General features: G+C 66.3%; 50 protein-coding genes, 4 tRNA genes and 1 pseudogene (1 of these 55 running past the window's edge). 18 read left to right on the forward strand and 37 right to left on the reverse strand.

The genetic code is table 11. The features are described 5' to 3' along the window. Nucleotides 1-125: 125 nt before the first annotated feature. From WS75_RS04225 to gltX, 4 genes are all read right to left on the reverse strand, one after another. Nucleotides 126-202: transfer RNA gene (locus tag WS75_RS04225), tRNA-Asp, on the reverse strand. 83 nt (nt 203-285) lie between these two features. Next, nucleotides 286-361 (reverse strand) — tRNA-Glu (locus WS75_RS04230). Nucleotides 362-501: 140 nt separating this feature from the next. After that, nucleotides 502-577 (reverse strand) — tRNA-Ala (locus WS75_RS04235). A 127-nt stretch (nt 578-704) separates the two neighbouring features. Then, entirely contained in the window at nt 705-2,114 is a 1,410-nt protein-coding gene (gene gltX / locus WS75_RS04240; RefSeq protein ID WP_059599476.1) for a glutamate--tRNA ligase, read from the reverse strand. Nucleotides 2,115-2,394: 280 nt separating this feature from the next. Between gltX and WS75_RS04245 the strand changes: the two genes are divergently transcribed. After that, a complete protein-coding gene (locus WS75_RS04245; protein WP_059679314.1) occupies nt 2,395-3,321 on the forward strand; it encodes a patatin-like phospholipase family protein in 927 nt (308 codons plus the stop codon). 140 nt (nt 3,322-3,461) lie between these two features. Here the strand turns inward: WS75_RS04245 and WS75_RS04250 are convergent, their stop codons facing one another. From WS75_RS04250 to WS75_RS04275, 6 genes are all read right to left on the reverse strand, one after another. Next, the gene (locus WS75_RS04250) at nt 3,462-4,136 is read right to left on the reverse strand and encodes a C40 family peptidase (protein WP_059679315.1); all 675 of its coding nucleotides are present in this window, start codon (nt 4,134-4,136) and stop codon (nt 3,462-3,464) included. A gap of 128 nt (nt 4,137-4,264) precedes the next feature. Then, on the reverse strand, nt 4,265-5,887 hold the full coding sequence (locus WS75_RS04255; protein WP_059679316.1) for an ABC transporter ATP-binding protein: 1,623 nt from the start codon (nt 5,885-5,887) through the stop codon (nt 4,265-4,267). Further along, entirely contained in the window at nt 5,884-6,981 is a 1,098-nt protein-coding gene (locus WS75_RS04260; protein ID WP_059679317.1) for an ABC transporter permease, read from the reverse strand. Before WS75_RS04260 ends, WS75_RS04255 begins: the two co-directional genes overlap by 4 nt. A 75-nt stretch (nt 6,982-7,056) precedes the next feature. Further along, complete coding sequence (locus tag WS75_RS04265) at nt 7,057-8,100, reverse strand: microcin C ABC transporter permease YejB (protein WP_059679318.1); 1,044 nt, start codon at nt 8,098-8,100, stop codon at nt 7,057-7,059. A 52-nt stretch (nt 8,101-8,152) separates the two neighbouring features. Further along, nucleotides 8,153-10,036 carry an extracellular solute-binding protein gene (locus tag WS75_RS04270; protein ID WP_059679319.1) on the reverse strand — a complete coding sequence of 628 codons (1,884 nt, stop codon included), beginning with the start codon at nt 10,034-10,036 and terminating at the stop codon, nt 8,153-8,155. A gap of 181 nt (nt 10,037-10,217) precedes the next feature. Next, the gene (locus WS75_RS04275) at nt 10,218-10,586 is read right to left on the reverse strand and encodes a hypothetical protein (RefSeq protein ID WP_059679360.1); all 369 of its coding nucleotides are present in this window, start codon (nt 10,584-10,586) and stop codon (nt 10,218-10,220) included. 341 nt (nt 10,587-10,927) lie between these two features. On the opposite strand from WS75_RS04275, the gene WS75_RS04280 reads away from it, so the two are divergent. From WS75_RS04280 to WS75_RS04295, 4 genes are all read left to right on the forward strand, one after another. Beyond that, entirely contained in the window at nt 10,928-14,146 is a 3,219-nt protein-coding gene (locus WS75_RS04280) for an efflux RND transporter permease subunit (protein WP_059679320.1), read from the forward strand. Beyond that, nucleotides 14,136-15,311, forward strand: coding sequence for an efflux RND transporter periplasmic adaptor subunit (locus tag WS75_RS04285; RefSeq protein WP_059679321.1), 1,176 nt, complete (start codon nt 14,136-14,138; stop codon nt 15,309-15,311). Before WS75_RS04280 ends, WS75_RS04285 begins: the two co-directional genes overlap by 11 nt. Continuing rightward, entirely contained in the window at nt 15,304-16,719 is a 1,416-nt protein-coding gene (locus WS75_RS04290; RefSeq protein ID WP_059679322.1) for an efflux transporter outer membrane subunit, read from the forward strand. The genes WS75_RS04285 and WS75_RS04290 overlap by 8 nt, the downstream gene beginning before the upstream one ends. 110 nt (nt 16,720-16,829) lie before the next feature. Continuing rightward, nucleotides 16,830-17,087 (forward strand): DUF4148 domain-containing protein, encoded by a 258-nt coding sequence (locus WS75_RS04295; protein WP_059679323.1) that lies wholly within the window; start codon nt 16,830-16,832, stop codon nt 17,085-17,087. Between the two features lie 78 nt (nt 17,088-17,165). On the opposite strand, the gene WS75_RS04300 is transcribed toward WS75_RS04295, so the two are convergent. The 3 genes from WS75_RS04300 to WS75_RS04310 are packed head-to-tail and all read right to left on the reverse strand — an operon-like array spanning nt 17,166 to nt 19,927. After that, entirely contained in the window at nt 17,166-17,831 is a 666-nt protein-coding gene (locus tag WS75_RS04300) for a response regulator transcription factor (RefSeq protein ID WP_059679324.1), read from the reverse strand. Between the two features lie 18 nt (nt 17,832-17,849). Further along, nucleotides 17,850-19,241, reverse strand: coding sequence for a sensor histidine kinase (locus WS75_RS04305; RefSeq protein WP_059679361.1), 1,392 nt, complete (start codon nt 19,239-19,241; stop codon nt 17,850-17,852). An 11-nt stretch (nt 19,242-19,252) separates the two neighbouring features. After that, nucleotides 19,253-19,927, reverse strand: a complete 675-nt coding sequence (locus WS75_RS04310) for a response regulator transcription factor (RefSeq protein WP_059679325.1) — start codon at nt 19,925-19,927, stop codon at nt 19,253-19,255. Between the two features lie 216 nt (nt 19,928-20,143). Between WS75_RS04310 and WS75_RS04315 the strand changes: the two genes are divergently transcribed. Continuing rightward, a complete protein-coding gene (locus WS75_RS04315; protein WP_059679326.1) occupies nt 20,144-20,446 on the forward strand; it encodes a DUF4148 domain-containing protein in 303 nt (100 codons plus the stop codon). A 102-nt stretch (nt 20,447-20,548) separates the two neighbouring features. On the opposite strand, the gene cyoD is transcribed toward WS75_RS04315, so the two are convergent. The 8 genes from cyoD to WS75_RS04355 form a co-directional block, all read right to left on the reverse strand. Further along, nucleotides 20,549-20,881, reverse strand: coding sequence for a cytochrome o ubiquinol oxidase subunit IV (gene cyoD, locus WS75_RS04320; protein ID WP_006759069.1), 333 nt, complete (start codon nt 20,879-20,881; stop codon nt 20,549-20,551). After that, nucleotides 20,882-21,490 (reverse strand): cytochrome o ubiquinol oxidase subunit III, encoded by a 609-nt coding sequence (gene cyoC / locus WS75_RS04325; RefSeq protein WP_059679327.1) that lies wholly within the window; start codon nt 21,488-21,490, stop codon nt 20,882-20,884. Further along, the gene (gene cyoB, locus WS75_RS04330; RefSeq protein WP_059679328.1) at nt 21,490-23,496 is read right to left on the reverse strand and encodes a cytochrome o ubiquinol oxidase subunit I; all 2,007 of its coding nucleotides are present in this window, start codon (nt 23,494-23,496) and stop codon (nt 21,490-21,492) included. The genes cyoC and cyoB overlap by 1 nt, the downstream gene beginning before the upstream one ends. A gap of 3 nt (nt 23,497-23,499) precedes the next feature. Beyond that, a complete protein-coding gene (gene cyoA, locus WS75_RS04335; RefSeq protein WP_059679329.1) occupies nt 23,500-24,387 on the reverse strand; it encodes a ubiquinol oxidase subunit II in 888 nt (295 codons plus the stop codon). 251 nt (nt 24,388-24,638) lie between these two features. Further along, nucleotides 24,639-26,165, reverse strand: a complete 1,527-nt coding sequence (locus WS75_RS04340) for an NADH-quinone oxidoreductase subunit M (protein ID WP_059679330.1) — start codon at nt 26,163-26,165, stop codon at nt 24,639-24,641. A 449-nt stretch (nt 26,166-26,614) separates the two neighbouring features. After that, nucleotides 26,615-27,988 carry a hypothetical protein gene (locus tag WS75_RS04345; protein ID WP_059679331.1) on the reverse strand — a complete coding sequence of 458 codons (1,374 nt, stop codon included), beginning with the start codon at nt 27,986-27,988 and terminating at the stop codon, nt 26,615-26,617. Nucleotides 27,989-28,187: 199 nt separating this feature from the next. Continuing rightward, nucleotides 28,188-28,281 (reverse strand) — tRNA-Ser (locus tag WS75_RS04350). Between the two features lie 110 nt (nt 28,282-28,391). Further along, nucleotides 28,392-29,645, reverse strand: a complete 1,254-nt coding sequence (locus WS75_RS04355; protein WP_040144529.1) for an aspartate kinase — start codon at nt 29,643-29,645, stop codon at nt 28,392-28,394. Between WS75_RS04355 and WS75_RS35190 the strand changes: the two are divergent. Next, nucleotides 29,628-29,865: pseudogene (locus WS75_RS35190) on the forward strand (hypothetical protein); the annotation flags it as partial. The gene WS75_RS04355 and the pseudogene WS75_RS35190 sit on opposite strands and share 18 nt — an antisense overlap. Before the next feature lie 122 nt (nt 29,866-29,987). On the opposite strand, the gene tilS reads toward WS75_RS35190, so the two are convergent. From tilS to cysS, 4 genes are all read right to left on the reverse strand, one after another. Beyond that, the gene (gene tilS / locus WS75_RS04360; RefSeq protein ID WP_059679332.1) at nt 29,988-31,394 is read right to left on the reverse strand and encodes a tRNA lysidine(34) synthetase TilS; all 1,407 of its coding nucleotides are present in this window, start codon (nt 31,392-31,394) and stop codon (nt 29,988-29,990) included. Between the two features lie 43 nt (nt 31,395-31,437). After that, a complete protein-coding gene (locus WS75_RS04365; RefSeq protein WP_006478433.1) occupies nt 31,438-32,409 on the reverse strand; it encodes an acetyl-CoA carboxylase carboxyltransferase subunit alpha in 972 nt (323 codons plus the stop codon). Nucleotides 32,410-32,508: 99 nt separating this feature from the next. Next, on the reverse strand, nt 32,509-33,378 hold the full coding sequence (locus tag WS75_RS04370; RefSeq protein WP_059679333.1) for a DNA-3-methyladenine glycosylase family protein: 870 nt from the start codon (nt 33,376-33,378) through the stop codon (nt 32,509-32,511). A 43-nt stretch (nt 33,379-33,421) separates the two neighbouring features. Further along, nucleotides 33,422-34,819, reverse strand: a complete 1,398-nt coding sequence (gene cysS, locus WS75_RS04375; RefSeq protein ID WP_059679334.1) for a cysteine--tRNA ligase — start codon at nt 34,817-34,819, stop codon at nt 33,422-33,424. A gap of 233 nt (nt 34,820-35,052) precedes the next feature. Between cysS and WS75_RS04380 the strand changes: the two genes are divergently transcribed. The 4 genes from WS75_RS04380 (at nt 35,053) to WS75_RS04395 (ending at nt 37,798) form a co-directional block, all read left to right on the forward strand. After that, the gene (locus tag WS75_RS04380) at nt 35,053-35,775 is read left to right on the forward strand and encodes a tetratricopeptide repeat protein (RefSeq protein WP_059679335.1); all 723 of its coding nucleotides are present in this window, start codon (nt 35,053-35,055) and stop codon (nt 35,773-35,775) included. Between the two features lie 39 nt (nt 35,776-35,814). Continuing rightward, a complete protein-coding gene (locus tag WS75_RS04385) occupies nt 35,815-36,390 on the forward strand; it encodes a peptidylprolyl isomerase (protein WP_012364186.1) in 576 nt (191 codons plus the stop codon). 88 nt (nt 36,391-36,478) lie between these two features. Beyond that, the gene (locus WS75_RS04390) at nt 36,479-36,970 is read left to right on the forward strand and encodes a peptidylprolyl isomerase (protein ID WP_006483987.1); all 492 of its coding nucleotides are present in this window, start codon (nt 36,479-36,481) and stop codon (nt 36,968-36,970) included. A gap of 27 nt (nt 36,971-36,997) precedes the next feature. Continuing rightward, complete coding sequence (locus WS75_RS04395; protein WP_059679336.1) at nt 36,998-37,798, forward strand: UDP-2,3-diacylglucosamine diphosphatase; 801 nt, start codon at nt 36,998-37,000, stop codon at nt 37,796-37,798. Between the two features lie 39 nt (nt 37,799-37,837). On the opposite strand, the gene cysE is transcribed toward WS75_RS04395, so the two are convergent. Further along, nucleotides 37,838-38,611: a serine O-acetyltransferase gene (gene cysE, locus WS75_RS04400; RefSeq protein ID WP_059679337.1), complete on the reverse strand. Its 774-nt coding sequence runs from the start codon at nt 38,609-38,611 to the stop codon at nt 37,838-37,840. 289 nt (nt 38,612-38,900) lie between these two features. Next, nucleotides 38,901-39,725, reverse strand: a complete 825-nt coding sequence (locus tag WS75_RS04405; RefSeq protein ID WP_059679338.1) for an RNA methyltransferase — start codon at nt 39,723-39,725, stop codon at nt 38,901-38,903. 279 nt (nt 39,726-40,004) lie between these two features. Here WS75_RS04405 and WS75_RS04410 point away from each other — a divergent pair, with 279 nt between their 5' ends. The 5 genes from WS75_RS04410 (at nt 40,005) to WS75_RS04430 (ending at nt 47,874) form a co-directional block, all read left to right on the forward strand. Then, entirely contained in the window at nt 40,005-40,808 is an 804-nt protein-coding gene (locus tag WS75_RS04410; RefSeq protein WP_059679339.1) for an inositol monophosphatase family protein, read from the forward strand. A 111-nt stretch (nt 40,809-40,919) separates the two neighbouring features. Continuing rightward, the gene (locus WS75_RS04415; protein ID WP_059679340.1) at nt 40,920-42,542 is read left to right on the forward strand and encodes an NAD(P)/FAD-dependent oxidoreductase; all 1,623 of its coding nucleotides are present in this window, start codon (nt 40,920-40,922) and stop codon (nt 42,540-42,542) included. Nucleotides 42,543-42,767: 225 nt separating this feature from the next. Further along, nucleotides 42,768-43,673, forward strand: a complete 906-nt coding sequence (locus WS75_RS04420; RefSeq protein ID WP_059679341.1) for a helix-turn-helix transcriptional regulator — start codon at nt 42,768-42,770, stop codon at nt 43,671-43,673. 291 nt (nt 43,674-43,964) lie between these two features. Continuing rightward, entirely contained in the window at nt 43,965-46,622 is a 2,658-nt protein-coding gene (gene mutS / locus WS75_RS04425; protein WP_059679342.1) for a DNA mismatch repair protein MutS, read from the forward strand. Continuing rightward, entirely contained in the window at nt 46,603-47,874 is a 1,272-nt protein-coding gene (locus tag WS75_RS04430; protein WP_059679343.1) for a hypothetical protein, read from the forward strand. Before mutS ends, WS75_RS04430 begins: the two co-directional genes overlap by 20 nt. Here the strand turns inward: WS75_RS04430 and WS75_RS04435 are convergent. Further along, nucleotides 47,854-48,402 carry an FKBP-type peptidyl-prolyl cis-trans isomerase gene (locus WS75_RS04435; RefSeq protein ID WP_059679344.1) on the reverse strand — a complete coding sequence of 183 codons (549 nt, stop codon included), beginning with the start codon at nt 48,400-48,402 and terminating at the stop codon, nt 47,854-47,856. The two genes, WS75_RS04430 and WS75_RS04435, sit on opposite strands and share 21 nt — an antisense overlap. A gap of 32 nt (nt 48,403-48,434) precedes the next feature. On the opposite strand from WS75_RS04435, the gene WS75_RS04440 reads away from it, so the two are divergent. Next, nucleotides 48,435-49,655: a cupin domain-containing protein gene (locus WS75_RS04440; RefSeq protein WP_059679345.1), complete on the forward strand. Its 1,221-nt coding sequence runs from the start codon at nt 48,435-48,437 to the stop codon at nt 49,653-49,655. Between the two features lie 54 nt (nt 49,656-49,709). Further along, nucleotides 49,710-49,955, forward strand: coding sequence for a hypothetical protein (locus WS75_RS35035; protein WP_011657350.1), 246 nt, complete (start codon nt 49,710-49,712; stop codon nt 49,953-49,955). A gap of 319 nt (nt 49,956-50,274) precedes the next feature. Here the strand turns inward: WS75_RS35035 and WS75_RS04445 are convergent, their stop codons facing one another. The 9 genes from WS75_RS04445 to WS75_RS04485 form a co-directional block, all read right to left on the reverse strand. Continuing rightward, nucleotides 50,275-51,051, reverse strand: a complete 777-nt coding sequence (locus WS75_RS04445) for an MBL fold metallo-hydrolase (protein WP_059679346.1) — start codon at nt 51,049-51,051, stop codon at nt 50,275-50,277. A gap of 4 nt (nt 51,052-51,055) precedes the next feature. Continuing rightward, nucleotides 51,056-52,201 (reverse strand): outer membrane protein assembly factor BamC, encoded by a 1,146-nt coding sequence (gene bamC, locus WS75_RS04450; RefSeq protein ID WP_059679347.1) that lies wholly within the window; start codon nt 52,199-52,201, stop codon nt 51,056-51,058. Nucleotides 52,202-52,312: 111 nt separating this feature from the next. Next, complete coding sequence (gene dapA / locus WS75_RS04455; RefSeq protein ID WP_059679348.1) at nt 52,313-53,215, reverse strand: 4-hydroxy-tetrahydrodipicolinate synthase; 903 nt, start codon at nt 53,213-53,215, stop codon at nt 52,313-52,315. Nucleotides 53,216-53,262: 47 nt separating this feature from the next. Further along, nucleotides 53,263-53,865: a class I SAM-dependent methyltransferase gene (locus WS75_RS04460; protein ID WP_059679349.1), complete on the reverse strand. Its 603-nt coding sequence runs from the start codon at nt 53,863-53,865 to the stop codon at nt 53,263-53,265. 9 nt (nt 53,866-53,874) lie between these two features. Further along, the gene (locus WS75_RS04465; protein ID WP_059679350.1) at nt 53,875-55,077 is read right to left on the reverse strand and encodes a tryptophan--tRNA ligase; all 1,203 of its coding nucleotides are present in this window, start codon (nt 55,075-55,077) and stop codon (nt 53,875-53,877) included. 8 nt (nt 55,078-55,085) lie between these two features. Next, complete coding sequence (locus WS75_RS04470; RefSeq protein ID WP_059608387.1) at nt 55,086-55,748, reverse strand: site-2 protease family protein; 663 nt, start codon at nt 55,746-55,748, stop codon at nt 55,086-55,088. 45 nt (nt 55,749-55,793) lie between these two features. Then, nucleotides 55,794-56,426 (reverse strand): L-threonylcarbamoyladenylate synthase, encoded by a 633-nt coding sequence (locus WS75_RS04475; protein WP_059535812.1) that lies wholly within the window; start codon nt 56,424-56,426, stop codon nt 55,794-55,796. 72 nt (nt 56,427-56,498) lie between these two features. After that, a complete protein-coding gene (locus WS75_RS04480; protein WP_059679351.1) occupies nt 56,499-57,329 on the reverse strand; it encodes a 3',5'-nucleoside bisphosphate phosphatase in 831 nt (276 codons plus the stop codon). An 82-nt stretch (nt 57,330-57,411) separates the two neighbouring features. Beyond that, nucleotides 57,412-57,671, reverse strand: partial view of an alpha/beta fold hydrolase gene (locus tag WS75_RS04485; protein ID WP_059679352.1) — the end only. The gene runs 631 nt beyond the window's last position; 260 of the gene's 891 nt are visible here — the last part of the coding sequence; the start codon falls outside the window, past its right edge — the gene reads right to left on this strand; its stop codon occupies nt 57,412-57,414.

Raw genomic sequence — 57,671 nt, forward strand, 5'->3', positions numbered from 1 at the left:
GGATTCGAACCCCTGTACTCACCGTGAAAGGGTGATGTCCTAGGCCTCTAGACGAAGGGGACAACGTACTGCTTACACCTTTAATACAAAAGCCCGCTCAAAAACGTCTTGAACGGGCTTCGTTCTGGCGGAGCGGACGGGACTCGAACCCGCGACCCCCGGCGTGACAGGCCGGTATTCTAACCGACTGAACTACCGCTCCAACTTTCTGCACCGTTACCTGCAGGACGTCGGTTACGTTCCTGCAAGCCTCGCGACACTTCTTCTACGAAACGCCGCTGAATCTGGCGTCCCCTAGGGGATTCGAACCCCTGTACTCACCGTGAAAGGGTGATGTCCTAGGCCTCTAGACGAAGGGGACATAATCTTTTCAGATCTGTCTGACTTTCGCTATTCACTCATCATCAACAGCGAAGGCCGAAATTCTAACTGCTTTAAATCATTTTGTGAAGCATTTATTACTACCACCACTGCTTCGCAAATCAATTCATTCTGCTCTGATGGTGGAGGTAAGCGGGATCGAACCGCTGACCTCTTGCATGCCATGCAAGCGCTCTCCCAGCTGAGCTATACCCCCTTGCAGAACAGAAATGAGATTATATGGACCGAATTTGAACTTGTAAATACCCTTTTTGCGATTCGAGCGAATTTTTTTGCGAAGCCGCCGTGACGTCATGCACGGGCGGCTTCGCGCCGCCCCAAACTCAGGCCAGCGCACCCTCGATACGCGACACCACGATGTCGCGACCGAACAGTACGAGCACCGCGTCGATCGACGGCGTGTGCGTCGTGCCCGCCACCAGCAGGCGCACCGGCATCGCGAGCTGCGGCATCTTCAGCTTGTGCGCGCCGAGCGTCGCCTTCAACGCGGCGGACACCGCTTCCTTCGTCCAGTCGGCTGCCTTCAGCGCGGCGACGAGATCGGCCAGCGCCGGGCGCACCGCGTCGGTCACGTGCTGCGCGAGCGCGTCGGCGTCCGGCGCCGGCACACGGTAGAACATCGCGGCGCCTTCGGCGATCTCCTTGACCGTCGTCGCGCGATCCTTCATCAGGCCGACCACCGCGTCAAGCGCCGGGCCCGTCGCAATCGCCGCGTCGTCGATGCCGAGCGCCGCGAGGAACGGTTTCGCCAGCGCGGCGAGGCGCGCGTTGTCCGCTTCCTTGATGTAATGGGCGTTCAGCCAGCTCAGCTTGCTGTGATCGTATTGCGCGGGCGACTTGCCGAGATGCTCGAGGTCGAACCATTCGACGAACTGCTCGCGCGAGAAGATTTCGGCGTCGCCGTGCGACCAGCCGAGACGCGCGAGGTAGTTGACGACCGCCTCCGGCAGGAAGCCCGCGTCGCGATACGCCATCACGCTCATCGCGCCATGCCGCTTGCTCATCTTCTCGCCCTGCTCGTTCAGCACGGTCGGCAGGTGCGCATAGACGGGCGGCTCGCCGCCGAGCGCGCGCAGGATGTTGATCTGGCGCGGCGTGTTGTTCACATGGTCGTCGCCACGGATCACGTGCGTGATGTTCATGTCCATGTCGTCCACAACCACGCAGAAGTTGTAGATCGGCGTGCCGTCCGGACGCGCGATCACGAGGTCGTCGAGCTCCTCGTTCGAGATCTCGACACGCCCCTTCACCGCGTCGTCCCACACGACCGTGCCGGTCAGCGGGTTGCGGAACCGCAGCACGGGCTTCACACCGGCCGGCGGCTCGGGCAGGACCTTGCCCGGCTCCGGACGCCACGTGCCGTCGTAGCGCGGCTTGAGGCCGGCCTCGCGCTGGCGTTCGCGCAGCGCGTCGAGTTCCTCGGCCGACATGTAGCACGGGTACGCGAGCCCCTGCTCGAGCATCTGCGCGAGCACCGCGCGATAGCGGTCCATCCGCTGCATCTGGTAGATCGGGCCTTCGTCGAAATCCAGGCCGAGCCACTGCATCCCCTCGAGGATCGCGTCGACGGCTTCCTGCGACGAGCGCTCGACGTCGGTATCCTCGATACGCAGCACGAACGTGCCTTTCATCTTGCGCGCGAACGCCCACGGATAGAGCGCGGAGCGGATGTTGCCGAGGTGGATGAAGCCGGTGGGACTCGGCGCGAAGCGGGTACGGACAGGACGGGTCATAAACGGTAACTCGAACGCCTGGGGCGCATGAATGATTCGACGCGGGATCGACGGCGACAGCCCGGACAGCAATGGGGCCGGCCGCGCCCGGAACGGGAAAGAAGCCGGAATTATACTCGCGCCGGTCTTCGCGCCAAGCGCGCCGCTTGCTTTATGATGTGCGCGCCGCGGCCGCCAGCCGGCGCCGCGCCGGCCGCCCGGTTTCTGCCGCACGGCCGCTCGGAACCTATCGCCGCCGCGGGCCGCCCGGCCCGCCGCCAAGCCGCCGGAGAACCACACGATGTCGTCCCCTCGCCTGTCGCGCCGTCACTTCACGATCGCATGCGCATCCGCCAGCCTCGCCGCTTGCACCTCGTTCGGCGACAAGTCCCGCCCCGACAACGCCGCGAATCCCGCGCAGTCGCGCGAGAAGCCCGTGAAGATTGGCATCGCGCTCGGCGGCGGGGCCGCCCGCGGCTTCTCGCACATTGGCGTGCTGAAAGCGCTGGAGGCGCGCGGCATCCCGGTCGAGATCGTCGCCGGCACGAGCGCGGGCTCGGTGGTCGGCGCACTGTACGCGTCGGGGATGAGCGGGCTGCAAATCAACAAGATCGCGCTCGACATGGATCAGGCGGCGATCAGCGACTGGGCGCTGCCGTTCCGCTCGCGCGGGCTGCTGCAGGGCATCGCGCTGCAGAACTTCCTGAACAAGACACTCAACAACCGGCCGATCGAAAAGATGGCGAAGCCGCTCGGCGTCGTCGCGACCGACCTGCAGAACGGCCAGCCGATTCTGTTCCAGCAGGGCAATACGGGGCTTGCAGTGCGCGCGTCGTGCAGCGTGCCGTCGGTGTTCGAGCCCGTGAAGATCGGCAACCGCGAATACGTCGACGGCGGTCTCGTGAGCCCGGTGCCCGCGTCGTTCGCGCGCAAGATGGGCGCGAACTTCGTGATCGCGGTCGACATCTCGTCGCGACCTGACGGCGCGGCGACCTCCAACCCGATCGAGATGCTGCTGCAGACTTTCACGATCATGGGTCAGACGATCAAGACCTACGAGCTCGACAAATACGCGGACGTCGTGATTCGCCCGAACCTCGCGGCGATGGGCGGCAGCGACTTCAACCAGCGCAACGCGGCCATCCTCGCGGGCGAGGAAGCGGTCGCGCGCATCATGCCCGAGTTGCAGCGCAAGCTTGCGGCAGCCCGCGGGGCAGCAGCGGCATAAGCGGACGCATCGTGGAACGCGGCGTGTAACGGGCCGCCCGCAGGCGCCCCCAACCCGCCGCTTCCGCGCGCCCCAAAACAAAAAACCCTGCCTCCTTTCGGTGACAGGGTTTTTTTGATCCGGCCGACCGCCGGCGGGCGTCAGTTGTTGCCGTTCGCCGCGTCGTCGCCGATCGTCGCGCGCACGCGCTGGCGCAGGTCGTCGGCCTTCATCGGGAACGCCGATTCGATTCGGCGCGCACCGGTGAAACGCTTTTCCCAGTAGCCGCTGTCGAGATCGTCGACGCGAACCGTGCTGCCCGTCGACGGCGAATGCACGAACTTGTTGTCGCCGATGTAGATGCCGACGTGCGAGAACGTACGGCGCATCGTGTTGAAGAACACGAGGTCGCCCGGCTTCAGGTTGCTCATGCTGACCTTCTCGCCGACGCGGCTCATCTCTTCCGCGCGACGCGGCAGCGACATGCCGAGGGTGTCCTGGAACACGTAGCGCACGAAGCCACTGCAATCGAGGCCGGAATCCGGCGAGTTGCCGCCCCAGCGGTAGCGCACGCCGATCATGTTCAGCGCGCCGACGACCACGTCGCCTGCCTTGCCGGCCATGCCGGCGAGGAACGACTTCGCGCCGCCGCTCGACGGCTGCGCGCTGGTCTGCTGGAGGGACGAATTCGACCCGATTTGAGTCGAATTCGTGACATTCTGGTTAAAACTGCTGACTTCGTCGGCGAACGCGCCGGGAGCTGCTGCGAACAGGGCGCCGATGAACAGTCCGGCGAGGGTGCGCGCGCATGCCTGGGTCAGGGATCGATGCTGCATTGGTCGATGGAATGTGCTTAAAAATCAGCTGATTGGCGGAAAATTTCGGTCGATACTAGCCAGCGCGTAATCGTTTGTCAAAACAAATTAAAAAATACAATCGAGATAGTCAGACCATTGGACGCTTATCACGCTTTCCAGACCGCTTTCAACAGCTTTTGTGTGTAAGGATGTGACGGTCTCGTGAAGATATCGGCCACGTCCCCGGACTCGACGATCGCCCCGCCCTGCATCACCGCGACCCGATGCGCCATCGCGCCGATCACCTCCAGATCGTGGCTGATGAATACATAGCCGAGGTTGTATTTCTGTTGCAAATTCGCGAGCAGTTTCAGCACCTGCTGCTGGATCGACACGTCGAGCGCGGAAGTCGGTTCGTCGAGGATCAGGATGCGCGGCTCCAGCACGAGCGCGCGCGCGATTGCGATCCGCTGGCGCTGCCCGCCCGAGAATTCGTGCGGATAGCGATGCAGCACCGTGCGGTCGAGGCCGACTTCGCGCAGCACGGCCAGCGACTTCGCGCGGCGCGCGTCCGGCGTCAGCTCCGGGCGATGCAGTTCGAGCCCCTCGCCTACGATCCGCTCGATCGTGTGACGCGGCGACAGCGAGCTGAATGGATCCTGAAAGACGACCTGCATGTTCGAGCGCAGCGCGGTCTGTTCGCGGCCGCGGTAGGTCGACAGCGCACGCCCCTGGAATTCGATCTCGCCGTGCACCGTCCGTTGCAGCCCGAGCAGCGCCATCGCGAGCGTCGACTTCCCCGAACCGGATTCGCCGACGATCCCGAGCGTCTCGCCCTGCCGCACCGACACGGACACGTCCGCGACCGCCGTCACGGGCATCGTGCCGAACCAGCCCGCGAAGCCCGGCCGCTTGCGCGCGAACTGCACGCTGACGTGACGCGCTTCGAGCACGACGGGCGCGATCGGCAGCACCGACGCGACCGTGCGCTGCGGCCGGCTATTCAGCAGCCGCCGGGTGTACGGATGCTCCGGCTCCGCGAAGATCCGCTCGACCGGCCCGCTTTCGACCAGCTTGCCGCGCTCCATCACCGCGACCCGCTCGGCGAAGTGGCGCACGAGGTTGAGGTCATGCGTGATCAGCAGAACCGCCATCCCGCGCTTTTCCGCCTCCTCGCGCTGCAACTCGAGCAGCAGATCGACGATCTGCGCGCGGATCGTCACGTCGAGCGCCGTGGTCGGCTCGTCCGCGAGCAAGAGGCGCGGTCGGCACGCGAGCGCCATCGCGATCATCGCGCGCTGCCGCTGGCCGCCCGACAACTGATGCGGGTAACTGTCGACGCGCTTCTCCGGCTCCGCGATGCCGGTGCGCGCGAGCAGCGCAATCGCGCGCTTGCGCGCCTCCCCCGCCGTCACGCCGTCGTGCAGCACAATCGTCTCGCCGATCTGCGCGCCGATCGTGTACAGCGGGTTGAGCGCCGTCATCGGCTCCTGGAAGATCATCGCGATGTCCGAGCCGCGCAGCCCGCGCATCTCGCGCTCGCTCTTGCCGGCGAGGTCGTGCCCGGCGAAGCGGATCGTGCCGCTCACGTCGGCGTCGCGCAGCAGCCGCAGGATCGACAGCGCGGTCACGCTCTTGCCCGACCCCGACTCGCCGACGAGCGCGACGCGCTCGCCGCGGCCGATCGCGAGCGTCACGTCGTCGACGGCCACCGTGTCGCCGAAGCGCACGTGCAGATGCTCGAGCGACAGCAGCGGTTCGCCCGCGTTCGAGACGAACGTATCGCTCATCGCTGGCCTCCTGCCGCGCGCACCGAGTCGGCGATCCGCGTGTCGAGCGCGTTGCGCAGCGCGTCGCCCATGAAGGTCAGCAACAGCAGCGTCGTGACCAGCACGCCGAACGTCGACAGCGAGATCCACCACGCGTCGAGATTGCCCTTGCCCTGCGCGAGCAGCTCGCCGAGGCTCGGCGTCGGTGGCGGCACGCCAAGCCCGAGAAAGTCGAGGCTCGTGAGCGCGAGGATCGCACCGCTCATCCGGAACGGCAGGAACGTGATCACGGGCGTCATGCTGTTCGGCAGCACGTGGCGCCAGATGATCTGCCAGTTCGTGAGCCCCATCGCGCGGGCCGCCCGCACGTAGTCCTGCGTGCGGTTGCGCAGGAACTCGGCACGCACGTAGTCGGCCAGGCCGATCCAGCCGAACAGCGACAGCAGCACGATCAGCAGCAGGAAGCTCGGCTCGAAGATCGACGCGAAGATGATCAGCAGGTACAGCTCGGGCAGCGAACTCCAGATCTCGATCAGCCGTTGCCCGACGATGTCGATGCGTCCGCCGAAGAAGCCCTGCACTGCGCCCGCGGCGATCCCGAGCAGCGTGCCGATCGCGGTCAGGATCAGCCCGAACTCGACCGACACGCGGAACCCGTACACGAGCCGCGCGAGCAGGTCGCGCCCCTGCGCGTCGGTGCCGAGCCAGTTCGCGCGCGACGGCGGCGCCGGATTCGGCACGGTCGAAAAGTAATTCAGCGTGTCGTAGTAATAGCGGTTCGGCGGATAGACGACGAAGTTGCCCGGTGCCTCGAGCCGCTTGCGGACATACGGATCGAGATAGTCGGCCGGCGTCGGGAAGTCGCCGCCGAAGGTCGTCTCCGGATACGCATGGAACATCGGGAAATAGGTCTGGCCGTCGTAGCGCACGACGAGCGGCTTGTCGTTCGACCATAGCGGTGCCGCGAGGCTCGCGGCGAACGCGATCGCAAAGATGACGAAGCTCCAGTAGCCGAGGCGCTGCTGGCGAAAGCGCTGCCAGACGCGGCGCGCGGGCGATGGTGACACGCGCGCGCGCGCCGCGTCGATGCGGGACGACACGACGGCCCGGTTCATCGCGCACCTCGCCCGGCGAGCGCGGGCAGGCGTACAGGCGCAACGGCTGGCGGCGTGCTGGCGGACGGTTTCATGTCAGCGCTCCAGATTGTCGAATTGAATGCGCGGGTCGACCCACACGTAGCAGAGGTCGGAGATCAGCTTGGTCGCGAGCCCGATCAGCGTGAACAGGTACAGCGTGCCGAGCACGACCGGATAGTCGCGCCGCACGACCGACTCGTACGACAGCAGCCCGAGGCCGTCGAGCGAGAACAGCGTCTCGATCAGCAGGCTTCCCGTGAAGAACGCGCCGATGAACGCGGCTGGAAACCCGACGATCAGCGGCAGCATCGCGTTGCGGAATACGTGCTTCCACAGCACGGTGCGCTCGGCGAGCCCTTTCGCGCGCGCGGTCAGCACGTACTGTTTGCGGATTTCGTCGAGGAACGCGTTCTTCGTGAGCATCGTGATGACCGCGAAACTGCCGACGACCGATGCGGTGATCGGCAGCGCGATGTGCCACAAATAGTCGAGCACCTTGCCGGCGAGCGACAGCTGCGAAAAGTTGTCCGACGTGAGCCCGCGCAGCGGAAACAACTGCCAGAACGACCCGCCACCGAACAGCACGAGCAACAGCACGCCGAGCACGAAGCCCGGAATCGCGTAGCCGACCAGCACGATGAGGCTCGTCGCGACATCGAACGGCGAACCGTTGCGAACGGCCTTCGCGATGCCGAGCGGCACGGAGATCAGATAGGTGAGAAAGAACGTCCACAATCCGATGCTGATCGACACCGGCAGCTTCTGCACGATCAGCGACCACACGCTCTGGTGGCGGAAGTAGCTATCGCCGAGATCGAAGCGCGCGAAGCGCTTCAGCATCAGCCAGTAACGCTCGAGCGGTGGCTTGTCGAAGCCGTACAGCGCCTTGAGCTGCGCGAGCTGCTGCGCGTCGACGCCGGTATGCGCACGCATCCCGAACGGCGCCGCGCCCTGCTCCGTCGCGCCCTTGCGCAGTTCCTGCACGGCCTGTTCGACCGGGCCGCCCGGCACGAACTGGATCACCGCGAACGTGAGCGTGAGCACGCCGACGAGCGTCGGGATCATCAGCAGCAGGCGTTTGAGGATGTAGCTCCACATAGGGCGTCGACTCGCGATCGATAGGCTGGGTTGAACGAAGGGCCGGCAGGCTTCAGTGATCGGGCTTGGCCCACCAGGTCGACACGACCCAGCCCTCGGCCGAATAGTACAGCGGCAGCGTCTGCGGATAGCCGAGCGTGCGCTTGTATGCGATCCGGTGCGTGGTGCTGTACCACTGCGGGACCGCGTAATAGCCATGCATCAGCACGCGATCGAGCGCATGCGTCGCGTCGAGCAGGTCGTCGCGCGTCTGCGCGGCGCCGAGCGCATGCAGCAGCGTGTCGACGGCCGGCGACTTCAGGCCGATGATATTGTCGGAGCCCGGTTCGTCCGCGAACTTGCTGGCGTAGCGCGAGAACTGCTCGGCGCCCGGCACCTGCACGCCCGGCAGGCGGACCGTCGTCATGTCGTAGTCGAACGCGTCGAGCCGCTTCTGCAGCAGCGCGTAATCGGCCGTGCGAAAGCGCGCGTCGATGCCGAGCTTCGCGAGATTGCGCTGGTAGGCGGTCACGACGCCCTCCATCGCCGCGCCCGAATCGTCGAGAATCTCGAACGTGAACGGCTCGCCCTGCGAGTTGCGCAACGCGCCGTCGCGGTAGGTCCAGCCGGCCTGTGCGAGCAGCGCGCGCGCCTTCAGCAGATTCGCGCGCAGCGAGCCCGGCGGGTTCGTGTTCGGCTGCGTGACCATCGGCCCGAACACGGCCGGGTCCAGCTGCGCGCGCAATGGCTCCAGCAGTTTCAGCTCGCCCGGGCCCGGCGTACCGGTCGCCTGCAGGTCGGTATCGGCGAAATAGCTGTCGAGGCGCGTATACGCGCTATAGAACAGCTGGCGGTTCAGCCATTCGAAGTCGAACGCGAGATCGAGCGCCTGGCGCACGCGCACGTCGCGAAACTGCGGGCGGCGCAGGTTCATGAAGAAGCCCTGCATGCCCGCGCCGTTGTGCTGGCGGAATTCGCGCTTGACGAGCTCGCCGCTGTCGAAGCGCTTGCCGACGTCCCGTCGCGTCCAGTTGCGCGCGATGTATTCGACCAGCACGTCGTACTCGCCGGCCTTGAACGCCTCGAGCCGCGCGACGCCGTCGCCGTACAGCTTGTAGACGATCCGCTCGAAGTTGTCGGTGCCGATCCGCACCGGCAGATCGGCGCCCCAGTACTCGGGATTGCGCCGGTACGTAATGGTGCGGCCGTTGTCGTAGCGCTCGATCAGGTACGGGCCGCTGCCGATCGGCTGCTCGAACGCGAGCTGGTCGAACGGAATCCGCGAACCGTCCGCGCGCAGCCCCCACTTGCGCGAGAACACCGGCACGCCGCCGGCGATCAGCGGCAGCTCGCGGTTCGCGCTACGGAATTCGAAGCGCACGGTCGAAGGGTCGACCACCACGGCCTTCGCGATTTCAGCGAAATATGCGCCGAACTGCGGTGCGGCCAGCTTGCTCTTCAGCGTGTCGAACGAGAACCGGACGTCCTCGGCCGTGACCGGATCGCCGTTCGAGAAGCGCGCGCGCGGGTTCAGGTGGAACGTGACCGAGCGGCGGTCCGGCGCGATCGCGATGTCGTCGGCGAGCAGCCCGTAGGCGGATGACGGTTCGTCCATGCTGCCGGTCGCAAGGCTCTCGAACAACATGTCGATGCCCGGCGCCGGGTTGCCGCGCATCGTGAACGGATTGAACTTGTCGAACGACGTCAGCCGGTTCGGGTTCGCGAGCACGAGCGTGCCGCCCTTCGGCGCGTCCGGGTTCACGTAGTCGAAATGCTTGAAGCCCGGCGGATATTTCGGCTCGCCGTACTGCGCGATCGCATGGGCCGCGTGCGCGGCCGTCGCGGCGAGCACCGCCTGTATTGCCCATGCTGCCGCCGTGCGGCCGGCGGCACGTACTGCACGCGCGGCGCCAAAGCGGGTGCGCGCGGCGGCGGCCCGGGGCGAACCCTTCGTCATAGAGGCCCTGTCGGTCGATTGAGGGATGGAACGTGGGTCGATTCTACCCATTCAATTCGACGTCGAGCCAGCCCGCGGCTTTTCGCGCGTCGCGCCAACGCATCGCGGCTGCCGCGCGCGGCCCGCGCGGGCAAAAGAAAACCGCCACGCGGGCGGTCTTCTTCTCATGCGCGCATGTCGATCAACGCCAGCCGTTGTGGCGGCCATTATCCCAATGACCGTGATCGCGATCGCGATCGCCGCCCCAGCCGCGGCCATGATGGCGATACCACTCGTCGCGGCCCCAGTAGCGGCGGCCGTCCCAGTAACGATCGCCGTGCCAGCCGATCACGATCGCCGGTGCCGGCGCGTAGACGGGCGCCGGTGCATACACGGGCGCCGGCTGGTAGACGACCGGCGGAGGCGGCGGCGCATACACGGGCGCGGGCGCGACGTAGACCGGGGCCGGCACGCCGACGTTGATCCCGACATTGACTCCCGCCATTGCTGCGCCCGACACGAGCAAGGCCGTCATACCGGTCAAGAGCGAGGCAATACGCAAAGTCTTCATGGATTCCTCTTCGAGTTGTTTCATGTGTGATTCGACTATAGCGACAAGCGCCGTCCCGGCATATTTCAAGTTTGTAAGAACTGATGCGCGGGATGGCAGCCGGAAGCGCCGCTAACGTCTTGTAACAATTAACGGCTCGCGGCCGTACCCAACCGCCCAAGTGTCCTTGCCGCGCCGGCCGGCCTCTTCGTCCTTTCCGCCCGTTCCTAAAACATCTTTCATCCTGGCCCGCGCCCGGCGTTAAGCGGCGCCACGCACACTGCGCGAGCCGATGCGGGCTCACGCCGCGCTTCGGCATCTCGCTGACAGGCCGGCGCCCCGCGCCGGCGGAGACTTCGCCGATGCTGAAACTCGTCCGACTCGCGCTCGCGCGCCCCTATACATTCATCGTGCTAGCGCTGCTGATTCTGATCGCGGGACCGCTCGCGGCGCTGCGCACGCCGACCGACATTTTCCCCGACATCCGGATTCCGGTCATCAGCGTCGTGTGGAATTACGCGGGCCTGCAGCCGGCCGACATGGCCGGGCGCATCGTCACCTACTATGAACGCACGCTCGGCACGACGGTCAACGACGTCGCGCACATCGAGTCGCAGTCGTTCCGCAGCTTCGGGATCGTCAAGATCTTCTTCCAGCCGAGCGTCGACATCCGCACGGCAACCGCGCAGGTCACGTCGATCTCGCAGACGGTGCTCAAGCAGATGCCGCCCGGCACCACGCCGCCGCAGATTCTCAACTACAACGCGTCGACCGTGCCCGTGCTGCAGCTGGCGCTGACGAGCGACACGCTGAACGAGCAACAGCTTGGCGACTATGCGACCAACGTGATCCGGCCGCAGCTGCTGTCGGTCGCCGGCGTCGCGATTCCGTCGCCGTATGGCGGCAAGGTGCGTCAGGTGCAGATCGACCTCGATCCGCAAGCGCTGCAGGCGAAGGGGCTGTCCGCGCAGGACGTCGCGATCGCGCTCGCGCAGCAGAACCAGATCATCCCGGCCGGCACGCAGAAGATCGGCCGCTTCGAGTACAACATCCGCCTCAACGACAGCCCGTTGACCATCGACCAGCTCAACGCGCTGCCGATCCGGACCGTCAACGGCGCGGTGATCTTCATGCGCGACGTCGCGCACGTGCGCGACGGCTTTCCGCCGCAAGGCAACATCGTGCGCGTCGACGGCCGCCGCGCGGTGCTGATGAGCGTACTGAAAAGCGGCTCGGCGTCGACGCTCGACATCATCGCCGGCGTGAAGGCGCAATTGCCGCGCATCGAGGCAACGCTGCCGCCGTCGCTCAGGCTCGTCGTGATGGGCGACCAGTCGGTGTTCGTCAAGGGCGCCGTGAGCGGCGTCGCGCGCGAAGGGCTGATCGCCGCTGCGCTCACGTCCGCGATGATCCTGCTGTTCCTCGGCAGCTGGCGCTCGACGCTGATCATCGCCGCGTCCATTCCGCTCGCGGTGCTGGCGGCGATCGCCGCGCTCGCCGCCGCCGGCGAGACGCTCAACGTGATGACGCTCGGCGGGCTCGCGCTCGCGGTCGGCATTCTCGTCGACGATGCGACCGTCACGATCGAGAACGTGAACTGGCATCTCGAACAGGGCAAGAACGTCCGCGACGCGATCCTCGACGGCGCGTCGCAGATCGTCGCGCCCGCGTTCGTGTCGCTGCTGTGCATCTGCATCGTGTTCGTTCCGATGCTGCTGCTCGACGGCGTCGCGCGCTTCCTGTTCGTGCCGATGGCCGAAGCCGTGATCTTCGCGATGATTGCGTCGTTCGTGCTGTCGCGCACGTTCGTGCCGATGATGGCGCGCTATCTGCTGCGCCCGCACGCCGCCCATCCGGCGGCCGTGCTCGCGCCGCACGGCGCGCCATTCCCGACGCCGCAATCGCGCAATCCGCCCGTCGCGTTCCAGCAGGGATTCGAGCGCCGCTTCGCGGCCTTGCGCACCCGCTACCGTGCCGTGCTCGGCCTCGCGCTCGCGCATCGCGCGCGCTTCGTCGTGCTGTTTCTCACGGCGGTCGCGCTGTCGTTCGTCCTGGTGCCGGGGCTCGGCCGCAACTTCTTCCCGTCGGTCGACGCCGGCGAAATCGCGCTGCACGTGCGCGCGCCGATCGGTACGCGCATCGAGGAGACGGCCGCGCTGTTCGATCGCGTCGAGCGCACGGTGCGCGGCGTCGTGCCGCCGCGCGCGCTCGCGAGCATCGTCGACAACATGGGGCTGCCGAACAGCGGGATCAACCTCACGTACAGCAACAGTGGCACGATCGGCCCGCAGGACGGCGACATCCTCGTGTCGCTCACCGGCGACCATGCGCCGACCGCCGACTACGTGAAGAAGCTGCGCACCGTGCTGCCGCGCGCGTTCCCCGGCGTCACGTTCTCGTTCCTGCCTGCCGACATCGTCAGCCAGATCCTCAACTTCGGCGCGCCCGCGCCGATCGACGTACAGGTGACGGGCCCCGATCCCGCGGCAAACCATGCGTATGCGACCGAGCTGCTGCGGCGCATCCGCACGGTGCCGGGCATCGCCGACGCGCGCGTGCAGCAGGCGTCGACTTATCCGCAGTTCACGGTGTCGGTCGACCGCGCGCTCGCCGCGCAGCTCGGCATCACCGAGCAGGACGTCACCGATGCCGTCGTCGCGAGCCTGTCCGGCACGAGCCAGGTATCGCCGACCTACTGGCTCGATCCGCACAACGGCGTGTCCTACCCGATCGTCGCGCAGACACCCCAATACCGGATGACGTCGCTGTCGGACCTGCGCGCGCTGCCCGTCACGGGGCGCTCGGGTGCACCGCAATTGCTCGGCGGCCTCGCGACGATCGTACGCGGCCAGACCGACGCGGTCGTGTCGCACTACGACATCGCGCCGCTGGACGACATCTTCGCGACGACCCAGGACCGCGATCTCGGCGCGGTCAGCGCCGACATCGAGCGCGTGCTCCACGCAAGCGCGGCCGACCTGCCGAAGGGGTCGCGCGTGACCGTGCGCGGCCAGGTCCAGACGATGAGCAGCGCGTTCGGCGGGCTGCTCGCCGGCCTTGCCGGCGCGGTGCTGCTGATCTATCTGCTGATCGTCGTGAACTTCCATTCGTGGCGCGACGCGTTCGTGATCGTGAGCGCGCTGCCTGCGGCGCTCGCCGGCATCATGTGGATGCTGTTCGTCACGCGCACGCCGCTGTCGGTGCCGGCGCTGACGGGCGCGATCCTGTGCATGGGCGTCGCGACCGCGAACAGCATCCTGGTCGTCACGTTCGCGCGCGAGCGGCTCGCGCATACGGCCGACGCGACCGTCGCCGCGCTCGAGGCCGGTTTCACGCGCTTCCGGCCCGTGATGATGACCGCGCTCGCGATGATCATCGGCATGGCGCCGATGGCACTCGGTCTCGGCGACGGCGGCGAACAGAACGCGCCGCTCGGCCGCGCGGTGATCGGCGGCCTGCTCTGCGCGACCGTCGCGACGCTCGTGTTCGTGCCCGTCGTGTTCAGCCTCGTCCATCGGCACGATCCCGCGCCCGACTCCGCATCCCTGCCCCTTACTCCGGGAGAACAGCATGTCCACTGAATTCGACGTCCGCCCCCCCGCCACGCCGCGTTACCTGAAGCCGCTCGCGATCGCCGGCGTGATCGCGGCACTCGCCGCCGCCGCGGCCGGCGTCGTCGAACGCGCGCACGATGCGCGGGAAGTCGCCGCATGGACCGCCAGCCAGGCGATCCCGACCGTCGCGACGGTCGCGCCGCAGCCGGCCGCAGCCGACGCGCTGGTGCTGCCAGGTCGTCTCGACGCCTACGTCGACGCGCCGATCTACGCGCGCGTGCCCGGCTACCTGCATGCGTGGTACGTCGACATCGGCGCGCACGTGAAGGCCGGCCAGCTGCTCGCGTCGATCGACACGCCCGACCTCGACCAGCAGCTGCAGCAGGCGCGCGCCGACCTGCAAAGCGCGAATGCGAACGAACGGCTCGCGGCCGTCACCGCTGCGCGCTGGTCCGAAATGCTCGCGCAGGATTCGGTGTCGCGGCAGGAGGCCGACGAGAAGCGCAGCGATCTCGATGCGAAACGGGCGGCCGTGGCCGCCCGCACCGCGAACGTGCGGCGGCTCGAGGCGCTCGAATCGTTCAAGCGCCTCACCGCGCCGTTCGACGGCGTCGTGACCGCGCGCAAGACCGATGTCGGCGCGCTGATCGACGCGGGCAGCGGCAACGGCGCCGAACTCTTCACCATCTCGGATGCACGGCGGCTGCGGCTCTACGTCCATATTCCGCAGGACGACGCTGGCGCGATCCGTGCGGGCATGCATGCCGCGCTGACCGTCCCCGAGCGTCCCGGCACGACGTTCGATGCGACGCTCGCCGATTCCGCGCAGGCGATCGATCCGGCTTCCGGCACGCTGCTCGCGCAGTTCTCGATCGCGAACCCGGCAGGCACGCTGTTCCCGGGCGAATACGCGCAGGTACAGATTGCGATGGCCAACGCCGCGCACGCGCTGACGATTCCGGCGAGCACGCTGATCTTCCGCCACGACGGGTTGCAGATCGCCGTGCTCGACGCGACCGGGCATGCGCGCTTGCGCCACGTGGCGATCGCGACCGATCTCGGCACGCGCGTCGAGATCGCGTCTGGGCTCGCAGCGAGCGACCGCGTGATCGACAATCCGCCCGATTCGCTCGCGGACGGCGACCCGGTGCGCATCGCCGGCGCCACGACGACGGAGCCTGCGCATGGCTGACCGTACGCTCGCTGCATGGCTCGGCAGCGTCGCGCTGCTCGCCGGCTGTTCGTTCGCGCCAACGTATCACGCGCCGGCCGTGCCGGTGCCGGCCGCATTTCGCGAAACCGGCCCGTGGATCGATGCCGCCCCGGCCGATCGCCTGCCGCGCGACGGCTGGTGGCGCGTGTACGGCGACGCGACACTCGACCGGCTCGAGCCGCTCGTCGCACGCGCGAATCCGGACCTCGCCGCCGCCGTCGCACGGCACGACGAAGCGGCCGCACTGTTCGACGAGGCACATGCCGCGTTGCTGCCGACCATCGGCATCGGCGCCGAGACCGACCGCGACCGGCAGTCCGCGCGCCGGCCGCTGCGCGGCACCGGGCAGCCCGACGTCTACGAATCGAACACGCTCGACGCCGGGCTCGGCTACGACATCGATCTGTGGGGCAAGGTCCGCAACACGGTTGCCGCCAGCCGCGACAACGCGCAAGCCGCGGCCGATGATCTCGCATCCGTCCGGCTCAGCCTGCAGGCCCGCGTCGCCAGCACCTACTTCGATCTCGCGGGACTCGATCGTGAAGCGGACTCGCTCGCGCAGACGATCGATGCATATCGCCGTGCGTGGCAACTGACCGTCAGCCGCCATCGCGGCGGCCTCGCATCGGGGCTCGACGTATCGCGCGCGCAAACGCAGCTCGCGCTCGCGCAGGCTCGCGCATCCGACATCGCCGCACGCCGTGCGCTCGACGAGCATGCGATCGCCGTGCTCGTCGGCGTATCCGCGTCGACGTTCTCGCTGCCGGCCGCCACCGCGCTGCCCGCCGTTCCGTCGATTCCGACCGGACTCGCGTCGACGCTGCTCGAACGCCGCCCGGACATCGCCGCCGCGGAGCGCCGCGTCGCGGCCGCGAACGCTCGGATCGGCGTCGCGCGCGCCGCGTACTTCCCGGACCTGTCGCTCGGCCTCGACGCGGGTTTCCAGAGCGACACGTTCTCGCCGTGGCTCGCCGCACCGAACGAAATCTGGTCGATCGGGCCGCGGCTCGCGACGACACTGTTCGACGGCGGCCTGCGTGCGGCGGGCGTGCGCCACGCGCGCGCGCAGTTCGCCGAACAGGGCGCACGTTACCGAAGCGTCGTACTGGCGGCGTTCCGCGAAGTCGAGGACGATCTCGCGCTACTGCACCGGCTCGGAGACGAATCGGCCCAGGACGACACCGCGCTCGTCGCGGCGCGGCAGTCGCTTGCGCTTGCGATGTCGCGCTATCGCGACGGCGCCGTCAGCTATCTCGACGTGGTCACCGCGCAGACGACCGAGCTCGACACGCAGATCGCGGCGCTCGACGTCGATGCACGACGCCTGCAGGCGTCCGTCGCGCTCGTACGCGCGCTCGGCGGCGGCTGGCACGATGCGCGTTCATGAACGTTTCTTCATCGGCACGCCCGGCGCCTGACGCAACGCGCCCGATAACGTGTGGCCTGCCGGCTTCGCATTCGCGGCACCGGTCTCCACCCTTCGCAAAGGATCACGCCATGAAGATACTGCCGTTCGCCACCCTGCTCTGCGCCCTCTGTGTCGCGCTGCCCGGCCGTGCCGCCGCATCGCAATCCGCCGCGACGACCGCGCCGCGAACGCTTGCATCGGCTGCCTCCGCGCCGGCGTCATCGCGCGATGCGTGGAATGCGCCGCCGATGACGCCGCTCACGCGCGCCCAGGTCTATCGCGAACTCGTTCGCGCCCAGCGCGACGGCCAGCTCGCGCAGCTCAACCGCGCGCTTTATTCGCACTGATCGCGCCGCAACGGCGACGCCGCGTGCCATGCCGCCGGCGTCCGTTCGCCGTTCGCAAGCCCAAGCGATACCGCGTCGTCAACCGCCGGCATCGAACCTGAATCCGAATCGCGCAACCGTCTCGATGCGCGCGGAAAACGCGTGCGCGACGAGCTTGCGCCGCAGCCGCACGACCAGCGCATTGACGGTTTCCGGTTCGATGTCGGCGTCACCCCATGCGTAACGCAGCACGGCATCGCGCCCGACCGGCCGCCCGGCTTCGCGCAGCAGGCATTCGACGACACGGAATTCGCGTGCGCTGAGTGCCAGCCTGCGGCCGCGCTCCTCGAGCGCGCGCGTGGCCGCGTCGAGCCGCACCGACTCGCGCAACGCGATGACGCCCGCGCGACGCCACAGCGCCCGCAGGCGTTCGTGCAGTTCCACGAACGAACACGGCTGGGCAAGACACACGTCGCAGCCGGCCTGCAGCAGCCGCGCACGTCGTGCGGGCGTCGCACCGACGACGAGCGCGGCGATCGTCGCGCCGCTGGAGGATGCGGCAAGCCGCGGCAACATGTCGAGCAGCACGGCGCCGGCAGCCGCATCGGGTTCGACCACCACGATCGCGTCGAAGCGGTCCTGCGCCGCCGCGAAGCAGCCGTCGCGCCACGCGTCGACGCGCTCCACACCGTGCGTGCTTTCGCGGAACGCCTTGTCGAGCCGCGCCGCCTCAGGCGTCGGCGGTGAAATAAGCAGGATGCGCATGACCGTTTTCCCGCGTGCTCATCCGAGCGAGCGCGGCCAGCATTCGACCGTGATCGCCGTACCGACCGGCTGTGCATCGCCGATCCGCAGCGCGAAGCCATGCACGCGCATCACCGCCGACACGATGCTCAACCCGAGTCCCGAACCGTTCACGTGACGCGTGCGCTCGCCGCGATAGAAGCGCTCGAGCACCGCATCGCGCTCGCCCGGTGCGATCCCGGGCCCGGTGTCCTCGAACCGCACGACCGGGCCGTTCGGTGTCGCGTGGAGCGCGACGCGCACGCGACCGCCGGGCGGCGTGAACTTGATCGCGTTGTCCGCGAGATTGCTGAACGCCTCGAACAACAATGCGCGGTCGCCATGAATGCCGTCGACCGGCATCGCGTCAAGCCCGAATGCGACGCCTCCCGCTTCGGCGAGCGGCTCGTACAGCTCGCACACGTCGCGCAGCAATGCCGCGACGTCCACCACTGCGAACCCGCCGCGTCGGCTCAGCGTCCCGATCTCGGAGATGCGCAGCATCGCGCGAAAGCGCTCGAGCAGCCGGTCGGTTTCATCGCGCGCCGACGCGAGCAGTTGCGCCGACGCCGGATCGTGCGCGCAATGCGGCTGTTCGGCGAGCCGCGCCAGCATCGTATGCACGCGTGCGAGCGGTGTGCGCAGATCGTGCGCGATGCCGTCGCAGGTGTGACGCACCTCGCCCATCAGCCGCTCGACTTCGTCGAGCATGTGGTTCACGAGATGCGCGAGCAGGTCCAGCTCGTCGTAGCGGCCCACCGGCAACCGCTTGCCGAGATCGCCCTCGGCGATCTGTCGCGTGACGCGCCGGATCGCGGCGACGCGGCGCATCTGCCGCATGCCGAGCATGCTGCCGCCCGCGATGCCCGCGATCAGGATCAGCACGCCGCCGATCACGAGCCCGCGGATCGCGACTTCGCGAATCTGGATGAAATGCGACAGGTCGCGCGCGACCACCAGCGTCATCCCGTCGTCGCGGTGCACGGCCATCGCGCGCGTGATCGGCGCGGGCTGGCCGTCGAGCGGCACGAGCGTACGGTCGAGCGTGCGCCCGCGGCGATCCGTGCGCAGCGCGGGCGGCGTCGCGATGTCGCCGGCCACGCGGTGCCCGCTCGCGTCGAACAGCCCGTAGAAATTCGTATGCATGTGCTCGTGCTCGAGCCGGCGGTGAATCGCGAGCGGCAGCTCGGCGTCGGGGATCGAATCGAAGTAGATCAGTTGCCACGCGAGCACCTCGTCGGTGTCGCGCGTCATCGTGCGCGTCGCGGCGACGTTGATCACGCCCGCGAGCAGCAGCAGCGAAATCGAGAAGATCGCCGCGTACGCGCACAGCCAGCGAAACGTCGTCGTATGCCAGCGACGCGTGAAGTTCGCCGCACGGGCCGCATCCATCCGTGCCTCCGTCATCGGAGCATGTAGCCCGAGCCGCGCACGGTCTGGATCATCGGCACGGCACCCGGCGGGTCGATCTTCTTGCGCAGCCGCCCCATGTGGACATCGATCAGGTTGGTGCCCGGGTCGAAGTGATAGCCCCACACGGCTTCGAACAGCATCGTGCGCGTGATCGTCTGCCCCGCGTTGCGCATCATGAATTCGAGGACACGAAACTCGGTGGGCAGCAATGGAATCTCGTCGACGCCACGGCGCGCGCAGCGCGAAATGAGGTCGAGTTCGAGTGCGCCGACCGTCAACAGCGTCTGCTGCGGCACGCCCGAGGCCTGCCGGCGGCGCAACAACACTTCGATGCGCGCGCTCAGTTCGCCGGAATCGAACGGCTTGGTCAGGTAGTCGTCGCCGCCCGCGCGCAGCCCGCGGATGCGCTCGTCGACGTCGCCGAGCGCGCTCAGCATCAGCACCGGCGTATCGATGCCGACCGTGCGCATCGCGGTCAGGATCGCGAGCCCGTCAGCGCCGGGCAGCATCCGGTCTAGCGTGATCGCGTCGTAGGATGCGCTCATCGCGCGCATCATTCCCTCACGGCCGTTGTCGATCCAGTCGACCTCGAATCCGCGCGCGGTCAGCTCACCAACGATCTCGTTCGCGGTCACCGCATCGTCTTCGACCGTCAGTACTCGCATGCCCGTCCTCGCAATGGCTGTCACGACGCGCACACAGATGCGCGTGCAACTATCGTAGCCGTGTCGATCGCCGTCCGGCGTTAGATGAAAATAGCTTCATTCGGCATCGGGCGGATGCGGGTGAAACATGTTTCATCCGTGCGTCGCCCACCTGGCCCTGCGCACTGCCTACGCTGACGTCATGCGGCATCGGGCCGCGAACTCAGGAGCCATCGGATGAAACTGTCGATTACCGTCGCCTGCATGCTGAGCGCATGCGTCAGCACCGCCGCGTTCGCGGCGCCTCACCTGACGCCGCAGGAATGCAACGCCTACCCGTTCGTCCACACGCGGCACGAAGTCACGCACGCGGATCTCGTGCGCGAGCTGACCGAACTCGAACAGGTCGGCTACGATCCGGCGCACAGCAGCCCCTACTATCCCGACGATCTCGACGGCGCGCAGCGCCGGCTCGCCGCCGAATATCGCTCGGACTGCACGCGTGCACTGACGGCGGACGCGCGCACGGACACGCACTGACCGGCGCGCGCGGCGCGGCCGAAATGAGAAAAAGGCGGCACTCACGTGCCGCCTTTTTTTGCATGAAGCGCATGGAGATCGTCCGCTGCGCCGCGATGCCGTTCAGCGCGACATCATGTTCATGCTGACGTTGTGCATCACCCACAGCGTGCCGACGATCAGGATCGCCGCGGTCAGCACGGTGTAGCTGAACGCCATCACGTTCCAGCGCTGGCCGGACGAACCGTTCATGTGCAGGAAGTACACGAGGTGCACGACGATCTGCACGAACGCGAGCGCGGCCAGCGCGATCAGCGATGCGTGCGGCGACAGCACGCCGCCCATCACGAGGCCGAACGACGCGGCCGTGAGCAGAACCGACAGGATGAAGCCGGCGACATAGCCGCCGACGCTGCCGTGCCCTTCTTCGAGTTGAGACGAATGCGAATGAGCCATTTAGATCACGCTCGCGAGATAGACAAAGGAAAACACGCAGATCCACACGATGTCGAGGAAGTGCCAGAAGAGGCTCAGGCACGTCAGGCGCCGCAGGTCGCGATCAGTCAGGTCGCCGCCGCGCGATACGATCTGCCCGGCGAGCACGATCATCCACAGCAGGCCAGCCGTCACGTGCAACCCGTGCGTGCCGACCAGCGTGAAGAACGCCGACAGGAACGCGCTGCGCTGCGGGCCTGCGCCTTCCGCGATCAGGTGCGAGAACTCACGTAGTTCCATCGCGAGAAATGCCGCGCCGAGCACGAACGTCACCGCGAGCCATGCGAGCAGCGCGCCGCGCCGCTGCTTGTACGCGGCCAGCATCGCGAAACCGTAGGTGATGCTGGACAGAAGCAGCGCGGCGGTTTCGACCGCGACGCCCGGAATGTCGAACAGGTCCTTCGCGGTCGGACCGCCCGCGTACTGGTTGCCGAGCACCGCGAACGTCGCGAACAGCGCCGCGAAGATCACGCAGTCGGTCATCAGGTACAGCCAGAAGCCGAACACCGAGTGCGACGGCGGATGGTCGTCGTGCTCGAGCAAGGTTGCGCTCAAGGTTTTCTGCAACATCAGTTGGCCTCCAGTTCAACGTCGTCGACATGCGTGGCCACGCGTGCCGCCGGTTGCTTCTCTTCGATCCTGCGCACCTTCGACGCCGGGATGTAGTAGCCGTCGTTGTCACGCGAGCTGTAGATCACGAGCGTCGCGACGATGCCGACCAGGCCGCCGATGGCCATCCACCAGATGTGCCACACAAGCGCGAAGCCCAGCACCAGGCTGAAGATCGCGACCACGAGGCCCGCACACGTGTTCGACGGCATGTGGATGTCGCGGATCGTCGCCGGGTTCGGCCGACCGTCGCCGCGTGCCTTCATGTCGGCATACGCATCGAGCGTGCGCACTTGCGGGATCACCGCGAAGTTGTACTCGGCTGGCGGCGACGAGGTCGCCCATTCGAGCGTGCGGCCGCCCCACGGATCGCCCGTGGTGTCGCGGTAAGCCGGCAGGTTGCGGTTGCGGATGCTGACGACCAGTTGCAGCAGCTGGCATGCGATGCCGATCGCGATCAGCACGGCGCCGAACGCGGCGACCAGCAGCCACGGATGCCACGCCGGGTTGTCGTAGTGGTTCAGACGCCGCGTCATGCCCATGAAGCCGAGCACGTAGAGCGGCACGAACGCGACGTAGAAGCCGACCTGCCAGAACCAGAACGCGGCCTTGCCGAGCTTCTCGTTCAGCTTGAAGCCGAACGCCTTCGGGAACCAGTAGTTGAAGCCAGCGAGGTACCCGAACAGCACGCCGCCGATGATCACGTTGTGGAAGTGCGCGATCAGGAACAGGCTGTTGTGCAGCACGAAGTCCGCACCCGGAATCGCCATCATCACGCCGGTCATGCCGCCGAGCGTGAACGTGACCATGAAGCCGATCGTCCACAGCACGGGCGTCGTGAATTCGATCCGGCCGCGGTACATCGTGAAGAGCCAGTTGAACACCTTCACGCCGGTCGGGATCGCGATGATCATCGTCATGATGCCGAAGAACGCATTCACGTTCGCACCGGAACCCATCGTGAAGAAGTGATGCAGCCACACGAGGAACGACAGCACCATGATCGCGCAGGTCGCGTACACCATCGTCTTGTAGCCGAACAGCGGCTTCTTCGAGAACGTCGCGATGACTTCCGAGAAGATGCCGAAAGCCGGCAGGATCAGGATGTACACCTCCGGATGGCCCCACGCCCAGATCAGGTTCAGGTACAGCATCGCGTTGCCGCCGGCTTCGTTCGTGAAGAAGTGCATGCCGAGGTAACGGTCGAGACCGAGCAGCGCGAGCGTCGCGGTCAGGATCGGGAACGACGCCATGATCAGCACGTTCGTGCAGAGGGCCGTCCACGTGAACACCGGCATCTTCATCAGCGTCATGCCGGGCGCGCGCATCTTGATGATCGTCACGAAGAAGTTCACGCCGGTCAGCAGCGTGCCGACACCCGAAATCTGCAGCGCCCACAGGTAGTAGTCGACCCCTACCCCCGGACTGAACTGCAGCTCCGACAGCGGCGGATACGCGAGCCAGCCCGTCTGCGCGAACTCGCCGATCACGAGCGACACGTTGATCAGGATCGCGCTGACCGCAGTCATCCAGAAGGACAGCGAGTTGATGAACGGAAAGGCGACGTCGCGCGCGCCGATCTGCAGCGGCACGACGAGGTTCATCAGGCCGACCATGAACACCATCGCCATGAAGAAGATCATGATCACGCCGTGTGCCGTGAAGATCTGGTCATAGTGATGCGGCGGCAGGTAGCCGGGCGCGTTGTAAGCGAGCGCGAGCTGCATGCGCATCATGATCGCGTCGGCGAAGCCGCGCAGCAGCATGATCAGCGCGACGATGATGTACATCACGCCGAGTTTCTTGTGGTCGACGGTCGTCAGCCACTCCGTCCACAGCCACTTCCAGCGGCCGGTGATCGTCAGCGCGGCGAGGATGCCCAGCACGACCAGCCCCATGAAGGCACCTGCCCCCATGATGATGGGCTGATCGAACGGGATCGCCGATAGTGTGAGTTTGCCGAACATGCGTTACCCCTTCGTGCCGCAGGCGGCGTCCTTCAGGTCGAGGACGTGGCCATCGTTGTATTTCGCGATGATGTTGTGGAAGAGCCGCGGATCGACCGACGAGAAGTAGCGCACGGGCGCCTTCTCGCTCGGCTGCGCGACGGTGCCGTACACGGTCGCGTCGAGCCGGTCGGGCGAAGCCTTCACCTTCTGCACCCAGGCGTCGAACTGCTCGCGCGGCTCGGCGAGCGTGCGGAACTTCATGTCGGAGAAGCCTCGGCCGCTGAAGTTGGCGGACGTGCCCGCGTAGTCGCCGGCTTCGTCGGCGATCAGGTGCAGGCGCGTTTGCATGCCGGCCATCGCGTACACCTGGCCGCCGAGCTGCGGAATGAAGAACGAGTTCATCACCGAATCCGACGTGATGCGGAAGTTCACCGGCGTACCGACCGGAATCGCGAGCTGGTTCACCGACGCGATGCCGAGTTCCGGATAGATGAACAGCCACTTCCAGTCGAGCGCGACGACCTCGACGTCGATCGGCTTCACCGACGACTCGAGCGGCTTGTACGGATCGAGTTCGTGCGTGGTTTTCCACGTGAGCACGCCGAGAAACAGGATGATCAGCGTCGGCACCGTCCAGATCACGACCTCGATCGCGGTCGAGTGCGACCAGTTCGGCGCGTAGGCGGCGTTGCGGTTCGAGGCGCGGTAACGCCACGCGAACCACAGCGTGAGCAGGATCACCGGCACGACGACGATCAGCATCGCCCATGTCGACGTCGCGATCAGCGCCTTTTCCGCGGCGCCGACGCTTCCTTTCGGATTTAGTACATCTAAATTACAGCCTGACAGGCTCAGTGCTGCGCCGATCGATATCAGCGCCGCCCAGCCTCTTGAAGCTTTTCTTTTCATCACACAGCCCGAGGGTCATTGAATCCGTTGCGTATGCCCGATGCGCATTCGATCCACGAAAGTGGCCGAATCATACGTCGCGCGGGCGCGACGAAAAACCGGTGGATGCGGCAAATCATCATTGCAAAATCTGCTGTGAGACAGATTGTCGCGGGGCAATTTCACGCAGCCGGAAGGCAAGCGCGAGCCGGCCGGACGCCGCCCGCGCCAGCCCGGATGGATGTGCGCACAACGATCGCGTCGCCAGGCGATCAGCCGTGCGTCGCTGCCATGTACGCCTGCGCGGGCGCGCCACCGTCCCCTGCCGGCAGCTTCGAGTGGCTGGCGTCGTCGATCAGCCGCGCAACGGTCGGGTCGATCGCGTCGGTGAACGGCTTCGGATCGACGCCGACCATCAGCACGATCAGCGCGAGCGACGCGAACATCACGATCTCGCGGCGGCTGAGGTCGGCGAGCTTCGCGATGCGCGCGCTCGCGACCTTGCCGAACACGACGCGCTTGACCATCCACAGCGTGTACGACGCACTGAGGATCAGCGTGAGCGCCGCGACCGCGCCGATCCAGAAGTTGACGCGAATCGCGCCCATGATGACCATGAACTCGCCGACGAAGCCCGACGTGCCCGGCAGGCCGACGTTGGCCATCGCGAACAGCAGCGCGAACGTCGCGAAGCGCGGCATGACACCCGCCACGCCGCCATACGCGGTGATGTCTCGCTGGTTCGTGCGATCGACCAGCACGCTCACGCACAGCAGCATCGCGCCCGCGACGAAGCCGTACGACACGAGCTGCACGATCGCACCCTCGACGCCGATCTGGTTGAACAGGAACAGCCCGAGCGTGACGATCCCCATGTGCGCGACCGTCGAATAGGCGAGAAGCTTGCCGAGATCAGTCTGCGCGAGCGCGATCAGGCTCGCGTAGACGATCGCGAACAGCGACAGCGCGATCACGGCCGGCGCGAAGAAGTGGCTCGCGTCCGGCGTGATCGGCAGCGCGAAGCGCAGGAAACCGTAGCCGCCGAGCTTGAGCATCGCGAGCATCAGCGCCGCGCCCGTCGGGCCGTCCGTGTAGACGTCGCGCAGCCACGTATGCACCGGCCACATCGGCACCTTGACCGCGAACGCGGCGAAGAAACCGAGGAACACCAGCAACTGCGGTGCAAAGCCGAGCTGCAGCGTGCGCCATGCGTTCATGTCGAACGTATGCGACTTCGCGTACAGGTACAGCATCGCCATCAACAGCAGCAGCGAACCCGCGAACGAGATGAAGAAGAACTTCACGGCCGCGTAGACGCGCTGCTCCCTGCCCCACGTACCGATCAGCAGGTACAACGGAATCAGCGTCGCCTCGAAGAAGATGAAGAACAGCAGCCCGTCCTGCGCGACGAACACGCCGACCATCAGCCCCGACAGGATCAGGAACGACGCGTAGTACTGCGCGACGCGCACCGTCACCGACTCCCACGACGCGATCACGACGACGAGCGTCGTGAAGGCGGTCAGCACGACGAGCCACAGCGATGCGCCATCGATCCCGACGCGCCAGCCGGCGTTGAAGGCCGCCAGCCAGTTGCGGGTTTCGGCGAACTGCATCGCGGCCGACTGCGAATCGAAACCGGCGACGAGCGGCACGACGGCGGCGAGCCCCGCGAACGCGCCGACGAGCGCGATCAGTCTCGTGCGCTGCAGATGACGGTCGGAACCGGCGCGCAGCAGGCACGCGCCGAACAGGATCGGAACCCAGATCGCCAGGCTCAGGAAGGGGAAATCAAGCATGTCAACAGGCCTTGAGAAGGTCGCGCACTGCATTGGAAACAGGCGCGACGAAGGGAACGAAATCAAATCGACAGAAAGATTTCGTGAATCGCCATTGTTGGCAAAATGTAAAGCGGAATCAGCGCGAAGGTTGACGCCGCTCAAGCGCTATCGGGTTAACCAGCATAAGACGATTGATTATTTTTTGCATCGCAGCAAAGCTTCGTTTCACGATGCCCACATACACCGCTGATTTTTATGAGTAATTTTTTGTAATGCGGCGCAGCATCGATCGTGTGAATCGGTGCGATGCCGCATTTTTGTCTGAAGACCGATTCTTCGGGGCGCGGAAGGTGAATGCGGGGAACGATGAATGAGACCGATTCAATCCTTACATCGATACTTTCATTTTCACTTCAATGACGACCGATCGCCGCGATCCGGAACACCGGAAGTCGCAGCGCATTCCGTCAGCGCTGATGGCTCAGCCTGTCCCACACGCGCATCGTCACCGCGCGATAGTGGTTGTGTTGCGCGGGAAAATGGACGAAACGGCTGTCGCGCGTCGCATAGACCGGCGACGACGCGAGCGACATCGCATCGACGATGTAGCGCGCGTCGATCATGTCTGCCTCCAACAGTTCGACATAGATCGCCTGCTGATCGCCGCCGCTTGCATAGACCGACGACCGATCGTCGATATTCTCGATGCGCGCGCATATGCGCTCGACCAGTTCGTGCATCGGCGCGACGTTGCGCACGCCGATCATGCACGAGTTGATCGCCCAGGCCGTGTGATCGGTGCCGATCACGAAATCGCGGCCGTCGATCACGCTGTCGACCGTCTGCCGCTGGTCGATCGCGAGGATGTCGGCGTCGACCCAGAACACGAACGCGTGATCCGGCAAATGTTTGCGAATCAGGTGCAGCTTCGCCCAGTTCGCATCAACCCCGGCCGGCAGGAACGCGGGCGGTTCGCGATACGCGTGGTACGCATAGCCGTGTCGCGCGCAATAGCGAACAAAGTTCTCTTCGTGAAGATCGCCGTAACCGGCGATGTGCGACGTGTGCAGACTCACGAACGCGATGTCTGCATGCGGGTTCAGGTGCCGCGCCGGCTCGCGCGTTCGTTGCTGCGCGGCGCGCCAGTCGTCCATCGCGCGTGGCTGCTCGCCCCGCTGAACGCGCGCTGCATCGTCGACGAGCGCGAGCACGTAGCGAAAGTCGTAGTCGGGCGTCGGCGCCCATACGCCATCGATCTGCTGCCATTCCGGCGCGTGGTGCGCCACGAGCGGATGCGCGCCAACGACGCCATCGATCGCAAGCCCGTCGCCCCACACTGTCTGGGCCGACGCGAAATAGCCGGTCGCGAGCGGCTGATCGAACGGCAGCGGCGGGAAGTGCTCGGCAAGCAGCGTCGCCTCGCACGCATGTTGCCGCTCCGGCAGGCGCATCGCCCACTTGCCGAGCTCGACCACCAGCTTGCGCAAGCGCTCGCGCACGTCGGGCACGTTGCGAAAGATCATGCCGCTTGCGGCGGGCAACGGCGACTTCGACGTCTGCGTCGTGACGATCGCGTCATAACCGTCCGCGACATCCGGCAACGCATGCTGGCCAAACACGACCGAGAACGGATCGAGCACGAGCAGCAACGCACCCTGCTCCATCGCGACGAGCTGCGCGACGATCGCGTGGTACTTGTGGAGTACCTGCTGACGCTCGCCGTATACGTGCGTGCCGTCGACGATCGCGTGCCGGTAGCCGCGGCCCCGCGCGTAACGTCCGTGATTGTCGACAAGTCCGTCGACGGGTCGATGCGAAAGGATGGTCAGTACGGAATGCATGCGTGCCGGAACTCCGGATTGAGCCGCGCGAGGCGATACGCCTATTTAGCGCATGAGCGCCGCTCAAGTCGAGCATTGATTGGCTATCCGGACGACAGTGTGGCGACGAGCGGCGAGCGGCGAGCGGCGAGCCCGTCAGCGCGGCGGAAAAGAAAAAGCCCCGCAAGTCCGAGAACTTGCGGGGCTTTGTCACCGCTTTTGGCGGAGACGGAGGGATTCGAACCCTCGATCCAGGTTTTGGCCCAGATGCTCCCTTAGCAGGGGAGTGCCTTCGACCTCTCGGCCACGTCTCCCAAACCTTCGCTCGCACCAGGGAGGCAGTGCGACGAGAACAAGATCATATAGGGTTTGGAGCCGTTGGTCAATTTCTATGATGCATTTTCTTCAATGCACCACAAAAAATTCACGCGGCCTGATCAAGTTCGAATGCCTTGTGCAGCGCGCGGACAGCCAGCTCCATGTATTTCTCGTCGATCAGCACCGAAATCTTGATTTCGGACGTCGAGATCATCTGGATGTTGATGCCCTCTTCCGACAGCGTGCGGAACATCTTGCTCGCGACGCCCACGTGCGAACGCATGCCGACGCCGACGACCGACACTTTCGATACCTTCGGGTCGCCCTGCACGCGCTCGGCGCTCACATGGCCCTGCACCTGGTTGGTGAGGATGTCCATAGCCTTCTGGTAGTCGCCGCGGCCGACCGTGAACGTGAAGTCCGTCTTCCCTTCGACGCTCTGGTTCTGGATGATCATGTCGACGTCGACGTTCGCGTCGGCAACCGGGCCGAGGATCTGATACGCGATGCCCGGCTTGTCGGGCACGCCCATCACCGCAATGCGTGCTTCGTCGCGCTGGAACGCGATGCCGGAAATGACTGCCTTTTCCATGGTCTCGTCTTCTTCAAAAGTAATCAGGGTGCCCGAGCGCATTTCTTCGTCGAGCGCAATCAGCGGATCGGTCAGGCTCGACAGCACGCGCGTCTTCACCTGGTATTTGCCGGCGAATTCGACCGAGCGGATCTGCAGGACTTTCGAGCCGAGGCTGGCCATTTCCAGCATTTCCTCGAACGTCACGCGATCAAGACGTCGCGCCTCTTCGACCACGCGCGGGTCGGTCGTGTAGACGCCGTCGACGTCCGTATAGATCAGGCACTCTTCGGCATCCAGCGCAGCCGCGACCGCCACCGCCGACGTGTCCGAGCCGCCGCGGCCCAGCGTCGTGATGTGGCCATCCGGATCGACGCCCTGGAAGCCCGTGATGATCACGACCTTGCCGGCGTTCAGATCGGCCTTCACGCGCTCGTCGTCGATCGAGTGGATGCGCGCCTTCGTGAACGCGCTGTCGGTCTTGATCGGCACTTGCCAGCCGGCATAGCTCACGGCCTCGACGCCGATTTCCTGCAGCGCGATCGACAGCAGGCCGACGCTGACCTGCTCGCCGGTCGACGCGATCATGTCGAGTTCACGCGGGCTCGGCTGGCTCGAAATTTCTTTCGCGAGCCCGAGCAGACGGTTGGTTTCGCCGGACATCGCGGACGGCACGACCACCATCTGGTGCCCGGCCTGATGCCATTTTGCGACGCGTTTCGCGACGTTCTTGATGCGCTCGACCGAGCCCATCGAAGTGCCGCCGTATTTGTGTACGATGAGTGCCATTGTCGTTCTGAACTGAAGGAGAAGCCGCACGGGCGCGCTGGGCAGGCCGCGTTGCCGTTCGGTCACGCGGCTTGTGGCTGTGGACGGACGACGAGGGGGACGGCTGGGACGCAACACGCAAGCGTGACGGATTTTGCCCGGAAGGCCGATCAGGCCGCGCAAACCGGGTACGTCACGCGGAAAACCTGCACAAATCGCTCAAAAATCGAGCCGAGCAAACGACCGAGCGTACCCGATAGAGGCCCGCTTGACAAGCCGCTCGCCGGTTTGGCAAGCGTTCCGGCGCTGTTTACCAAATGGTGAAAACCGGCGCGCGATCGCGCGGCCGGAAGCGTGCCGGCGCTACGCGATCAGCAGGTCGGGACGCCACTCGATCCGGCGCCACCCGCCGTCGCCGGACAGCCCGTCGCCATGATTCACGCCGAGCCGCGGCACGTAGACGAGCCGGTCGCCTGCGAACAGCAGCGGCACGTCACGCTGCCAGGCCGGCACGCCGCGCTCCTGGAACAGGTTCTTCAGCGTGCGGCCCGGGCCGCCGGGCGACGTACGCAGCCGCTCGCCGCCCGCGCGCGCGCGCGCGGCAAGCGCGGCGCTTCGCAGCAGCGCCTCCGGCACCGCGCCGTCGCTGCCGGCTTCGGCCGGCGCGAATACGAACGTGCCGCGCCATGCCGGTACGTGCCAGACTTCCTGGCCGTCCCACGCAAGCGAGGATTCGGGGTGCGGCGTTCCGGTGCCGTCGTCGGCCGGCTCGGCGCTGTCGCCCGCCTCCCAGTACACGGTGTCGCGATAGAGTCGCAGACACTGCCCCGCGTGATCGATCCGCAGCGCATGCGAGTCGTGCGCGGCGCGCAGTTGCCGCATCATGTTCGCGAGCCGCCCTGCCGATGCGCCGGGCAAGCCGAGCCGGCGCATCCAGAAACGCAGCAGGTTCGCGCCGCGCGTGTCGTCAAACGCGACCAGCGCATCGCGCGACAGCGCGTGGCCCTCGTCGCGCGCGGCGCCGGCGAAATCCAGTTCGGCGAGATCGTCGAGCAGCCGTTGCGCGGCGGCCGCATGCTGGGCCGCGCGGCCCAGCGCATCGCGAAAGCCCGGGAAATGCACGGCGAGCGACGGCAGCACGTCAAGGCGCAACGCATTGCGCGCATAGCGCGTATCGCTGTTCGATTCGTCGTCGATCCACGTCAGTTCGCGCTGCGCCGCGTAGCGCTCCAGTTGCGCGCGCAACAATCGCAGCAGCGGTCGCACGCGTTCGACGCTCGCACCGTCAGGGCGATAACGCGGTGCCATCGCGGCCAGGCCCGCAATCCCCGCGCCGCGCAGCAACTGCAGCAGCACGGTCTCCGCCTGGTCGTCCGCATGCTGCGCGACCCAGAGCGCGGCCACGCCATGACGTTCGCACATCGCGTCGAGCGCCGCATAGCGGCGCTCGCGCGCGGTCGCCTCGACGCCGAGGCCGCTGTCGCGCGGCACGTCGACACGCTCCGATTCGAATGCGACGCCGAGTCGCTCGGCCGCCTCCTGCGCATGCGCGACCCATGCGTCGGCGTTCGCACTCAGGCCGTGATGCACGTGCAGCGCGACGCAGCGCGATGCGCCCGCCACGCGCACGGCTGCGTCGAGCAGCACGGTCGAGTCGAGGCCGCCGCTGTACGCGATCGCGATGCGCGCATTGGCCGGCAAATCGGCAAGCGCAACGCCGACCGCGTCGAGAACGACGCGGTCGGCGGAGAATTCGGTGGAGGGGATCACGAGACGGACGCGCGCCGGACGGCGCGCGATGTGAACACGCCGGTCATGCGCCGGGCGTGGTTTCCTTGAACTTGCCGTAGGCCATCAGGCGCTCGAAGCGGCGCTCGCGCAGCGCATCGATGCTCATGCCCTGGAACTGGCGCAGCGAATCGGCGAGCGCACGGCGCAGCAGCGCGGCCATGCCCTTCGGATCGCGATGCGCGCCGCCGAGCGGCTCGTTGATGATCTTGTCGATCAGGCCGAGCGCCTTCAGGCGATGCGCGGTCAGGCCCAGCGCTTCCGCGGCCTCGGGCGCCTTCGCGGCGCTCTTCCACAGGATCGATGCGCAGCCTTCCGGCGAGATCACCGAGTAGGTCGAGAACTGCAGCATCATCACGGTGTCGGCCACGGCGATCGCGAGCGCGCCGCCCGAACCGCCCTCGCCGATCACGGTCGTGATGATCGGCGTCTTCAGTTCGGCCATCACGTACAGGTTGCGACCGATCGCCTCCGACTGGCCGCGCTCTTCCGCGCCGATGCCCGGGTACGCGCCCGGCGTGTCGACGAACGTGAAGATCGGCAGCCCGAATTTCTCGGCAAGACGCATCAGGCGTTCGGCCTTGCGATAGCCTTCCGGACGGGGCATCCCGAAGTTGCGCGCGGCGCGTTCCTTCGTGTCGCGGCCCTTCTGATGGCCGATCACCATGCACGGATGGCCGCCGAAGCGCGCGAGACCGCCGACGATCGAAAGATCGTCCGCGAATGCGCGGTCGCCATGCAGTTCGTGAAAATCGGTAAACAGTTCCGCAACGTAATCGAGCGTGTACGGACGCTGCGGATGCCGCGCGATCTGCGAGACCTGCCACGGCGACAGATTCGCGTAGAGGTCCTTCGTCAGTTGCTGGCTCTTCTTCGACAGCCGCTCGATTTCTTCCGAAATATCGACAGCCGAGTCGTCCTGCACGAATCGCAGCTCTTCGATCTTGGCCTCGAGTTCGGCGATCGGCTGTTCGAAATCCAGAAACGTGGTCTTCATGTGTTCGAATCCTTGGGTCTTGCAGCAGCGCGTATTCTACCCGCGCGGGCGACGTGCAAAACCGGTTCTCAACTATTGATGTTTAAAACCCGATAGCCGTCAATCGGCGCCGGCGTCCGGCGTGTCGAGACTGCGCCACATGTACCAGGTCGCGACGGTACGCCACGGCTCCCAGTTGGCGGCCACTTCACGCGCCTCGCTGCGCGTGACGGGCTCCCCGCTGAAGTAATTGACGCTGATCGCACGGATCAGGCCAGGATCGTCGAGCGGCAGCACGTCCGGCCGCGACAGGTTGAAGATCAGGAACATCTCGGCCGTCCAGCGACTGATGCCGCGGATCTGCGTGAGTTCGTCGATCACGTCCTCGTCGTCCATCGACGTCCATTTGTCGACGTGCAGCGCGCCGGACACGAAGTGTTGCGCGAGATCGAGAATATATTCCGTCTTGCGCTTCGACAATCCGCACGCGATCAGCTTGTCCGCGCCGAGCCGGATGACCGGCTGCGGTGCGAGTTTCGGACACGCATCCTCGATGCGCGCCCACAGCGCCTGAGCGGACGGCACCGAGATCTGTTGGCCGACGACCGAACGCGCGAGCGTGACGAACGGGTCGCCGCGCTTCACGAGATGTGCGGGGCCGAATTTCGGGATCAGCTTCTTCAGGATGCGGTCGCGCTTGACGAGATCGGCGCACGCCTTGTCCCAGTATGCGGGACGCACGGCACCATCGGCGCCGTCGACTGCCGCATCGGCTGAACGCACCTTGCGGGCCGCGTCGGCGGCCGCCATCGCGACCTCCGGCTGCGCCGCATCCGCGCCCTTCCCGCGCGCTGACCTCGCATGACCGTTGAGCGCGCCGTTCGGCACGGCGCGCGTCGCGTCCGCCTTCGCCGCTGGCGCGCGCTTGGCCGCCGGACGCGCGGCGAGCGGAGTCGCGCGCCTGACCGGCGCTTTTCTGGCCGTTGCCATCTTGCCTCCTACCTGACGGATCGGTCAGTGGAACGCACGGCGCTCATACGCGACGCCATTCGGTCGATCCGCCCGGTTTGTCTTCAAGTGCGATACCGGCGTCGAGCAGTTCCGCCCGAATCCGGTCCGCTTCGGCATAGTCCTTCGCTTGCTTCGCCGCGACACGCGCGGCGATCTTCGCTTCGATTTCGTCGGCTGCGACCCCGCCTGCCTGTGCGGCACCCGTGCCCTGCTGCAGGAACACGCGCGGTTCGCGGCCCAGCAGGCCCAGCAGGCCCGCCAGTTGTTTCAGTTGCCGCGCGAGCGAGGCATCGCGCGTGCGGTTGACTTCGCCCGCCAGCTCGAACAGCGTCGCCACCGCGACCGGCGTGTTGATGTCGTCATTCATCGCGGCCGCGAAACGCTGCGCATGCGGCTCGTTCCAGTCGAGCACGAGCGCGTCCGGCTCGACATCCTTCAGCGCCGTATACAGGCGCGTGAGCGACGCGCGCGCATCGTCGAGATGCACGTCGCTGTAGTTGAGCGGCGACCGGTAGTGCGTGCGCACGATGAAGAAGCGCATGACCTCGGCGTCGTAGCGCTCGAGCACTTCGCGGATCGTGAAGAAGTTGCCGAGCGACTTCGACATCTTCTCGTTGTCGACCTGCACGAAGCCGTTGTGCATCCAGTAGTTGACGAACGTCTCGCCGGTCGCGCCTTCGCTCTGCGCGATTTCGTTCTCGTGGTGCGGGAATTGCAGATCCTGCCCGCCGCCGTGGATGTCGAAATGGTTGCCGAGCAGCGAGCAACCCATCGCCGAGCACTCGATGTGCCAGCCCGGGCGGCCCATCCCGTACTTCGACGCCCACGAAGCGCCCTCCGGCTCGTCGTCCTTCGCGCGCTTCCACAGCACGAAATCGAGCGGATCCTGCTTCGCGTCGTTCGCGGCGACGCGTTCGCCCGCGCGGAGGTCGTCGAGCGACTTGCCCGACAGCTTCCCGTAGTTCGCGAACTTGCGCACCGAGTAGTTGACGTCGCCGTCGGTCGCCTGGTACGCGTAGCCATTCGCCTCGAGCGCCTCGATCATGCCGAGCATCTGCGGGATGAACTGCGTCGCGCGCGGCTCGACGTCGGGCCGCTGGATGCCGAGCGCGGCTTCATCCTCGTGCATCGCGTTGATGAACCGGTCGGTCAGCGACTTGATCGTCTCGCCGTTCTCGACCGCGCGGCGGATGATCTTGTCCTCGATGTCGGTGATGTTGCGCACGTACGTGACCCGATAGCCGATCGCACGCAGCCAGCGCTGGACGAGGTCGAACACGACCAGCATGCGCGCGTGGCCCACGTGACAATAGTCGTAGACGGTGATTCCGCATACGTACATCCGCACTTCGCCGGGCTGGCGCGGCACGAAAACTTGCTTGTCACGCGCGAGCGTGTTGTAGATGCGCAGTGATTCCATAGAGATGAACCGTGAGCCGAAGGAAACCGCCCTGGCGAAGCTCGCCCAGCATGCGAAACGGACGGACCATCTGCCGCGGCGCCAGGCCGCGCGTCCTCGATTCACATGGGGCGGTCAGGCTGCAAGCACAGCGGTGACGGCCACGAGAGGCTAAGAAAGACTGTCTGCCGCTCGCCGGAACGCGCAGACGTTTTGTTAGAATGGCTCGGAGTATAACATTCCGATTTACGCCTATGAAACCTCATCGCGGCCGCGCGCCGAGCGCTGCGACCCTCGTTGCGACCACCGTCATGAGCGTCGCGCTGACGCTTTTCGCGGCTCCCGCGGCGCATGCGCAGAAGGCCCCGGCGGTCGCCGACGGCACCCCCGAAGTCGACGCGTCGATCGCCGGCAAGCAGTGGAAACAGGCGCTCGCGCAGCTCGACGCGCGCATCGCGTCGAACCCGCACGACGTGCAGGCGCAGTTCAAGCGCGGCACCGTGCTCGCCCGCCTGAACCGCGACGACGACGCGATCCAGCAGTTCGTCGCGATCACGCAGGCCTACCCCGAACTGCCCGAACCGTACAACAACCTCGCCGCGCTCTACGCGAAGCACGGCCGCTACGACGAAGCGCGCAGCGCACTCGTCACCGCGACGCAATCGAACCCGAGCTACTCGCTCGCGTACGAGAACCTCGGCGACCTTTATCTGCGCCTCGCGGCCGAATCGTACAAGCGCGCGCAATCGCTCGGCCGCACGAGCGGCGCGACTGCGCAACGCCTCGCCGATCTGCAGAAGATCGTGTCGCCGCCGAAGGCGGCAGCGAACGCGCGCGCCGTCACGCCCGCCACGCGCGCGTACACCGATCGCGCCGCCGCGAACGTGAGCACCACCACGCTGCCGATGTCGCCGACGTTCCAGTTCAATGGTCCGTCCGGTGCGCTGACAGCGCCGTACGTCGCGCCGTCGCAGTAAGCGGCGCAACCTTCCTTCCCTCCCAATCTGAGGATCGCAATGAAACGTCTGTTGCTGGCGCTTGGCGGCGCCGCCCTTCTCGCGACCGCGCCCGCGTTCGCGCAATCGGCCACCGCGCACCCCGTCGTGCAGCTGAAGACCTCGCAGGGCGACATCCGCGTCGAGCTCTATCCGGAGAAGGCGCCGAAGACGGTCGCCAACTTCCTCGACTACGTGAAGGCCGGCCAGTACAACGGCACGATCTTCCATCGCGTGATCAAGGGCTTCATGATCCAGGGCGGCGGCTACAAGACCAACTTCGAGGAGAAGCCGACCCGCGCGCCGATCCCGCTGGAAAGCCGCAATGGTCTGAAGAACCTGACGGGCACGATTGCGATGGCGCGTACCAGCGATCCGAATTCGGCCACCGCGCAGTTCTTCATCAACACGGTCGACAACAGCGGCCTCGACTACCCGAACCCGGACGGCAACGGCTATGCGGTGTTCGGCAAGGTCGTGTCGGGCCTCGACGTCGTGAAGAAGATCGAAGGCGTGGCGACGACCTCGCGCGGCCCGATGCAGGACGTACCGGCCCAGCCGGTCCTGATCGAGTCGGCCAGCATCGTCTCGAAATAAGCACCTGCCGGCACGTCCGGCGCCACACGCGGCCGCGTCGCACGACCGGCCGCGTGCCATTTAAACCGCCTTACCGAAGGAATTCATCATGGTTGAACTGCACACGAACCACGGCGTGATCAAGCTCGAGCTGGACGCCGCCAAGGCACCGAAGACGGTCGAGAACTTCCTCAACTATGTGAAGAAGGGTCACTATGACGGCACGGTGTTCCACCGCGTGATCAACGGCTTCATGATTCAAGGCGGCGGCTTCGAGCCGGGCCTGAAGCAAAAGCCGACCGACGCGCCGATCGACAACGAAGCGAACAACGGCCTGAAGAACGACAACTACACGATCGCGATGGCGCGCACGAACGATCCGCACTCGGCGACCGCCCAGTTCTTCATCAACGTGAACGACAACGACTTCCTGAACCACTCGTCGCCGACGCCTCAGGGCTGGGGTTACGCCGTGTTCGGCAAGGTCGTCGAAGGCCAGGACGTGGTCGACAAGATCAAGGGCGTCAAGACGGGCAACGCGGGCTTCCACCAGGACGTCCCGACCGACGACGTCGTGATCGAAAAGGCCGTGGTGGTCTGACGCATAGTCCGTTACGGAGGCACTTCGATGTTGCAGGAGAGTCCGCCGCGAAGCGTCTCCGCGGGCGTGCCTGGCGAGCGCGAATACGCGCAAGCCGCACGCCCGTTCCTGTTTCTCTCCGATCTGCACTTGAGCGAGGCGATTCCGAAGACGGTCGCCGCGTTCGAGCATTTCGTGAAATACACGGCCGACAGCGCCGACTCGGTGTTCATCCTCGGCGACCTGTTCGAATACTGGATCGGCGACGACGTGCTCGACCACGATCCGTTCGCGGCGCGCATGGCCGCGCTGATGCATACGTTCTCGGAACGCGGGATCGCGCTCTACGTGATGCACGGCAATCGCGATTTCCTGCTCGGCCGGCGCTTCATGAAGGCGGCCGGCGCGATGCTGCTGCCGGACCCGGCGCTGATCACGTCATTCGGCCAACGCATCGTGCTCGCGCACGGCGACGCGCAATGCACGGCCGATCGCGGCTACCAGATATTTCGGCGGTTTGCCCGCAATGGCGTCGCGCAAGCGCTGTTTCTCGCGTGGCCGTTCCGCTGGCGCCGCGCGCTCGCGCAACGGATGCGCTCGAACGGCGAAGCGGGCCGGATACGCCCCGCTTCGCCGCGCTACGACGTCACGCGTGAAGGCATCGCCGCGCTGTTCCGGAAGAGCCGTGCGAGCGTGATCATTCACGGCCACACACATCGCCCCGCAAGTCACGCCGAACCGGGTGGGATTCGCTGGGTACTGCCGGACTGGGATCTCGACCACGGCAAGCCGCGCGGCGGCTATCTGCGCGTCGACGCCGAAGGCATCCACGCGATGCCGCTCGACTGACGCGATCGGCACTGCCGGCGGCCGCCGGCATGCACCGCGTTACGACTGGCGCTCGAGCGCCTTGCCTTCCAGCACCGCCGACAGCCTGCGCAGGTCGAGACGCGCCGCGTCCGCGCCCTGCAGCGTTTCCAGATGCGTGCCGAGTTGCTCGAGCGCCGCGACGATCTCGTCCACACGCCGGCTTTCCTTCGCCGCGTGGTCGATCAGGCCGTGAATCGCGAGTGACATCGGGTCGTCCGCGTTCGGCGTGATCCCATACGCGCAGAACGCGGCGCGCTCGGGCTGCGGCTTCGATTGCGCCGGCATCACGATGCGCGCCGGATTGCCGACCGCGGTGCCACCTGCCGGTACCGGCTTCACGACGACCGCGTTCGAACCGATCTTCGCGCCCGCGCCGACCGTGAAACCGCCGAGCACCTTCGCGCCCGCGCCGACGATCACGCCGGCCTCGAGCGTCGGATGGCGCTTCGCGCCGCGCGTGAGCGACGTGCCGCCGAGCGTCACGCCCTGATAGATCGTGCAGTCGTCACCGACGATCGCGGTTTCGCCGATCACGACACCCATCCCGTGATCGATGAACACGCGCCGGCCGACCGTTGCGCCCGGGTGAATCTCGATACCCGTAAGGAAGCGCCCGGCCTGCGACACGAAGCGTGCGAGCCAGTAGCGTTTCGCGCGCCAGCATGCATGCGCGAAGCGATGCAGCACGAGCGCGTGCAGCCCCGGGTAACAGGTCAGCACTTCCCAGGCACTGCGAGCGGCGGGATCCCGCTCGCGAATCGTCGCAACGTCTTCGCGCAGTCTAGTGAACATGATCTGATCTGGGCTGGGAAAAAGGCCGGCGTGCCCCGCCGGCAATGGCCGGCCGTTATCGCACCGGGTAATTTGCTTATGACGTCCGCCGATTGTAGGGCCACTCGCGCGCGGCCGCTCGGCGTCGCGCGTTCACCCCGCCGGCGGCACGGGTATTCGTGCGGAACGCCCGTCGCAGTTTGCCGGCGAGGCCATCCGGCGGATCGGCGCGAACGAGCGCACCGACATCGAGCGGCCGATGCAATGCGGCGTTCGCGGCGGGAACGCCGCCGCCGGTGTGCCGGGCCGCTTACGCGTCGCCCTCGGGCGTGCCGGATTTCAGCAGGATGTGCTTCGCGATGCCGCGCAGGATGTTGACTTCCTCGCGCTCGAGACCGGTGCGTGCGAACAGGCGCCGCAGCCGCGGCATCAGCTTCTTCGGATTGCGCGGATCGAGAAAATCGAGCGCGATCAGCGCGTTCTCGAGGTGCGCGTACATCCGCTCGATCTCGTCGCTCTGCGCGAGCGTGCCAGCTTCCGCCGGCGCCTGGTGCGACGGCTCGCTCCCCCGCTCCAGGAGCGCAACGCGCAGTTCATACGCGAGCACCTGCACGGCCTGCGCGAGGTTCAGCGAACTGTAAGCCGGATTCGCCGGGATGTGCGCGAGCGCGCTGCACTGTTCGACGTGCTCGTTCGCGAGACCCGTGCGCTCGTTGCCGAACACGAACGCGACGTCGCCGGTGCCGACCTGCGTGCACGCCTGTTCGGCGGCCGCGCGCGGCGCAAGGCGCGGCGGCCCGTATTCGCGCGTGCGGGCAGTCAGCGCGATCGACCAGTGGACGCCGGACAATGCGTCGCCAAGCGTGGGCACGACATGCGCGGACGCGAGGACGTCATCCGCGCCGCTCGCCATCGCGATCGCTTCGGGGTCGCTCTGCACATGCGGCACGCGCGGCGCAACCAGGACGAGCCGGGAGAAACCCATCGTCTTCAGCGCGCGGGCGGCCGCCCCGACATTGCCGGGATGGCTCGGCTCGACGAGCACGAAACGGGTGGACGTGAAGCCGCCGGACGGCGGCAGGGGCGAGGCCGCGCCCGATTCGGACGGCGCGGCGGGGTTCTGCGGGGTTTCCACTACATACGACTCGGTTCATCAGAATGGCAGTATGGTATCGCCATCGCCCCGGCAAACCCACTCGTCCGGACGGCCAGTGGGGTTTCCCCGCATTCCGGCCACCTGAAACTCTCGAAAATCGGGTAAAATCATGCGTTTACGTGTCGCATCCCGTGCGACGCGGGTCGTACCCTGCTCTTTGTCAATTCGCGTCTCATCTCGCCCGGCCCGTTTGCGCCGTTCCGGGCGGTGTGTTCCACTTCGTGGCGGCCCGTGCCGCCGGCTACAGGATCCAGGCTCATGCATCCCATGCTCAACATCGCTGTCAAGGCTGCGCGCCGCGCCGGACAGATCATCAACCGTGCCTCCCTCGACCTCGACCTGATCGAGATCCGCAAGAAGCAACAGAATGACTTCGTCACCGAAGTGGACAAGGCCGCCGAAGAGGCGATCATCGAGACGCTGAAGACCGCCTACCCCGACCACGCGATCCTCGCGGAGGAATCGGGCGAATCCGAGAACGAATCCGAATTCAAGTGGATCATCGATCCGCTCGACGGCACGACCAACTTCATCCACGGCTTCCCGTACTACTGCGTGTCGATCGCGCTCGAGCACAAGGGCGTCGTCACGCAGGCCGTCATCTACGATCCGAACAAGAACGACCTGTTCACGGCTACCCGCGGCCGCGGCGCGTACCTGAACGACCGCCGCATCCGCGTCGGCCGTCGCGACCGCCTGGCGGACGCGCTGGTCGGCACCGGCTTCCCGTTCCGCGAGAAGGACGGCCTCGACGCATATGCGCGCCTGTTCACCGAAATGACGCAGGCCTGCACGGGGCTGCGCCGTCCGGGCGCGGCCGCGCTCGACCTCGCGAACGTCGCGGCCGGCCGTCTCGATGCGTTCTTCGAGCAGGGCATCAACGTGTGGGACATGGCGGCGGGCAGCCTGCTGATCACCGAAGCCGGCGGCCTCGTCGGCAACTACACGGGCGACGCCGATTTCCTGCATCGTCATGAGATCGTCGCGGCGAACCCGAAGATCTACGCGCAGATGATCCCGATCCTGAACCGCTACAGCCGCATGCATCCGGCAGCGGAGTAAATCCGGGCCGCGCCCGCGCGGCGCGGCTGACGCAGCACCGCTGCCGCCAGCACGCCGCCCCCGCCTGTCTCAACACCGCCACGACTTCGTGGCGACCGTATCCGAATACTCATGTTACGGCTAAGCGAACTTAAACTCCCGCTCGACCACCCCGAGAGCGCCCTCGAGGCCGCGATCCGTGCGCGCCTCGCGGAGCTTGGCGTGCCGGCAGACGGGCTCCTCCGCTACACGGTGTTCCGCCGTGCGCACGATGCGCGCAAGCGCGCGGACATCAAGCTCACGTATATCGTCGACGTCGAAGTCAAGGACGAAGCGGCCGTGCTTCCGCGACTCGCCGGCACGCCGCATTGCGGCGTGACACCCGACATGGCGTACCACTTCGTGACGAAGGCGCCCGAGCACGCCAACTTCCTGCGCCCGGTCGTCATCGGCATGGGGCCGTGCGGCCTGTTTGCCGGCCTGATCCTCGCGCAGATGGGTTTCCGCCCCATCATCCTCGAGCGCGGCAAGGCCGTGCGCGAGCGCACCAAGGACACCTTCGGCCTGTGGCGCAAGAGCGTCCTCAATCCCGAGTCCAACGTGCAGTTTGGCGAAGGCGGGGCCGGGACGTTTTCCGACGGCAAGCTTTACAGCCAGATCAAGGATCCCCACCACTACGGCCGCAAGGTGCTCGACGAATTCGTCAAGGCCGGCGCGCCGGAAGACATCCTGTACCTGAGCCGGCCGCACATCGGCACGTTCCGCCTCGTCAGCATGGTGGAAAAGATGCGCGCGACCATCCACGAACTGGGTGGTGAAGTGCGCTTCGAAACCCGGGTCGAGGACATCGAAATCGACCAGGGCAAGGTGCGCTCGCTGACGCTGTCGAACGGCGAAACGCTCCGGTGCGATCACGTGGTGCTGGCCGTGGGCCACAGCGCGCGAGACACGTTCCAGATGCTGCACGACCGCGGCGTGTACGTCGAAGCGAAGCCGTTCTCGCTGGGTTTCCGGATCGAACATCCGCAGGGGCTGATCGATCGCAGCCGCTTCGGCAAGTTCGCGGGTCACAAGCAACTCGGCGCGGCCGACTACAAGGTCGTCCATCACTGCAGCAACGGACGCGCGGTCTACAGCTTCTGCATGTGCCCCGGCGGCACGGTGGTCGCGGCGACCTCCGAGCCGGGCCGCGTGGTCACCAACGGCATGAGTCAGTATTCCCGCGCCGAGCGCAACGCGAATGCGGGCATCGTCGTCGGCATCACGCCGGAAGACTATCCGGGCGGACCGCTTGCGGGCATCGCGTTCCAGCGCAAATGGGAAGAACGCGCGTTCGAGCTCGGTGGCGGCGATTACAGCGCGCCGGGCCAGCTGGTCGGCGATTTCATCGCGGGCCGGCCGTCGACGTCGCTCGGCTCCGTGGTGCCGTCGTACAAACCGGGCGTGCGCCCGACCGATCTCAGCACCGCGCTGCCCGACTACGTGATCGAAGCCATTCGTGAAGCGCTGCCGCAGATCGACAAGAAGATCGCCGGCTTCGCGATGCACGACGCGGTGCTCACCGGCGTGGAGACGCGCACGTCGTCCCCGATCCGGATCCGGCGCAAGGACGATTACCAGAGCGTGAACGTCGAAGGGCTGTATCCGGCCGGCGAAGGCGCCGGGTATGCGGGCGGCATCTATTCGGCAGCGATCGACGGTATCGAAGTCGCGCAGGCGGTGGCGCTCGATCTGATGTCGGCGCACACGTCCTGATATTGCAGGCCGGGCTCGGCGCACGTCTGCCCGTGCGCCGAGTCAAGCCTGCATTTTCAATGCTTGCCCGGGGCGAGCTCGAATCGCCGCATCGGGCCGACGGTCTCCGGCCTTTGCGATGCACCGCGGCCATTCAGAGGCCGATGTGCCGAACACGACTGACTCCCGGCCGGATTTCGCTTTGGTACACTTCGCGCCCAGGTTCTCTACGTTTCCCACGTATCCATGGCCGCCGCACATTCAGACAACGCGTCATCTGATTTCATGCCGGCCGACCTCAGGCAAAGCGTGGTTACGCAGACGTTGCCGCATTCCCAGGTCGGCATCAGCCGACTGAAGACATCTCGTAGAAATATTGGCCGAACTGCGCCATATGAACTCGAAGACGCCGATCTCATCGTGTTGCAATTGCGCGCGTTCGGCGAACAGGAATTGTGGCTTGACGGACGTGTTGCCCGTTTCGTCCCCTATGACGCAGGGACCGTCACGATTCATGACCTCGATCGCAGATGGGTTTCCGACCTGAAGGGGGCGTTCGACTGCATCCATTTTCACCTCCCTCGCCGAACGCTGGAGGAGACGGTCGATGAAATCGGTGGCAGGCAGCGACCACAGCTGTACTTGCCGCCGCATTTGAGTGCGACGGATCCGATCATCCATCGGCTGGGCCAGGCTCTGCTCCCCGCTTTAGCGCGGCCCGAGCATGCGTCTCAGCTTTTTATCGACCATGTCGCGCTCGCCTTCCAGGCGCATGTCGCGCGCCTGTATGGCGGCGTCAGCGAACGCCGGGAGAAGTCGACCTGCAAACTCACTGCGTGGCAGGAGCGAATGGCGAAAGGCCTTCTTCTCGAACACCTTACCGGGAACATCTCGATCGCCGATGTGGCGAAAGCATGCGGCCTGTCTCGCGGCCATTTCGTCAAAGCCTTTCACCAGACCACCGGGTTGCCGCCCCATCGCTGGCTGATCAATCAGCGCATCGAGCAAGCAATGATGTACATGCGCACGTCGTCCATGCCGCTGCAAATGATCTCGGATGCATGCGGCTTCGCCGACCAGAGCCACTTCACGAGAACATTCATGCGCGCCACCGGCGTTACACCGCGTCGTTGGCGCACGGACAACGTTTGAGGACCGCATGAGCGACGCCTCGCTTTCGCAAGCGGGTATCTCCTTCTTGTCCTTATTGAGATCCGGTTGGTCGACAGGCCGCCTTAGCTGATCCATAAGCGTCATGCCGGCAAGACAAGCACCGGCGCTATCCCTTGGGACCATCCGACCGGCCAGGCCGCGCGAGCCAGAATCGTTGCCGGACACGGAGTCGTATCGCGCAATCTGCTGGCCTATCGGCCAACTTCGACCGTATTCGTCAGAGCCACTGGTAAACTCGGGCAACTCAAGCAACAACTTCATGCCGGATCTATGACCACGCTGTCGCCCGAGGCCTTTGCAGGCCACACTCCGATGATGCAGCAGTACTTGCGCATCAAGGCCGATCACCCCGACACGCTCGTCTTCTACCGGATGGGCGACTTCTACGAGCTGTTCTTCGAGGATGCGGAGAAAGCCGCGCGTCTGCTCGATCTGACCCTCACGCAACGCGGCGCATCGGCCGGCACGCCGATCAAGATGGCCGGCGTCCCGCATCACGCGGTCGAACAGTATCTGGCGAAGCTCGTGAAAATGGGCGAATCGGTCGCGATCTGCGAGCAGATCGGCGACCCTGCGACGTCGAAGGGGCCGGTCGAGCGCAAGGTCGTGCGCGTCGTCACGCCCGGCACGCTGACCGACGCAGCACTGCTGTCCGACAAGAACGACGTCTACCTGCTCGCGATGTGCACGGGCCACAACAAGCGTGGCGTGGCGGTCAACATCGGCCTCGCGTGGCTGAACCTCGCAAGCGGCGCGCTACGGCTCGCCGAAATCGAACCCGAGCAGCTCGGCGCCGCACTCGAACGCATCCGCCCGGCCGAGATCCTCACGGCGGACGGCGCGACCGACGCCGTGCCCGCCGGCGCCGGTGCGATCAAGCGCGTGCCGGCATGGCATTTCGATATCGCGTCGGGCACGCAGCGCCTGTGCGACCAGCTCGACGTCGCGGGCCTCGACGGCTTCGGCGCGCATTCGCTGACGAGCGCATGCGGAGCTGCCGGCGCACTGCTGCTGTACGCGGCCGCCACGCAAGGTCAGCAACTGCGTCACGTGCGCAGCCTGAAGGTCGAGAACGAAACCGAATACATCGGGCTCGATCCGGCAACGCGCCGCAACCTCGAACTGACCGAAACGCTGCGCGGCACCGAATCGCCAACGCTGTATTCGCTGCTCGACACATGCTGCACGACAATGGGCAGCCGCTTGCTGCGTCACTGGCTGCATCACCCGCCGCGCGCGTCCGTCGCCGCGCAGTCACGCCAGCAAGCGATCGGCGCACTGCTCGAGGCGCCCGCAAACGCGAGCCTCGACGCACTGCGAACCGCACTGCGCCAGATTGCGGACGTCGAACGGATCACCGGGCGTCTCGCGCTGCTGTCCGCGCGCCCGCGCGATTTGTCGAGCCTGCGCGACACGTTCGCCGCGCTGCCCGCGCTGCGCGAACGCATCAGCGCGATCGTCGCGAACGCGGATGCGCTCGCGCGCATCGACGCGGCGCTCGAGCCGCCCGCCGAATGTCTCGACCTGCTGACGAGCGCGATCGCCCCAGAGCCTGCCGCGATGGTGCGCGACGGCGGCGTGATCGCGCGTGGCTACGATGCGGAGCTCGACGAGCTGCGCGACATCTCCGAGAATTGCGGGCAATTCCTGATCGATCTCGAGGCGCGTGAGCGTACCCGCACGGGCATCGCGAACCTGCGCGTCGAATACAACAAGGTGCACGGCTTCTACATCGAGGTCACGCGCGGCCAGACCGACAAGGTGCCCGACGACTATCGCCGCCGCCAGACGCTGAAGAATGCCGAGCGCTACATCACGCCCGAACTGAAGACTTTCGAGGACAAGGCGCTGTCCGCGCAGGAACGCGCGCTGGCCCGCGAGCGCGCGCTGTACGACGGCGTGCTGCAGGCACTGCTGCCGTTCATTGCCGAGTGTCAGCGCGTCGCGTCGGCGCTCGCGGAGCTCGACGTGCTCGCCGCGTTCGCCGAGCGCGCCCGCACGCTCGACTGGGTCGCCCCCGCCTTCACCGACGAAATCGGCATCGAAATCGAACAGGGGCGTCACCCCGTCGTCGAAGCGCAGGTCGAGCAGTTCATCGCGAACGACTGCCGGTTCGGCGCCGAACGCAAACTGCTGCTGATCACCGGCCCGAACATGGGCGGTAAGTCGACCTTCATGCGGCAGACGGCGCTGATCGCGCTGATGGCATACGTCGGCAGCTACGTGCCGGCGAAGTCGGCCTGCTTCGGCCCGATCGACCGGATCTTCACGCGAATCGGCGCGGCCGACGACCTCGCCGGCGGCCGCTCGACCTTCATGGTCGAGATGACCGAAGCGGCTGCGATCCTGAACGACGCGACACCGCAGAGCCTCGTGCTGATGGACGAAATCGGCCGCGGCACGTCGACGTTCGACGGCCTCGCGCTCGCATGGGCCATCGCGCGTCATCTGCTGGCGCAAAACGGCTGCTACACGCTGTTCGCGACGCATTACTTCGAGTTGACGCAACTGCCCGCCGAATTCCCCCAAGCGGCCAACGTCCACCTGTCGGCCGTCGAGCACGGTCACGGCATCGTGTTCCTGCACGCGGTCAACGAAGGCCCGGCGAACCAGAGCTACGGGCTGCAGGTTGCACAACTCGCGGGCGTGCCGGCACCGGTGATCCGCGCCGCGCGCAAGCATCTCGCGTATCTCGAACAACAGTCGGCGACGCAGCATACGCCGCAACTCGACCTGTTCAGCGCACCGCCCGCCGCGACCGACGAACTCGAATGCGCGGATGCGCCTGCACGGTCCGACATCCCGCATCCGGCACTCGAAAGGCTGCGCGACATCGATCCCGATGACCTCAAGCCGCGCGACGCGCTCGACCTGCTGTACGAACTGCGCACGCTCGTCCGCTCGCACGATGCCGACGGGCACGCATAAGCGCACCCCGTCGGGCTGGCCGGCCCGGGCCAGCGCTGCGCTGGCCGCGGCGGTGCTCGCGCTGGCGCAGGCCGGCGCGCTGGCCGCGCCGCCCAAACGTGCCGCCGCCCCCTACTCGTTCGCGGTCGTGTCGGGCGTCATCGATACGCCGGCCGACGAGCCAGCCGCGCAACGGCTGTTCGAATCGATCGCGCGCGAGCGCAATCTGGCCTTCGTCGCCTATGCCGGCGACATCAAGGGCGCGAAGGAAGCGTGCCGCGACTCGCTCTATACGCAGCGCGGCGCGATCCTGAACGCATCCCGCGTGCCACTCGTGTTCATTCCCGGCCACGACGACTGGGTAACGTGCAACACGGCGGCCGGCGGCAGCTACGACCCGGTCGAACGTCTGGACTTCCTGCGTCAGACGCTGCTGGCCGACGCGGCGCTGCCCGACCCCGGCGCGCTACAGATCACGCGCGAAAGTGAAGTCGCCCGGTTCCGGCCCTATCGCGAAAACGCGCGCTGGCTGCATGACGATGTCGTCTACGTCACGCTGAACGCACCGGCACCGAACAACCACTATCTGACGGCCGGCGGGCGCAACGGCGAATTCGAGGACCGCATCATCGCGAATGGTTTCTGGATCGACCACGCGGCCGAATATGCGAAGCGGCACGAAGCGCGCGCGATCGTGGTGATTTTCGAAGGCGATCCGCAGTTCGATCGCTATGAGCGTGCCGAACGCTTTGCGTGGTTGCGTTTCAACCGGCCGCGCGTCCGCGACGGCTTTCGTGAAATGAAACGAACACTGGTGAAGGCGGCAGCGGCGTTCCGCGGCCCGATCCTGGTGGTGCACGCGAGCAGCGAGCCGCTTGCGAACGGCTTCCTGATCGATCGCCCGCTGCATGCGGACGACGGCGTGCTGGTGGGAAATGTGACGCGTGTCGCGATCGGACCGCGTCATCCGGCGAATCAGTGGGTGAAGGTCAACGTGTCGCCGGCACGGCAGACGATCTTCAACGTGAGCGTGCAGGACGTCCCGAAGAATCTGCCGATCCCGCCCGCGCTGCCGGTCGTGCCGCGCGACAATGTCCCGCTGCCGCAGATGCCGGAGATCCCGGCCTTGCCGGCATTGCCCGACTCGTCGTCGGTCGCGCCGCCGCTGCAGGGCGACGGCACGACACCGGACGGCGCTTCGTGGCCCGCGCCGCCCCCTGCTTCAGGGCCGGCGCCCGGCCGGCCTGACAGCTCAGTGCAGGGTACGCCCTGACGGCGCGTCTCCGTCCTCGTCCTCGTCTTCGTCCTCGTCGACGATTTCGAGGCCTTCCGCGCCATGCGCGTGCTCATGCTCGATCTCGTCCTCGGTCGCTTCGCGAACGTCCTTGACCGTCAGCGCGAAACGCAGCGCCATGCCCGCAAGCGGGTGATTGCCGTCGAGCACGACCTTGTCCTCGGCGATGTCCGTGACCGTGTAGATCAGCGAATCCACTTCCTCGTCGCCATCTTCCGGCGTGCCTTCGAACTGCATGCCCACTTCGATCGGCTCGGGAAAACGATCGCGCGGCTCGATCTTCACGAGTTCGGGATCGTAGTCGCCGAACGCGTCCTGCGGCTCGAGCTGAATCTGCGCCTGGTAACCGGGCTCCTGGCCGTCGAGCTGTTCCTCGATCTTGGGGAACGTGCCATCATAGCCGCCGTGCAGATAAACCATCGGCTCGTCGCTTTCCTCGATCAGATTGCCTTGCGCATCCGACAGCTTGTAAGTGACCGACACGACGGTGTTTTTTGCGATTTTCATCCAATTCTCCCAAATACAAGTCTCATTATACGATGCGCAACCGGTCTCAAGCCGAACCGCGGGATGCCGCTCCCGCCCCGCTCGGCGCGCCGCCTTCCGATCTTCCCACACCGCTGCTCGGCGGCCTATCGCCGGCGCAATTCATGCGCCGCTACTGGCAGAAGAAGCCGCTGCTGATCCGCCAGGCGATCCCCGGCGTGAAGCCGCCGGTGACGCGCGACGCTCTGTTCGAGCTGGCAGCCGACTATGACGCCGAATCGCGACTGATCACCCATTTTCGTAACAAGTGGCAACTGGCCCACGGTCCGTTCGAGCCGGGCGCGCTGCCTGCCGTTTCGCGCAAGTCCTGGTCCTTGCTCGTGCAGGGGCTCGACCTGCACGTGGACGCGGCACGCGCGCTGCTCGACCGCTTCCGCTTCATCCCGGACGCACGCCTCGACGACCTGATGATTTCGTACGCGACCGACGGAGGCGGGGTCGGCCCGCACTTCGACTCGTACGACGTATTCCTGCTACAGGTCGAGGGCCGGCGCCGTTGGCGCATCGGTGCGCAGAAGGACCTGTCGCTGCAGCCGGACGTCCCGTTGAAGATCCTCGAGCATTTTGAGCCGAGCGACGAGTGGGTGCTGGAGCCGGGCGACATGCTGTACCTGCCGCCGCACATCGCGCACGACGGCGTGGCCGAAGGTGAATGCATGACCTGCTCGATCGGCTTTCGGGCGCCGTCCGCCGGGGAGCTGGGCGCGCAATTCCTGTATTACCTCGCGGAACGCGGCGGCCTGCGCGACGAGCGTGGCGACGCGCTTTACCGCGACCCGAAGCAGCCGGCGGTCGACACCCCTGCGCAACTGCCGCCGGCGATGGTCGAGCGCGTCGCCGAGATCGTCGATGCGATCCGCTGGCGCAAGCGTGACGTCGCCGAATTCCTGGGTTGCTACCTGAGCGAACCCAAATCAAACGTCGTATTCGAGCCGCCGGCGCGCCCGCTGTCCGAGGCCGCGTTCGTCGCGCAGGCGTCGCGCCGGGGCGTGTATCTCGACAGACGGGCCGCATTGATGTATAACGCGCGCTCGTACTTCATTAATGGCGAGGAAGAACCACTCGAGCAGGCCGGCGAATGGCTGCCCGAACTGGCCAATCTGCGCCACATGGAGGCGAAACGGTTTGTAACACTATCCCGGGTTCCCTCAATGACAGCCTTGCTGCACGAGTGGTATTGTGCGGGCTGGATACGGGTCGGAAACCGGATTTAGTGAGCCGCCCCGTATGCCCGTGCAGATCAAATTCTGTATGGGAAAGACAACGTATTGACCCCGCATTTGTCGACGGTCGATAGGAAAGTGCATATAATTTCCGCCCAAGCCGTAGGGAAGATTCACGCTCTAGAAGTGCGTCTCCACCAGCGGCCCAGGTCGGTGTTGGAGCACATTACCGGTATTGTTTCGCGCTGTTGCTTACCTTTAACCATAAAAGGACGTGATCATGAAGAAATCCCTCCTCGTAGCTTCCCTGTTGGCTGCTGTTGCACTGGCTGCTTGCAACAAGAGCGCTGATCAAGCTGCTTCGTCGGCTGCTAGCGACGCATCGGCTGCTGCTTCGTCGGCTGCTTCGGCAGTTGCTGGTGCTGCGAGCGACGCAGCTGCTGCTGCTTCGTCGGCTACGGCTGCTGCGAGCGACGCAGCTGCTGCTGTGGCGTCGGCTGCTTCGGCAGCGACGGCTGCTCCGGCTTCGGGCGCAAGCCAGTAAGCCTCGGCATCAGCTGAAAAAAAACCGGCCCTTCGGGCCGGTTTTTTTACGTCTGTCGGTTACGCGCATCGTATCCGGCAGCAGGACCGGCCAAGAGCCGTCCTGTGCGTCCGATCGTGCGCCCGCTCAGCCGAGCGTCAGCCAGTCGAAGCCCGCGTCCTGCGTGGCCACGACCACGTCCTCCCCGTCCGTTCCCAGCACGCCGGCCAATGCCTGGCGGGCCAGCTCGGGCCGGTTGTTCTGCTGGCTCAGGTGCGCCGCGACAAGGTGCTGGAGACGGCTGCGTTCGAGCGATGCGAGGATGTCCGCGGCGGCGGTGTTGCTCAGGTGGCCGTGATTGCCACCGATCCGCGCCTTCAGCGACTGCGGATAGCGGCTCCCGGCGAGCATCTCGGTATCGTGATTGGATTCGAGCACCAGCGCGTCACAACCGCTCAGAACGGCCGTGATATGCGGCGTGGCCATCCCGACGTCGGTCAGCACGCCGAGCCGGCGGCAACCGTCCATGAAGACGAACTGGAGCGGTTCCCGCGCGTCATGGGGCACCGTATATGGCATCACGGCCAGATCGCGAATCGCGGCCGTCTCGTCGCCCCACAACACGTGGAGATCGACGTCGGCTTCGTCCGCGCCCACCGCGCGTGCCGTGCCCCAGCTCATGTAGAGCGGCAGCGACCCGCGCCGCGCGAGCGTCAGCGCGCTGCCGACGTGGTCACTGTGTTCGTGGGTGATGAGAATCGCATCGAGATCGTCGATGCCGAGATTCAGGCGGCCGAGGCGGCGCTCGACCTCCTTCGCTGAAAAACCGCAGTCGAGCAGCACGCGGGTGGTCGTCGTGCCGCTCGAGACCTCGACGACCAGCGCGTTGCCTTCGCTGCCGCTACCGAGGCTGGCGAAGCGCACGCGATCAGTTCAACTGGGCGTGCAGCAGCGAAATGATCCGCTGCGCATCCGACGAATTGTCGACCTTGCCGTTCGCGTCGACCACCGCGACCTGCGTGCCGTCACTGCCCTGCGCGCGCACGTTGACCAGGTATTCCTTGCCCGGCTTGGCCGCTGACGGGCCGCCGTAGAACAGCTTGCCGAACAGCCCGTCGCGCTTGAGCTCTTCCATCGTGTTCGCGTAACGGACCGTGTACAGGCCCTTCTCGCGGTCGCGATTGTCGACCGCGAAGTTGGTGCGGTCGAGCGCGAGACCGACGCGCAGCCACGCACGGTCGAACGATTCCGCCAGTTGCAGCGTTGCGGCACCGCTGCTCGTATCGCTCACCTGCGCCGGCGCCGTCGCGGGACGCGCATCGGTCAGCAGCTGCTTCGCCTGCGCGTCGCTCAGGCCGAACTTCTGCATCAGCTTCGACAGGAACACTGCCTCGAGCACCGGATTGCGCGGACGCTCTTCCCAGCGCGACGACGTGCCGCCCTGCGGGCCGACCATCATTTCCTCCATCGCGCTGTGCGTGATCGAGATGTCGGTGTTGCCGTCCGGCGTACGGTTCACGAGCGTGCGGAAACGGTCGCGCGTGCCCGACGAGTAGGCGAAGTCGATGACCTTGCCGATCGTGCGGCGGAACCAGTCATCGGGAATGTTCGCGCGGTTCTCGGCCCAGTCGGTGGCCATGATTCCGGTCGACGGTGCGTCGGTCTTCAGCGAGAAGCCGTTCTCCTGCCAGAATTCCTTCAGGATCGGCCACAGCTGCTCGGGCGTGCGCCCGTCCACGACGAGCCAGCGGCGGTCGCCGTCGCGCTCGATATGCATGCCGAGCGGATCCTGCGCGCTCGGGACACCGTCGGTCGCATTGCCGGCGGCGGTCGTCGCCCGCGGCGGCAGCGTGCCGAGACCGGCGTTGCTCGGCGGCGCGACGAACTGCTGGGTCGTCGGCACCGGCTTCAGGTCGCTCGGCACCGCGAGCGGCGGCGCCGAACCCGTGTTCTTGTAGTTGACCCGGTCAGGAGCCAGATAATCGTTCAGCGTATCGCAGCCGGCGAGCGCGCCCAGCGCCAGCGCCACCACCGAAACCTGGATGGCGCGAGAGGAAAAGGCGAAACGTTTCATGAAATCCTTCGTCTTGCTAGAACGCTCGTCAGGAGCGGCGCCGGACGGAGCCGGCCGGTGCGGGTTGATGAGGGGTCGAGCCGGCGGCCGCAGGACGCGGCCGCCTGGGCATCAGAGGACGCCGGCCTCGATGAGGGCCGAACGCACGACGTCGTGACAGCGCTCGTCGAGCGGCGTGAGCGGCAGGCGGATGCCGCCCTGCATCTTGCCCATCGCCTGCAGCGCCCACTTCACCGGAATCGGGTTCGCCTCGACAAACAGATTCTTGTGCAGCGACAGCAGCTTCATGTGCAGCTCGCGCGCCGTTGCGACGTCGCCGGCCAGCGCCGCGCGGCACAGGTCGCTCATCGCGCGCGGCGCGACGTTCGCCGTCACCGAGATGTTGCCGTGGCCGCCGAGCAGCATCAGCGCGATCGCGGTCGGATCGTCGCCGCTGTAGATCGCGAAATGCTTCGGCGCGGCCTTGATCAGGTGCGCGGCGCGATCGATGTTGCCGGTCGCGTCTTTCACACCGATGATGCCCGGCACCTGCGCGAGGCGCAGCGTCGTCTCGTGCGCCATGTCCGCGACCGTACGGCCGGGCACGTTGTACAGAATCACCGGCAGGTCGACCGCCTCGGCGATCGTCTTGAAGTGCCGGTACATCCCTTCCTGCGTCGGCTTGTTGTAGTACGGCACGACCTGCAGCGTCGCATCGGCGCCGACGGCCTTCGCATGCTTCGTCAGTTCGATCGCCTCGGCGGTCGAATTGCCGCCCGCGCCCGCGATGATCGGGATGCGCTTCGCCGCATGCTCGACCGCCGTGCGGATCATCAGGATGTGCTCTTCGACGTTGAGCGTTGCCGACTCGCCGCTCGTGCCGACCACGACGAGTGCGTCGGTGCCTTCCGCGATGTGCCAGTCGATCAGTTTGCGAAACGCCGGCAGGTCAAGACTGCCGTCTTCGAGCATCGGGGTGACGATCGCGGGGATGCTGCCGCGGATGTGAATGCCGTCTTGGGTGCCGTTAGCCATGAAACGCGATTGATTGTTGTACCGGTAAACGTTGAGATTGTAGCGGATTAGCCGGGCAGTTCGTAACGTGGAATTCCCGCCCCCGCTGTCGGGGTCGCGCCCTCGCGTACCGCGCAGATGCGCTGCACGAACGCCTCGCGCGGCGCGGCGACGAATCCGTCCTCGTACGCAACCACCCGCAGGCGGCCGCGCACCGCGTCCAGCAACTCGCCCGGGGCGAGCAGGAACGCAGGATTGGACGGCTTGCCGACCGTTTCGTTTCCTTGCGCGAAGGTTTCGTAGATCAGCACGCCGCCCGGCGCCACCGCATCGAGCAGTCGGGGCCAGAGCGGGCGATGCAGATAATGGGTGACGATCACCGCCGCGAACGACGCACCGGCCGGCAGCGGCCAGGGCGCGCCCTCGAGATCGGCGTCGCGCACGTCGACACCGGGAATCGCGCGCAATGCGGCCAGCGCGGCCGCATCGCGATCGAGCGCGACGACTGGATGCCCGTGCGACGCAAACCAGCGTGCATGGCGACCACCGCCCGCGGCGACGTCGAGCACCGTGCCGCCCGCCGGGACGAGCCGCGACCGGCGGGCGACCCAGCGCGACGGTTCGGTCTGGGCCACGTGGCCGCCCGCGGCGGCAATGACAGGTTCGCGCATGCCGTCAGGTCAGGTGTACGACAGGCCCATCGCCTCGCGCACGTCGCGCATCGTCTCGACCGCGTGCTTGCGCGCCTTGTCGCAGCCGTCCGCGACGATCGCACGCAGCAGCGACGGATCGTCCATGTACTTCTGTGCGCGCTCGAGCATCGGCTGCTGTTCGCGCAGGATCCCTTCGACAACCGGCTGCTTGCAGTCGAGGCAGCCGATGCCCGCCGAGCGGCAGCCGCTCTGCACCCACTGGTGCGTCGTTTCGTCCGTATAGACCTGATGCAGCTGCCACACCGGGCACTTGTCCGGATCGCCCGGATCGGTGCGGCGCACGCGTGCCGGATCGGTCGGCATCGTGCGGACCTTCTTCGTGATCGTCTCCGCGTCCTCGCGCAGGCCGATCGTATTGCCGTACGACTTCGACATCTTCTGGCCGTCGAGGCCCGGCATCCGGGACGCTTCGGTCAACAGCGCCTGCGGCTCGACGAGGATGATCTTGCGCGCGCCTTCGAGATAGCCGAACAGGCGCTCGCGGTCGCTCATCGACAGGCTCTGCGATTCGTGCAGCATCGCGCGCGCCTGTTCGAGCGCCTCGTCGTCGCCTTCCTGCTGGTACGCGTTGCGCAGCTCGTGATAAAGCTTCGCGCGCTTGCCGCCGAGCTTCTTCGCGGCTTCGAGCGCCTTCTCCTCGAAGCCCGGCTCGCGGCCGTACAAATAGTTGAAGCGACGCGCGATCTCGCGCGTCATCTCGACGTGCGGCACCTGGTCCTCGCCGACCGGCACGAGCGAGCCGCGATACAGCAGGATGTCGGCCGCCATCAGCACCGGGTAGCCGAGGAAGCCGTAGGTCGACAGGTCCTTGTCCTTCAGCTTCTCCATCTGCTCCTTGTAGGTCGGCACGCGTTCGAGCCAGCCGAGCGGCGTGCTCATGCCGAGCAGCAACGCGAGTTCCGCATGTTCGGGCACCTTGCTCTGGATGAACAGCGTCGCCTGCGCCGGATCGATACCGGACGCGAGCCAGTCGATCAGCACGTCCCACACGTTCTTCTCGATGACCTCGGGTGTTTCGTAGTGCGTCGTCAGCGCATGCCAGTCAACCACGCAGAAGAAGCACGGGTACTCGGACTGCAGCTTCACCCAGTTTTTCAGCACGCCGTGGTAGTGGCCGAGGTGCAGCGACCCGGTGGGTCGCATGCCGGAGAAAATACGATCTGGGAACATGATTGTCGTTAGAAAAGCGAGGCGAAGGGAGACAGGATGGCGCTCAGCACGCCGGCCGCGGCATTCACGAGCGGACGCAGCCAGAAGTTCGTCAGCACGCCCGTCGAGACCAGCACGAGGACGATGATGAAACCGTACGGCTCGATTCGCGACAGCGCGATCGACTGCTTCGGCGGCAGCAGCGCCGCCAGGATGCGGCCGCCGTCGAGCGGCGGCAGCGGAAACAGGTTCAGCACGCCGAGCACCAGGTTCGCGCTGACGCCTGCGTAGGCCATCCGCGTGAAGAACGGCTCGTCGATGCCGGCAGCGGGCAGCACGATGGTCAGCACGCCCCAGATCAGTGCCTGTACGAAGTTGCAGGCCGGGCCCGCCAGCGACACCCACAGGCTGCCCCAGCGCGGATCGCGCAGGTTGCCGAACGATACCGGCACCGGCTTCGCATAGCCAAACAGGAACGCGCCGCCCGTCAGGAAATACATCGCGAGCGGGATCGCGATCGTGCCGAGCGGATCGATGTGGCGCATCGGGTTGAATGACACGCGCCCCATCATGTAGGCGGTGTTGTCGCCGAGCAGGCGCGCGGCATAGCCATGCGCGGCCTCGTGCAACGTGATCGCGAAGATCACGGGCAGCGCGTAGACGGCGATGGTCTGTATCAGGGAAGCGTCCATATTGCGTTATTGTAACAAGCGCACTCGCGCAAAAATGAATGGCGCTTACGCGGCCGAAAGCCCGAACGGTTCGAGCGCACCGCGCCCCGCACGCACGAGCTGCGGTTCGTCGCCCGTCAGGTCGATCACCGTCGACGGCTCGCGCGGACACGCCCCACCGTCGATCACGAGATCGACCTGCTTCTCGAGCCGCGCGCGGATGTCGTCGGGATCGTTGAGCGGCTCGTCGTCCGGCGGCAGGATCAGCGTCGTGCCAAGCAGCGGCTGGCCGAGCGATTCGAGCAGCGCGAGCGTGATCGCATGATCGGGCACGCGCAGCCCGATCGTCTTGCGCGACGGGTGCGACAGACGACGCGGCACTTCCTTCGTCGCCTGCAGGATGAACACGTACGGGCCCGGCGTCACCGACTTGATCTGCCGGTACTGACGATTGTCCACCATCGCGAAGTTGGCCAGTTCCGACAGGTCACGCACGAGCAGCGACAGGTGCTGCTTCTCGTCGAGGCCGCGGATGCGGCGCACGCGCTCGACCGCATCCTTGTCATCGAGGTGGCACGCGAGCGCATAGCTCGAATCGGTCGGCATCGCGATCACGCCGCCCTTGCTGACGATGTCCGCGGCCTGCTTGATCAGGCGCGGCTGCGGATTATCCGGATGAATCCTGAAGAACTGGGACATGGGGACACGTAAAGAGGGAAAAGTCGGATGCGCGCCTCGACGGCAGCGCCAGCGGCAAGCAGCCGCGGTACGTCAGAGCCAGCGCTCCCAGAGCGGTTTCAGGTCGGGCGGCAAAGGCGGCAGGCTGCCGAGCTCGATGCGACCCTCGCCCGGCGCATGGAAATCCGAGCCGCACGACACCTCGAAGCCGAAGCGGCGCGCGACGTCCGCGTATTCGCGGTACTGGTCGGGCGTGTGGCTGCCCGTAATGACCTCGATCGCGCGGCCGCCGAGATCGATGAATTCGCCGAAAAACGCATCGAATTCGACCGGCGTGTAGCGGTAGCGGCCCGGGTGCGCGACCACAGCCTCGCCGCCCGCCGCGCGAATCCAAGCAACGGCGTCGGACAGCGTCGCCCAGCGGTGCGGGACGAACCCGGGCTTGCCGTCGCCGAGCAGGCGGTCGAACACATCGGAGGTCGATTCGGCATGGCCGTTCTCGACCAGGAAGCGCGCGAAGTGGGTGCGCGAGATCAGGTCGGGATTCGATACGTACTTCAGCGCGCCTTCGTACGCGCCGGGAATGCCGAGCGTCTCGAGTTGCGCGGCAATCGCCCGCGCACGGGCGGCGCGGCCGTGGCGCGTGCGGTAGAGGCCGTCGACGAGCGTCGGGTTCGACGGATCGATGTTCAGCCCGACGATGTGCACGGTGCGCGACGCCCACGTGACCGAAATCTCGACGCCGCTCAGGTAGCGCATCCCCAGCGCCTCCGCCTCGCTGCGCGCCGCCGCCTGGCCGCCGATCTCGTCGTGGTCGGTCAGCGCCCACAGGGTCACGCCGCCGGCATGGGCGCGGCGCGCGACGTCGGCAGGCGACAGCAACCCGTCGGAAACATTCGAATGGCAGTGGAGATCAGCGTTCATTGTCGGTATAGCAGGTGAAGCTTCATTCTACTGCAATGCGGCAATTGCGCCGCCCGCCTGCCGCGCCGCCGCCGCCGCCGGCCTACGCGCAGAACGCCTCGATCAGCGCCGCGATCTGCTCCGGCTGGTCGTGATGAACCATGTGGCCGGCATCCTCGACGAGCTTTTCGCGCCAGTCGGGGAACGCGCCGAAGCGCGCCTTGAACTCCGGCAGCGGGATGTCGCCGGCGAGAAACGCGAGCGTCGGCGAATTGACGGCCTCGACGTGCAGCACCTTCGCGCGCACCTGCTTCCAGACGGCCATCACCTCGTCGAGCCGGTACAGCTGCGGGCCCGCCATTT

The organism is Burkholderia sp. FL-7-2-10-S1-D7 (genome assembly GCF_001524185.1).
GTDB lineage: Bacteria > Pseudomonadota > Gammaproteobacteria > Burkholderiales > Burkholderiaceae > Burkholderia > Burkholderia diffusa.

Coding starts and splice junctions, on each gene's coding strand:
- gltX (WP_059599476.1), bottom strand. CDS start 2,114: ATGACCCGTCCTGTCCGTACCCGCTTCGCGCCGAGTCCCACCGGCTTC.
- WS75_RS04245 (WP_059679314.1), top strand. CDS start 2,395: ATGTCGTCCCCTCGCCTGTCGCGCCGTCACTTCACGATCGCATGCGCA.
- WS75_RS04250 (WP_059679315.1), bottom strand. CDS start 4,136: ATGCAGCATCGATCCCTGACCCAGGCATGCGCGCGCACCCTCGCCGGA.
- WS75_RS04255 (WP_059679316.1), bottom strand. CDS start 5,887: ATGAGCGATACGTTCGTCTCGAACGCGGGCGAACCGCTGCTGTCGCTC.
- WS75_RS04260 (WP_059679317.1), bottom strand. CDS start 6,981: ATGAACCGGGCCGTCGTGTCGTCCCGCATCGACGCGGCGCGCGCGCGC.
- WS75_RS04265 (WP_059679318.1), bottom strand. CDS start 8,100: ATGTGGAGCTACATCCTCAAACGCCTGCTGCTGATGATCCCGACGCTC.
- WS75_RS04270 (WP_059679319.1), bottom strand. CDS start 10,036: ATGACGAAGGGTTCGCCCCGGGCCGCCGCCGCGCGCACCCGCTTTGGC.
- WS75_RS04275 (WP_059679360.1), bottom strand. CDS start 10,586: ATGAAGACTTTGCGTATTGCCTCGCTCTTGACCGGTATGACGGCCTTG.
- WS75_RS04280 (WP_059679320.1), top strand. CDS start 10,928: ATGCTGAAACTCGTCCGACTCGCGCTCGCGCGCCCCTATACATTCATC.
- WS75_RS04285 (WP_059679321.1), top strand. CDS start 14,136: ATGTCCACTGAATTCGACGTCCGCCCCCCCGCCACGCCGCGTTACCTG.
- WS75_RS04290 (WP_059679322.1), top strand. CDS start 15,304: ATGGCTGACCGTACGCTCGCTGCATGGCTCGGCAGCGTCGCGCTGCTC.
- WS75_RS04295 (WP_059679323.1), top strand. CDS start 16,830: ATGAAGATACTGCCGTTCGCCACCCTGCTCTGCGCCCTCTGTGTCGCG.
- WS75_RS04300 (WP_059679324.1), bottom strand. CDS start 17,831: ATGCGCATCCTGCTTATTTCACCGCCGACGCCTGAGGCGGCGCGGCTC.
- WS75_RS04305 (WP_059679361.1), bottom strand. CDS start 19,241: ATGGATGCGGCCCGTGCGGCGAACTTCACGCGTCGCTGGCATACGACG.
- WS75_RS04310 (WP_059679325.1), bottom strand. CDS start 19,927: ATGCGAGTACTGACGGTCGAAGACGATGCGGTGACCGCGAACGAGATC.
- WS75_RS04315 (WP_059679326.1), top strand. CDS start 20,144: ATGAAACTGTCGATTACCGTCGCCTGCATGCTGAGCGCATGCGTCAGC.
- cyoD (WP_006759069.1), bottom strand. CDS start 20,881: ATGGCTCATTCGCATTCGTCTCAACTCGAAGAAGGGCACGGCAGCGTC.
- cyoC (WP_059679327.1), bottom strand. CDS start 21,490: ATGTTGCAGAAAACCTTGAGCGCAACCTTGCTCGAGCACGACGACCAT.
- cyoB (WP_059679328.1), bottom strand. CDS start 23,496: ATGTTCGGCAAACTCACACTATCGGCGATCCCGTTCGATCAGCCCATC.
- cyoA (WP_059679329.1), bottom strand. CDS start 24,387: ATGAAAAGAAAAGCTTCAAGAGGCTGGGCGGCGCTGATATCGATCGGC.
- WS75_RS04340 (WP_059679330.1), bottom strand. CDS start 26,165: ATGCTTGATTTCCCCTTCCTGAGCCTGGCGATCTGGGTTCCGATCCTG.
- WS75_RS04345 (WP_059679331.1), bottom strand. CDS start 27,988: ATGCATTCCGTACTGACCATCCTTTCGCATCGACCCGTCGACGGACTT.
- WS75_RS04355 (WP_040144529.1), bottom strand. CDS start 29,645: ATGGCACTCATCGTACACAAATACGGCGGCACTTCGATGGGCTCGGTC.
- WS75_RS04365 (WP_006478433.1), bottom strand. CDS start 32,409: ATGAAGACCACGTTTCTGGATTTCGAACAGCCGATCGCCGAACTCGAG.
- WS75_RS04370 (WP_059679333.1), bottom strand. CDS start 33,378: ATGGCAACGGCCAGAAAAGCGCCGGTCAGGCGCGCGACTCCGCTCGCC.
- cysS (WP_059679334.1), bottom strand. CDS start 34,819: ATGGAATCACTGCGCATCTACAACACGCTCGCGCGTGACAAGCAAGTT.
- WS75_RS04380 (WP_059679335.1), top strand. CDS start 35,053: ATGAAACCTCATCGCGGCCGCGCGCCGAGCGCTGCGACCCTCGTTGCG.
- WS75_RS04385 (WP_012364186.1), top strand. CDS start 35,815: ATGAAACGTCTGTTGCTGGCGCTTGGCGGCGCCGCCCTTCTCGCGACC.
- WS75_RS04390 (WP_006483987.1), top strand. CDS start 36,479: ATGGTTGAACTGCACACGAACCACGGCGTGATCAAGCTCGAGCTGGAC.
- WS75_RS04395 (WP_059679336.1), top strand. CDS start 36,998: ATGTTGCAGGAGAGTCCGCCGCGAAGCGTCTCCGCGGGCGTGCCTGGC.
- cysE (WP_059679337.1), bottom strand. CDS start 38,611: ATGTTCACTAGACTGCGCGAAGACGTTGCGACGATTCGCGAGCGGGAT.
- WS75_RS04410 (WP_059679339.1), top strand. CDS start 40,005: ATGCATCCCATGCTCAACATCGCTGTCAAGGCTGCGCGCCGCGCCGGA.
- WS75_RS04415 (WP_059679340.1), top strand. CDS start 40,920: ATGTTACGGCTAAGCGAACTTAAACTCCCGCTCGACCACCCCGAGAGC.
- WS75_RS04420 (WP_059679341.1), top strand. CDS start 42,768: ATGGCCGCCGCACATTCAGACAACGCGTCATCTGATTTCATGCCGGCC.
- mutS (WP_059679342.1), top strand. CDS start 43,965: ATGACCACGCTGTCGCCCGAGGCCTTTGCAGGCCACACTCCGATGATG.
- WS75_RS04430 (WP_059679343.1), top strand. CDS start 46,603: ATGCCGACGGGCACGCATAAGCGCACCCCGTCGGGCTGGCCGGCCCGG.
- WS75_RS04435 (WP_059679344.1), bottom strand. CDS start 48,402: ATGAAAATCGCAAAAAACACCGTCGTGTCGGTCACTTACAAGCTGTCG.
- WS75_RS04440 (WP_059679345.1), top strand. CDS start 48,435: ATGCGCAACCGGTCTCAAGCCGAACCGCGGGATGCCGCTCCCGCCCCG.
- bamC (WP_059679347.1), bottom strand. CDS start 52,201: ATGAAACGTTTCGCCTTTTCCTCTCGCGCCATCCAGGTTTCGGTGGTG.
- dapA (WP_059679348.1), bottom strand. CDS start 53,215: ATGGCTAACGGCACCCAAGACGGCATTCACATCCGCGGCAGCATCCCC.
- WS75_RS04460 (WP_059679349.1), bottom strand. CDS start 53,865: ATGCGCGAACCTGTCATTGCCGCCGCGGGCGGCCACGTGGCCCAGACC.
- WS75_RS04465 (WP_059679350.1), bottom strand. CDS start 55,077: ATGTTCCCAGATCGTATTTTCTCCGGCATGCGACCCACCGGGTCGCTG.
- WS75_RS04470 (WP_059608387.1), bottom strand. CDS start 55,748: ATGGACGCTTCCCTGATACAGACCATCGCCGTCTACGCGCTGCCCGTG.
- WS75_RS04475 (WP_059535812.1), bottom strand. CDS start 56,426: ATGTCCCAGTTCTTCAGGATTCATCCGGATAATCCGCAGCCGCGCCTG.
- WS75_RS04480 (WP_059679351.1), bottom strand. CDS start 57,329: ATGAACGCTGATCTCCACTGCCATTCGAATGTTTCCGACGGGTTGCTG.